At 36.4% G+C, this 54,340-nt stretch carries 50 protein-coding genes and 2 pseudogenes; 28 read left to right on the forward strand and 24 right to left on the reverse strand.

What is annotated here, in order from left to right; genetic code table 11:
• Positions 1–478: 478 nt before the first annotated feature.
• The 3 genes and pseudogenes from FJR38_RS12830 (at position 479) to FJR38_RS12840 (ending at position 6,564) form a co-directional block, all read left to right on the forward strand.
• Positions 479–977: pseudogene (locus FJR38_RS12830) on the forward strand (chemotaxis protein CheW).
• A gap of 63 nt (positions 978–1,040) precedes the next feature.
• A complete protein-coding gene (locus tag FJR38_RS12835) occupies positions 1,041–3,653 on the forward strand; it encodes a methyl-accepting chemotaxis protein (RefSeq protein ID WP_168537412.1) in 2,613 nt (870 codons plus the stop codon).
• A gap of 28 nt (positions 3,654–3,681) precedes the next feature.
• On the forward strand, positions 3,682–6,564 hold the full coding sequence (locus FJR38_RS12840; protein WP_168537414.1) for a hybrid sensor histidine kinase/response regulator: 2,883 nt from the start codon (positions 3,682–3,684) through the stop codon (positions 6,562–6,564).
• A gap of 100 nt (positions 6,565–6,664) precedes the next feature.
• Here the strand turns inward: FJR38_RS12840 and FJR38_RS12845 are convergent, their stop codons facing one another.
• From FJR38_RS12845 to FJR38_RS12855, 3 genes are all read right to left on the reverse strand, one after another.
• On the reverse strand, positions 6,665–7,066 hold the full coding sequence (locus tag FJR38_RS12845) for a hypothetical protein (protein ID WP_168494596.1): 402 nt from the start codon (positions 7,064–7,066) through the stop codon (positions 6,665–6,667).
• The gene (locus FJR38_RS12850) at positions 7,030–7,362 is read right to left on the reverse strand and encodes a hypothetical protein (protein WP_027401341.1); all 333 of its coding nucleotides are present in this window, start codon (positions 7,360–7,362) and stop codon (positions 7,030–7,032) included. The genes FJR38_RS12845 and FJR38_RS12850 overlap by 37 nt, the downstream gene beginning before the upstream one ends.
• 125 nt (positions 7,363–7,487) lie before the next feature.
• Positions 7,488–9,644: a polyribonucleotide nucleotidyltransferase gene (locus FJR38_RS12855; protein WP_168537416.1), complete on the reverse strand. Its 2,157-nt coding sequence runs from the start codon at positions 9,642–9,644 to the stop codon at positions 7,488–7,490.
• 404 nt (positions 9,645–10,048) lie between these two features.
• Here FJR38_RS12855 and FJR38_RS12860 point away from each other — a divergent pair, with 404 nt between their 5' ends.
• The gene (locus tag FJR38_RS12860) at positions 10,049–10,327 is read left to right on the forward strand and encodes a DUF433 domain-containing protein (protein WP_174763992.1); all 279 of its coding nucleotides are present in this window, start codon (positions 10,049–10,051) and stop codon (positions 10,325–10,327) included.
• Positions 10,328–10,343: 16 nt separating this feature from the next.
• Here the strand turns inward: FJR38_RS12860 and FJR38_RS12865 are convergent, their stop codons facing one another.
• On the reverse strand, positions 10,344–10,631 hold the full coding sequence (locus FJR38_RS12865) for a type II toxin-antitoxin system Phd/YefM family antitoxin (RefSeq protein WP_168537418.1): 288 nt from the start codon (positions 10,629–10,631) through the stop codon (positions 10,344–10,346).
• Positions 10,632–11,094: 463 nt separating this feature from the next.
• Here FJR38_RS12865 and FJR38_RS12870 point away from each other — a divergent pair, with 463 nt between their 5' ends.
• From FJR38_RS12870 to FJR38_RS12890, 5 genes are all read left to right on the forward strand, one after another.
• Positions 11,095–11,511 (forward strand): XisH family protein, encoded by a 417-nt coding sequence (locus FJR38_RS12870; protein ID WP_168494600.1) that lies wholly within the window; start codon positions 11,095–11,097, stop codon positions 11,509–11,511.
• Positions 11,499–11,834 (forward strand): XisI protein, encoded by a 336-nt coding sequence (locus FJR38_RS12875; RefSeq protein ID WP_168494602.1) that lies wholly within the window; start codon positions 11,499–11,501, stop codon positions 11,832–11,834. The genes FJR38_RS12870 and FJR38_RS12875 overlap by 13 nt, the downstream gene beginning before the upstream one ends.
• Before the next feature lie 426 nt (positions 11,835–12,260).
• Complete coding sequence (locus FJR38_RS12880) at positions 12,261–15,452, forward strand: DEAD/DEAH box helicase (RefSeq protein ID WP_168537420.1); 3,192 nt, start codon at positions 12,261–12,263, stop codon at positions 15,450–15,452.
• Positions 15,453–15,525: 73 nt separating this feature from the next.
• Entirely contained in the window at positions 15,526–16,452 is a 927-nt protein-coding gene (locus FJR38_RS12885) for a DUF4351 domain-containing protein (RefSeq protein WP_168537716.1), read from the forward strand.
• Positions 16,453–16,455: 3 nt separating this feature from the next.
• Positions 16,456–17,292 carry an SWIM zinc finger family protein gene (locus FJR38_RS12890; RefSeq protein WP_168537422.1) on the forward strand — a complete coding sequence of 279 codons (837 nt, stop codon included), beginning with the start codon at positions 16,456–16,458 and terminating at the stop codon, positions 17,290–17,292.
• Positions 17,293–17,415: 123 nt separating this feature from the next.
• On the opposite strand, the gene FJR38_RS12895 is transcribed toward FJR38_RS12890, so the two are convergent.
• Together FJR38_RS12895 and FJR38_RS12900 are read right to left on the reverse strand one after the other, a co-directional pair.
• A complete protein-coding gene (locus FJR38_RS12895; RefSeq protein WP_168537424.1) occupies positions 17,416–18,063 on the reverse strand; it encodes a hypothetical protein in 648 nt (215 codons plus the stop codon).
• 166 nt (positions 18,064–18,229) lie between these two features.
• Entirely contained in the window at positions 18,230–18,877 is a 648-nt protein-coding gene (locus tag FJR38_RS12900; RefSeq protein WP_168537426.1) for a sigma-70 family RNA polymerase sigma factor, read from the reverse strand.
• Between the two features lie 603 nt (positions 18,878–19,480).
• On the opposite strand from FJR38_RS12900, the gene FJR38_RS12905 reads away from it, so the two are divergent.
• Entirely contained in the window at positions 19,481–19,723 is a 243-nt protein-coding gene (locus tag FJR38_RS12905; RefSeq protein WP_168537428.1) for a hypothetical protein, read from the forward strand.
• A 546-nt stretch (positions 19,724–20,269) separates the two neighbouring features.
• The gene (locus tag FJR38_RS12910; protein ID WP_168494613.1) at positions 20,270–20,488 is read left to right on the forward strand and encodes a hypothetical protein; all 219 of its coding nucleotides are present in this window, start codon (positions 20,270–20,272) and stop codon (positions 20,486–20,488) included.
• A gap of 232 nt (positions 20,489–20,720) precedes the next feature.
• Here FJR38_RS12910 and FJR38_RS12915 read toward each other — a convergent pair whose 3' ends face one another.
• Positions 20,721–21,428 (reverse strand): Uma2 family endonuclease, encoded by a 708-nt coding sequence (locus FJR38_RS12915; RefSeq protein WP_168537430.1) that lies wholly within the window; start codon positions 21,426–21,428, stop codon positions 20,721–20,723.
• Between the two features lie 108 nt (positions 21,429–21,536).
• Between FJR38_RS12915 and FJR38_RS12920 the strand changes: the two genes are divergently transcribed.
• The 5 genes from FJR38_RS12920 (at position 21,537) to FJR38_RS12940 (ending at position 24,990) form a co-directional block, all read left to right on the forward strand.
• Positions 21,537–21,728 carry a DUF2862 domain-containing protein gene (locus tag FJR38_RS12920; protein WP_168494617.1) on the forward strand — a complete coding sequence of 64 codons (192 nt, stop codon included), beginning with the start codon at positions 21,537–21,539 and terminating at the stop codon, positions 21,726–21,728.
• Positions 21,729–21,814: 86 nt separating this feature from the next.
• Positions 21,815–22,915, forward strand: coding sequence for an ArsA family ATPase (locus FJR38_RS12925; protein WP_168537432.1), 1,101 nt, complete (start codon positions 21,815–21,817; stop codon positions 22,913–22,915).
• 62 nt (positions 22,916–22,977) lie between these two features.
• Positions 22,978–24,012 carry a chlorophyll synthase ChlG gene (gene chlG, locus FJR38_RS12930; protein WP_168537434.1) on the forward strand — a complete coding sequence of 345 codons (1,035 nt, stop codon included), beginning with the start codon at positions 22,978–22,980 and terminating at the stop codon, positions 24,010–24,012.
• 300 nt (positions 24,013–24,312) lie between these two features.
• The gene (locus FJR38_RS12935) at positions 24,313–24,582 is read left to right on the forward strand and encodes a hypothetical protein (RefSeq protein WP_168537718.1); all 270 of its coding nucleotides are present in this window, start codon (positions 24,313–24,315) and stop codon (positions 24,580–24,582) included.
• A 57-nt stretch (positions 24,583–24,639) separates the two neighbouring features.
• The gene (locus tag FJR38_RS12940; RefSeq protein WP_168537436.1) at positions 24,640–24,990 is read left to right on the forward strand and encodes a hypothetical protein; all 351 of its coding nucleotides are present in this window, start codon (positions 24,640–24,642) and stop codon (positions 24,988–24,990) included.
• Between the two features lie 12 nt (positions 24,991–25,002).
• On the opposite strand, the gene FJR38_RS12945 is transcribed toward FJR38_RS12940, so the two are convergent.
• The 7 genes from FJR38_RS12945 to sufB all read right to left on the reverse strand — a co-directional run bounded on the left by FJR38_RS12945 (position 25,003) and on the right by sufB (position 33,801).
• Positions 25,003–25,959, reverse strand: a complete 957-nt coding sequence (locus FJR38_RS12945; RefSeq protein ID WP_168537438.1) for an alcohol dehydrogenase catalytic domain-containing protein — start codon at positions 25,957–25,959, stop codon at positions 25,003–25,005.
• Positions 25,960–25,977: 18 nt separating this feature from the next.
• The gene (locus tag FJR38_RS12950; RefSeq protein WP_168537439.1) at positions 25,978–26,787 is read right to left on the reverse strand and encodes an inositol monophosphatase family protein; all 810 of its coding nucleotides are present in this window, start codon (positions 26,785–26,787) and stop codon (positions 25,978–25,980) included.
• 111 nt (positions 26,788–26,898) lie between these two features.
• On the reverse strand, positions 26,899–28,332 hold the full coding sequence (locus FJR38_RS12955; protein ID WP_168537440.1) for a BCD family MFS transporter: 1,434 nt from the start codon (positions 28,330–28,332) through the stop codon (positions 26,899–26,901).
• 459 nt (positions 28,333–28,791) lie between these two features.
• On the reverse strand, positions 28,792–30,057 hold the full coding sequence (locus FJR38_RS12960) for a cysteine desulfurase (RefSeq protein WP_168537441.1): 1,266 nt from the start codon (positions 30,055–30,057) through the stop codon (positions 28,792–28,794).
• A gap of 121 nt (positions 30,058–30,178) precedes the next feature.
• Complete coding sequence (gene sufD, locus FJR38_RS12965) at positions 30,179–31,495, reverse strand: Fe-S cluster assembly protein SufD (protein ID WP_168537442.1); 1,317 nt, start codon at positions 31,493–31,495, stop codon at positions 30,179–30,181.
• Positions 31,495–32,280 carry a Fe-S cluster assembly ATPase SufC gene (gene sufC, locus FJR38_RS12970; protein WP_168537720.1) on the reverse strand — a complete coding sequence of 262 codons (786 nt, stop codon included), beginning with the start codon at positions 32,278–32,280 and terminating at the stop codon, positions 31,495–31,497. The genes sufD and sufC overlap by 1 nt, the downstream gene beginning before the upstream one ends.
• Before the next feature lie 81 nt (positions 32,281–32,361).
• Positions 32,362–33,801, reverse strand: a complete 1,440-nt coding sequence (sufB, locus tag FJR38_RS12975; protein ID WP_168537443.1) for a Fe-S cluster assembly protein SufB — start codon at positions 33,799–33,801, stop codon at positions 32,362–32,364.
• Between the two features lie 230 nt (positions 33,802–34,031).
• Here sufB and sufR point away from each other — a divergent pair, with 230 nt between their 5' ends.
• Positions 34,032–34,703, forward strand: coding sequence for an iron-sulfur cluster biosynthesis transcriptional regulator SufR (gene sufR / locus FJR38_RS12980; protein ID WP_168537444.1), 672 nt, complete (start codon positions 34,032–34,034; stop codon positions 34,701–34,703).
• A 109-nt stretch (positions 34,704–34,812) separates the two neighbouring features.
• On the opposite strand, the gene FJR38_RS28505 is transcribed toward sufR, so the two are convergent.
• Positions 34,813–35,280, reverse strand: coding sequence for a hypothetical protein (locus tag FJR38_RS28505; protein ID WP_254449450.1), 468 nt, complete (start codon positions 35,278–35,280; stop codon positions 34,813–34,815).
• Positions 35,281–35,350: 70 nt separating this feature from the next.
• The gene (locus FJR38_RS12990; RefSeq protein ID WP_168537445.1) at positions 35,351–36,412 is read right to left on the reverse strand and encodes a hypothetical protein; all 1,062 of its coding nucleotides are present in this window, start codon (positions 36,410–36,412) and stop codon (positions 35,351–35,353) included.
• Positions 36,413–36,610: 198 nt separating this feature from the next.
• Between FJR38_RS12990 and FJR38_RS12995 the strand changes: the two genes are divergently transcribed.
• The 4 genes from FJR38_RS12995 to FJR38_RS13010 all read left to right on the forward strand — a co-directional run bounded on the left by FJR38_RS12995 (position 36,611) and on the right by FJR38_RS13010 (position 39,051).
• Positions 36,611–37,891, forward strand: coding sequence for a hypothetical protein (locus tag FJR38_RS12995; RefSeq protein ID WP_168537447.1), 1,281 nt, complete (start codon positions 36,611–36,613; stop codon positions 37,889–37,891).
• A 225-nt stretch (positions 37,892–38,116) separates the two neighbouring features.
• Entirely contained in the window at positions 38,117–38,344 is a 228-nt protein-coding gene (locus FJR38_RS13000) for a type II toxin-antitoxin system HicB family antitoxin (RefSeq protein ID WP_217360020.1), read from the forward strand.
• A complete protein-coding gene (locus tag FJR38_RS13005; protein WP_168537722.1) occupies positions 38,341–38,568 on the forward strand; it encodes a type II toxin-antitoxin system HicA family toxin in 228 nt (75 codons plus the stop codon). The genes FJR38_RS13000 and FJR38_RS13005 overlap by 4 nt, the downstream gene beginning before the upstream one ends.
• A gap of 222 nt (positions 38,569–38,790) precedes the next feature.
• Entirely contained in the window at positions 38,791–39,051 is a 261-nt protein-coding gene (locus FJR38_RS13010; RefSeq protein WP_168498553.1) for a hypothetical protein, read from the forward strand.
• A 175-nt stretch (positions 39,052–39,226) separates the two neighbouring features.
• On the opposite strand, the gene FJR38_RS13015 is transcribed toward FJR38_RS13010, so the two are convergent.
• Together FJR38_RS13015 and FJR38_RS13020 are read right to left on the reverse strand one after the other, a co-directional pair.
• Positions 39,227–39,865: a hypothetical protein gene (locus tag FJR38_RS13015; protein WP_168537449.1), complete on the reverse strand. Its 639-nt coding sequence runs from the start codon at positions 39,863–39,865 to the stop codon at positions 39,227–39,229.
• Positions 39,866–40,099: 234 nt separating this feature from the next.
• Positions 40,100–40,426, reverse strand: a complete 327-nt coding sequence (locus FJR38_RS13020; protein WP_168498549.1) for a YbjQ family protein — start codon at positions 40,424–40,426, stop codon at positions 40,100–40,102.
• Between the two features lie 353 nt (positions 40,427–40,779).
• Here FJR38_RS13020 and FJR38_RS13025 point away from each other — a divergent pair, with 353 nt between their 5' ends.
• The 4 genes from FJR38_RS13025 (at position 40,780) to FJR38_RS13040 (ending at position 43,252) form a co-directional block, all read left to right on the forward strand.
• On the forward strand, positions 40,780–41,460 hold the full coding sequence (locus FJR38_RS13025; RefSeq protein WP_168537451.1) for a tetratricopeptide repeat protein: 681 nt from the start codon (positions 40,780–40,782) through the stop codon (positions 41,458–41,460).
• Between the two features lie 229 nt (positions 41,461–41,689).
• The gene (locus FJR38_RS13030; protein WP_168537453.1) at positions 41,690–42,544 is read left to right on the forward strand and encodes a restriction endonuclease; all 855 of its coding nucleotides are present in this window, start codon (positions 41,690–41,692) and stop codon (positions 42,542–42,544) included.
• Between the two features lie 202 nt (positions 42,545–42,746).
• Entirely contained in the window at positions 42,747–42,968 is a 222-nt protein-coding gene (locus FJR38_RS13035) for a hypothetical protein (protein WP_168537455.1), read from the forward strand.
• Positions 42,968–43,252: a type II toxin-antitoxin system mRNA interferase toxin, RelE/StbE family gene (locus FJR38_RS13040; protein WP_168537457.1), complete on the forward strand. Its 285-nt coding sequence runs from the start codon at positions 42,968–42,970 to the stop codon at positions 43,250–43,252. Before FJR38_RS13035 ends, FJR38_RS13040 begins: the two co-directional genes overlap by 1 nt.
• Before the next feature lie 95 nt (positions 43,253–43,347).
• On the opposite strand, the gene FJR38_RS13045 is transcribed toward FJR38_RS13040, so the two are convergent.
• The 5 genes from FJR38_RS13045 to FJR38_RS13065 all read right to left on the reverse strand — a co-directional run bounded on the left by FJR38_RS13045 (position 43,348) and on the right by FJR38_RS13065 (position 47,074).
• Positions 43,348–44,070: a Uma2 family endonuclease gene (locus FJR38_RS13045; protein ID WP_168537459.1), complete on the reverse strand. Its 723-nt coding sequence runs from the start codon at positions 44,068–44,070 to the stop codon at positions 43,348–43,350.
• 153 nt (positions 44,071–44,223) lie between these two features.
• Complete coding sequence (locus tag FJR38_RS13050) at positions 44,224–45,138, reverse strand: methylenetetrahydrofolate reductase (RefSeq protein WP_168537461.1); 915 nt, start codon at positions 45,136–45,138, stop codon at positions 44,224–44,226.
• 60 nt (positions 45,139–45,198) lie between these two features.
• A complete protein-coding gene (gene trpS, locus FJR38_RS13055; RefSeq protein ID WP_168537463.1) occupies positions 45,199–46,206 on the reverse strand; it encodes a tryptophan--tRNA ligase in 1,008 nt (335 codons plus the stop codon).
• Between the two features lie 177 nt (positions 46,207–46,383).
• Positions 46,384–46,791, reverse strand: a complete 408-nt coding sequence (locus FJR38_RS13060; RefSeq protein WP_168537465.1) for a type II toxin-antitoxin system HigA family antitoxin — start codon at positions 46,789–46,791, stop codon at positions 46,384–46,386.
• Entirely contained in the window at positions 46,766–47,074 is a 309-nt protein-coding gene (locus FJR38_RS13065) for a type II toxin-antitoxin system HigB family toxin (protein WP_168537467.1), read from the reverse strand. The genes FJR38_RS13060 and FJR38_RS13065 overlap by 26 nt, the downstream gene beginning before the upstream one ends.
• 245 nt (positions 47,075–47,319) lie before the next feature.
• On the opposite strand from FJR38_RS13065, the gene FJR38_RS13070 reads away from it, so the two are divergent.
• On the forward strand, positions 47,320–48,897 hold the full coding sequence (locus FJR38_RS13070) for a B12-binding domain-containing radical SAM protein (protein ID WP_168498528.1): 1,578 nt from the start codon (positions 47,320–47,322) through the stop codon (positions 48,895–48,897).
• A gap of 368 nt (positions 48,898–49,265) precedes the next feature.
• On the forward strand, positions 49,266–50,006 hold the full coding sequence (locus FJR38_RS13075) for a DUF429 domain-containing protein (protein ID WP_168537469.1): 741 nt from the start codon (positions 49,266–49,268) through the stop codon (positions 50,004–50,006).
• Between the two features lie 122 nt (positions 50,007–50,128).
• Here FJR38_RS13075 and glgP read toward each other — a convergent pair.
• Positions 50,129–52,692, reverse strand: a pseudogene (glgP, locus tag FJR38_RS13080) (alpha-glucan family phosphorylase).
• Positions 52,693–53,419: 727 nt separating this feature from the next.
• On the opposite strand from glgP, the gene FJR38_RS29020 reads away from it, so the two are divergent.
• A complete protein-coding gene (locus tag FJR38_RS29020; RefSeq protein WP_256366805.1) occupies positions 53,420–53,548 on the forward strand; it encodes a hypothetical protein in 129 nt (42 codons plus the stop codon).
• The last annotated feature ends 792 nt before the right edge of the window (positions 53,549–54,340 follow it).

Here is a 54,340-nt window from a genome sequence, read left to right on the forward strand (position 1 = left end):
AGATATTCCTGGAATGTGGATTAAAAATAAATTACACACCATGTATAAATTGAACAGTAAAAATGAGTAAATAAAGAATTTGTAGCAAATCAAAACCTATGATTTGATAATCTTGAATTAACCTGTTAATCTTGAGTTTTACCTGAAAATAGAAGACAAGGGTATGACTTAGATCAGGCTATCAAAATAAATTAGATATGGTTTTATACCATACTGAATGGAAGAACGACTATAGACACAAGAGATTTACCTTGATCAATTGTGACATCTGATGAATACATTCAGATTCATCAATCAGAAACTCATCTTTTGTACTAATTGTTATCCGTCAATCTATGCTTTATCCTAAAACTTGAGTAATTTAAAATACATAAATAATTACTGAGCAGAGTTGGACTAATCAACAGTTGCAATTGATACTGAAAACAGAAAATAAAACTTAGTGATTAATTTATTTTCATAAAAATAACATTTAACCATGCAAAAACTACAAATTGATTTTAGTCATCAAGCCATATATAACAGTAGAGAAGATAGCTATCTGAAATTTCAACTTAATCAACAAACTGGTGCAGTTTTATCTATTTACACATACTCAAGAAGCAATAGTTGTCCCGGTTACATCAGTTACAGCTATTCCAAATATGCCAGCTTGTATATTAGGATTAATGAATTGGCGTAGTCATATAATTTGGGTAGTTGATTTACCCAAGATGTTTAATTTAGAATGTCTTGATCATCGGTTGCGTCAGTATAATATCATTGTTATTCAAATAAAATCAATGATTTTAGGGTTAGTTGTCCAAGAGATTAAAGGAACAACAAAGTTTAGTTCTGATGATATTGGTTCTCCTATAGGACAAGTAGCATCTAGTTTAGTACCTTATTTATGTGGATGTGTAGTGCAGCAAGAAGAAATATTATTAGTATTAGATGCAGCGCATATTTTAGAGTCAGGGATTATTCGTATTGACTAAAATTTAATCCCCAGAGAAATGGGTTTAAATAGTTTAATTTTATAGATGTAGTGTGAGGAATGTATGTTGAATAAAACTGATCTCAAACAAAGTAGTGATTCTCAAAATAAAGCATCTTTGATTTCTACAGAAAAAGTTATTGATAGTAAAATAAAAAACTCTCGTCATGATCAAGCTTGGGAACATGGAGTGCAATATTTACGACAATTCAAATTGACAACAAAAGCCGTAATTTTATCCATAGCCATTGGTACATTACCAGTATTGGGGATTGGAGCGATCGCTTATATTTTTGGTGGTAGACTAATTACTAAGCAAATTATTACATCTCAAGAAACTACAGCCATTAGCTTCAGTGATAGTATTAATAGTTTAATTGGACAACACTATGGAGATATTCAGGTATTGTCTAATTTAGCCTTGTTGAATAAAAATAACCTAGAAAAAAAAGCAGAACTAGGAAAATCTAACAACATTGATATCAGTAAGATTAATCTAGGCACACAAGCAGCCTTAAATCGCTTAATGAAAGCTAGTAAATTGTATGATAGTGTGGCTGTTTTTGATCTCCAGGGAGAAGTAATTATTCAATCAGCCGGAGCATCTTTAAAGCCAGAAAAAAAACGTATCTATTTTCAAGAAGTAATTAAACAAAATAGTCCTATTATTAGTCAGCCAGAAATAGTTAAAAATATAGGTGCAGTAATTTATATGGCTGCACCAATCAAGGATACAGTTAACGGTAAAACTATTGGAATAGTCAGAACAAGATTACCTTTGAAAGCTTTAGAAGCAGTAGTTAGAGATTATATAGAGGATACTTATAAATATTATTTTCTAGATGAAAAAGGAAGAATTATAATAAGTTCCCATGAGGATTTATTCAATCAAGAAGCAATAGATGTATATCCTCATCTAGTTAATGTTTTGAGTGCTAAAAATATTGATACATTTACCGAAATTGCCAAAGATACTGAAAAGCAGCAACTAATTAGTTATATACCATTCCGAACAATATCAGATTTACCAGATATAAATTGGCAGTTAATTCTGGCAAAAGATACAAAAATTGCCTTTAAACCACAAAGAGAATTTTTGACATTAATTGCTAGTACAACACCACTAATTGCATTGTTAATGACATTATTTATAGCTTGGTTAAGCCAACGGGTAAATAGCAAAATTGTTAATAAAACCATAGCAGAAAATAATGACAATCAAGAACAACTATATCGGAGTGTAGTCAATAAACAAGAGTATCAACAAAGAGAAATTGAAGGATTACATTTACTGCTAGATATTACCAAAAAAATTCGGCTAAATCTTCAGCCTGAATATATTTATCAAACAGCAATTGCCGAAGTTAGACAGATTTTACAAGCAGATAGAGTAATAATTTATAAACTACATCGTAAAACGCACACTGGAAAAATAATTGCTGAATCAGTAATTGGTGATTGGCAAAAAATGTTGGGAATATATAATAATTCCCATTGGCGAGAACTTTACGAAAATGGTAAATTAGAAGTAATATCAAATATTGAACAATCACCGACTTTAACTGCTAGTTACATTGAGTGGCTACAGCAATATTCTGTGCAAAGTAGTTTAACTATACCGATTTTGATTCATGGAGAAATTCAAAGTTTTCTAATTGCTCATTATTGCCATAGTTCCCATATTTGGCAACCTCAAGAAATTGATTTATTGACACAAATTGCTGTACAAATTGGCTATGCTATAGAACAATCTCATCTCATGAGAGAGATAAAAAAATTAAAAGCCAATAATAAACTAAATACTCATCAAGATACTGTAGAAATACAAGAATTCCAAAATATTCTTCAGCAAATTGTCTACCAAATCCAACAAGCTGTGAGTGAAGTCAATTTATCTCTTCATAAATTCACAACAGAAGCAATCATAGAACCGGAGGCAATGAACTATAGTTTAGAAACAATTGACAATATGACTAATGCTATTCAATCTATAGCTGATATAGCACAGCAAGCTGTCACTATTGTTAATAATGCCAATGATACAGCAACTAAAACAGGAGAAGCAATGGATTTAACATTGCAAAATATTTCCTTTGTGCAAGAAACAGTTGGTGAAATCACTAAAAAAATCAGACGCTTAGGAGAATCTTCTCAACAGATTTCTCGTGTGGTTTCTGTAATTAATCAAATTGCTATGCAAACAAATTTATTAGCAATTAATGCCGGAATTGAAGCTGCAAGAGCCGGAGAAGAGGGACAAGGTTTTGCAGTAGTAGCTGAAGAAGTAGGAGAATTAGCGGCTAGAAGTGCAGCCGCAACTCAAGAAATTGAGGAAATAATTGCCAAAATTCAACGAGAAACAGGGGAAGTATTACAAGCAATGACAATGGGAAATAATCAAGTTGTTGCTAGTAGTCATAGTATCGAAAATGCCAAGCTGAGTTTACAGCAAATTGTGGAAATATCACAACAAATGGATCATTTAGTACAGTCAATTTTTATTGCTACGACATCTCAAGTACAAACTTCACAAACGGTAAGTCAAACTATTAAAGATATTTCCCATATTTCCGCTCGTAGCAGTGATAATTCCCGCCAAATTTCCCAATCTTTACAAAAAGCAGTAGATATTTCCCAGGAGTTGAAAGAGACTGTAGATACTTTTCCCGCTAATTGATATTTTAATTTGTAAGGACTCATAACTAATGACTAAAGATAAAGAATTAGAAATCCAGATGCAATTTCTGGAAGAAGCAACTGATTATTTGAATACATTAGAAGGGATTTTACTAGAAATTGACACTAGTAAACGGATTGAATTAGAAAATATTAATGCTGCTATGCGAGCCGCCCATTCTATTAAAGGTGGAGCAGCAATGATGGGATTTCGCGTTTTAAGTGATTTGGCTCATCGTTTGGAAGATGCTTTTAAAGTTCTCAAAACTCAAAAAAATCACGTAGAAATAGATACGCATTTGCAAAGTTTATTGCTATCGGGGATTGATTGGCTAAGGCAGATTGTGGAATTACTTGCCAAAGGAAATGATCTGGATCAGAGTTGGTTAAGAACATTATGCTATCCGATTTTTGATGAACTTTATGATCGTTTAGGTGAGCCTGCTCCAGAAGATATTACAACATTACTATCGTCAGAAGATGGACAAGAATTTATTCCCTTATTATTTGAAACAGAAGTTGAAGACTATTTAAAACGTCTGGAATCTCGATTAAAAAACAGTAATAAATCAGGGTTAAGAGCAGAAGTGCTAGTAATGGCAACAGAGTTAGGTGGTTTAGGAGAAATGCTCAAATTACCAGCATTTACTCAGCTATGTGCATCAATTAGCCATTACTTAGAAACTTGCCCTGAACGTTGTGTAGAAATTTCTGATTTAGCTTTGCAAGCATGGAGGCGATCGCAAGCTTTAGTATTGAGTAATCAACGGGGGAATTTACCAACAAAAATTGATTTTGCTGAAGATTCTCCTCAACCCATTATGGGAGAAAATCAAGAAAATAATATATTGAGAAAAACGAATATTCCGGATTTTCAACTTTTAGAAAATGTCGAATTATCTCCTGATGTCAACAATATTGATTCTCTTGATAGAGAGATAATTCTCAATTCGGAAAATTCATCCGTAGATTATAAATATACAGAACATAAAACTGATATTAATTCAGCTATTAAAGAAAGTCACGAAAATACAGTTAGAGTTCCTAGTAAACATTTAGAAAAAATTGATGATTTATTTGGGGAAGTTATCATTCAAAGAAATGGGCTGAATGTGCAAATGGAAAGATTACGGAAATTGGTTCGTAGTCTGAGTCAACGAGTCCAAATTCTTGATCAAGAAAACCAAGAACTGCGGACAGCTTATGCAAAAATGATGACTTATAATCATCAGCTTGAAGAGTCAGAAATTAATACCTTAGAACAAGATTGCTATCAAAAATTAAATTTGTTATCTCAAGATGTCATGGAAACTATTGTCCAAGTTGCCGAAGTTACCAGTGATATTCAATTGAGTGTTGATGATACAGATCAAATAGCGCGGAAACTAAATAAAACTTCTAAACAGTTGCAAAGACAATTAACTCAGGTGAGGATGCGTCCTTTCTCGGATTTGGTGGAGCGTTTTCCTAGAGCTATTAGAGATTTGAATGTGGAATATGGAAAAAATGTCCAGTTGAAAATTGAAGGTGGTAATACCTTAATTGAAAGAAGTATTTTGGAAGCTTTAAATGAGCCTCTAATGCACTTATTACGTAATGCTTTTGATCATGGTATTGAAGATCCTGCTACTCGTCAAGCTCAAGGAAAACCAGAACAAGGGTTGATTGAAATGAAGGCGGCTTATCATAGTAATCGGACGATTATTACTATTCGTGATGATGGGAGAGGGATTTCTTTAGAAAAAATTCGTCACCGGGCTTTAACAATGGGTTTGGATGATGCTTTATTAGCAAGTGCTAGTGATGATGAATTACTATCATTAATTTTTGAACCAGGGTTTAGTACCTCAGAACAGGTAACAGCTTTATCTGGCCGGGGAGTGGGAATGGATATAGTTCGTAATAACCTCAAACTAGCGCGAGGTGATGTTAATGTTGATACCCAATCCGGGGTGGGAACAATGGTGACTTTATCAGTACCATTTACATTATCAGTAGCGCGAGTTTTATTAGTAGAAAGCGATCGCTTACTGTTAGCATTTTCAACAGATGTAGTAGAGGAAATTTTCTTACTAGATCAAGATCATATCTTCTTTCAGGATGGGAAAGAATTTATTAATTGGCAAGATACTCAATTACCATTACTGCGTCTAAATCGTTATTTTGAGTTTAATTGCTCCCGCTACAATAGCTTGGAATTAGAAACTCTACCCGTAATTAATGCGACGAGTGTATTAATAGTTAAACATGATCATCAACAAGTTGCCGTCCAAGTAGAACGCTGTTGGGGTGAACAGGAAGTTGCTATTCGTCAAGTAGAAGGTAATATTCCTCTACCTAGTGGTTTTAATAATTGTACAATTCTTGGTAATGGCCGGGTAGTTCCCCTCGTTAACACTAACGATTTAGTATCATGGGTGACAACTGGTGAACGTCCTCAAGTTAGTAATAAGTTACCGACAACGAGATTACAAACTGCTTTCCTAAAACCGCCCAAAGTACCAACTCCTCCCCAACCTAGCCGCCAAAAAGGGATGATTTTGATCGTTGATGACTCAATTAATGTGCGGCGTTACTTAGCCCTCACCCTCGAAAAAGGTGGGTATCAAGTAGAACAAGCGAAAGATGGTCAAGATGCTTTGGAAAAACTGGAAAGTGGTTTACAAGTGCAAGCAGTAATCTGTGATATTGAAATGCCACGTATTGATGGTTATACCTTCTTGGAGCGCATCAACACTAATGCAGAGTTCAGAAATATTCCTGTAGCGATGTTGACTTCCCGCAGTAGCAGCAAACACCGTGAATTAGCAATGCAACTAGGAGCAAAAGCTTATTTTTCTAAGCCGTACAATGAGCAAGAATTATTACGGAAATTAGAGGAGATAATTTTCCAAGTCGCAGAAACAGCATAGATTTAGCTCCACCACCGCACCACCTTTGACTGCATTCACCTAACTCCACACTCGATGCTTGCCCAAAAGCTGAGTTACCCAGATTTCTATGCAGATTAAATCAGAGGGAAATATCAAGATTAGTTTTTACCCAATCTACAAAATCTACAAATGTCATTTCTTCAGTTAAAAATAGCTGATTTTTATCATCTTGATGTAAATGAGGAATATATTCATTTGCGTATTGTTTACCAATACGACCATATTTCAAACGAATAGCACGAGGATCGGGACTATTATCAAAACCAGCTTCAACCCAATCACCTCGCAAAACATAGTATCTATATTTTCTTAGTTCATCACTGAATAATTCTGTAATTAAAATCCGATATTCTCCATACTGTCCTTCTAAACGCAGGATGGAACGTTTTGGAGTAGTATCTATTGTATAATTAACTTGCTGAAAATTAACTTCAGCGATTTTTACTATGTCAGTAAAATAGTCTGTAATTTTTGTATCCAATCTTCAACTCCTTGATGACAGAATTCCCAGTCAGCTAAATCAATCTCCCATGTTTTACTTACTAAATTTTCTACTTGTTTGATAAAGTCTTCATCTTCATATATTTGCTGACAAAATGTAGAATAATCTAGCTGATATTTTTCTTGATACTTAATATCTCGTTGACGAAGTTCGGCAATTTTTAAGGCTATCTTATCAAGAGTATATTGTTTAAGAGCCAAATCCATTGATTCTTGTAAATCTCCTAGTGCAGATAAAACTTCAATGTATTCATCTTTAATTGATACTGTTACCATAATCTTTACCTATTTTGTATATAAAATCCTACTGAAATCACCGTAGCGATGCCTACTAGCCAGGCATCGCGGATTTTAGATTTGTGATTTATCCGTAATCTAAAATCTAAAATCCAGCAAGCGATTTAACGGTTTACTGCTGCTGCTTCCCGTGCTGCTGCCGCTTGATCTGGGTGAATACCTAAGCGTGTTAGGTTAATTCGACCCTTATTGTCAATTTCTCGCACTTTGACAATCACCTCATCACCAACAGCTACTTCATCTTCAACCTTGCCAACTCTGTAGTCAGCGAGTTGAGAAATGTGAATCATCCCTTCTTTACCGGGCAAGAATTCCACAAAAGCACCAATAGGTATAATCCGAGTCACACGACCGATGTAAACATCTCCTTCATGGAGCTTACGAGTCATGCCCTGAACGATGTTCCGCGCTCTCTTGGCCTTATTTTCATCAACTGCGGAAATGGTAACAGTACCATCGTCTTGGATGTCAATTTTTGCACCAGTCTCTTCAGTAATACCCTTAATGGTTTTACCACCAGGTCCAATAACCAGACCAATCATGTCAGGATCAATCTTGATCGTTAACAAGCGTGGGGCATAGGGTGAAGTTTCTTCTCTGGGTGTGTCAATAGTCTGGAGCATTTTTTCCAGAATATGTAACCGCGCAGGTTTGGCTTGGTTGACAGCTTGGGCAATTACTTCTAAAGGCAAACCAGATATTTTCATATCCATTTGCAAAGCGGTAATTCCAGTATCTGTACCGGCAACTTTGAAATCCATGTCACCTAAGAAGTCTTCAATGCCTTGAATGTCGGTAAGGATTCGCACTTCGTCCCCTTCCTTAATCAAGCCCATTGCTGCACCACTCACAGGTTTGAGAATGGGGACTCCGGCATCCATCAGGGACAGGCTAGAACCACAAACTGAACCCATTGAAGTCGAGCCGTTAGAAGAAAGCACTTCCGAGACTACGCGAATTACGTAGGGGAATTTGTCTTTGGGTGGTAATACAGGTAACAATGCCCGTTCTGCTAATGCACCATGTCCGATTTCTCGTCTACCAGGGGCGCGTAATGGTTTGGTTTCGCCTACGGAGAAGGGAGGGAAATTATAGTGATGCAGGTAACGTTTGGTTTGTTCTAGTTGCAAGTCATCGTTGAGGTTTTGGGCATCTCCAGGAGTCCCAAGGGTACAAATTGAAAGTACCTGGGTGAGTCCTCGGTTGAATAAGCCGCTTCCATGTACTCGTTTGGGTATAATCCCAACCCGACACGATATAGGACGAACTTCATCAAGTTTACGACCGTCAACACGCACATCATCTTCAACAATTTGGAGGCGCATGAAGTATTTGGTAATGCTTTTGAAGGTATTACCCAGGGCTTTAGAGTTTGCTGTAGCAGCCATGCGAATCGGATCTTCTTCCGATAAAGCAGCGATTTCAGCAGAGATACTATCTTTAACTGCATCTAAAGCAATATCACGATCAGTTTTAGTTAACTCAAATTGCGCCAAGATTTTCTTAATCTCATCACTAGCGCGATCGCGGATATAGTTTTCTAAAGTTTGATCTACTTCTGGTGGTGCTTCTTGGACAAGTTTTAGACCTAGTTCATCCAACAAATCTAGCTGGGCTTGAATTAAATCCCGAACAGCTTCGTAGCCAAAATCAATCGCCTCGATAATATCTCTTTCTGGCAACTGATTTGCACCCGCTTCCACCATGATCACACCATCTGGTGAACCGGCTACAATTAAATCCAAATCCCCCGCTTCAATTTCTGCGTAGGTAGGGTTAATAATAAAATCATCACCCACTAAACCAACCCGAACTGCGGCCATTGGTCCATTAAAAGGGATTTGGGCAATCAAGGTAGCAATTGAAGCACCCGTTACTGCTAATACATCGGGGGGAACTTGCTCATCCATTGACATGGTTAATGCCACAACTTGCAAATCATCCCGCAACCATGAAGGGAATAAAGGACGGAGTGGACGGTCAATCAGACGACTGGTAAGAATTGCCTTTTCCGGTGGACGACCTTCCCGGCGCATAATTCCTCCCGGAATTCTTCCCGCTGCATACAATCTTTCTTCGTAATCTACGGTCAGTGGCAAAAAATCAATGCCTTCCCGCGCTGCTGACCTGGTAGCTGTCACTAAAACAGTTGTATCGCCTGATTGTATCAAAACCGACCCACCTGCTTGGGGGGCTAGTAGGCCAACCGTTAGTCGAATATCCCGTCCATCAAAGGATATTGACTTTTCAAATTCTGCCATTCAGTTTTTTTCCCTTCTCTTACGCTATTCTCACTCTGTGGCAATCCTAACATTTATGGACTCTAGACGGCTTCTGTAACGAATAAACATAAAACAAAATTCCTGAAGTTACCCTGACAACAGGCTTCATATCTGGGTTTTTCATCTAAGTTCTATTTTTGCTGAACCATGTTAATAATATTAAATCAATCAATTAAGATGCAATTAACTGTATAATAATTCCCAAAAATTGTCCGATGCTTTACTCTGTCATTAAAAAGGAATGATAAAAAAACTTATGTCATTTTCTTGACAACTCTTTTCTCAGTCCTGGATCATAAATTCGTGTTTTGTTGACAAAAAAGAAAAGTATTGATCTGCTATATTAAAATTAAAAGAAACCAGTTCACCAGAACTTTCAAATTATGATCAGTATTAATATTTCTTTACCTGAGTCAATAAATTGGCAAGAATATATTCATTCAGATCCAGAAATTTTGTTAGGTAAGCCTACTGTGAAAGGAACTCGTCTTTCTGTAGAGTTTTTATTAGGATTATTTGCTGCTGGATGGTCACAACAACAAGTTTTCGATAACTATCCCACACTCACACCAGAAGGATTACGCGCAGTTTTTGCATTTTCTGCTGATTGTATGCGTGAAGAAACTTTATATACTATCCCATTATCAAATCAGGCTAGTTGATGATATTTCTCATTCATTAGGAATTATCTAATTTATTAAAAAATTCATTAAAGAATTCTTCGGCTTTTTTTCCTTTACCTTGCTGCATTTGTTCTAAGCCTAGTTTAATACCTTTTAAAGTTTCTACTAACTCAGCAGCATCTAATAGTTCTTGATAAGATTCTGCGTCTTGAACAACTAACTCGGCTTTTCCGTTGACAGTGAGAACTAAAGGATGTTTTGTTTGTTTAATCCGTTGTACAAATTCAGTGGTATTCCGTTTAAAGTCAGTAAGGGAATGTATATCTTTAGCAAGGTTAATCATGATAAATAATTAAATTAGCATCTAATTCAATGTTAATTTAACTTGGTTGTGTTTGTCAATGACATTTTGTTAATTACTTCATATAATAAATTTAAATAGTATAAATTAATGACCGTAAAAACGATATGTCACTTAACGATTTCAGAGCAGTATTTCTTCCCTATTGCCTTCAGAAACAACCGGATGGGAGATATGTAGTTCTTAATAGGCGATACAAGCCACTGGGTTTTAATACCAGAGAACATATAGAGTATGAAGACTATCCTATTTGTGTTAAATTGAAAGGTATAGGTTCAGCAACGGCAGCAAAACTATCTTGGAATTGTGATTCAAATACAGACATAATTTATCTGTACAACGATGATTGTTTTCCAACAAAAAGTTCGGAAGATATGCAAAATTATCTTAAACGCTTAGAGATATTAGCAAAACTTAAAGTTGATTCGTGAGGTAATAGTAATTAGTGTCTGCAAAAGATATATTTCACGACGCAGTAAAGAAAGCTTTACAAAAAGAGCAGTGGGTGATTACAGATGATCCACTAAAATTTAAATTTGGCAACGTCAAATTCAATATAGATTTAGGTGCTGAGAAATTAATTGCGGCTGAAAGAGAAAGTGAGAAAATAGCAGTAGAAATCAAAAGTTTTATTAATCCTTCCGCTATTACAGACTTTTATGCTGCTTTAGGTCAGTTTCTCAGCTATCGTCTGGCTTTAGAAGCTCTTGAACCAGATCGTATACTATATATGGCAATTCCATTGGAAGTTTATCGAACCTTTTTTCAGCTTGAGTTTACACAAGTCGCACTAAAAAGATATCAAGTGTTACTAGTAGTATATGAACCAGATAATGAGGTGATTGTAGAATGGATAACATAGCCAAATATCGAGAATATATTCAAAGATTACTCACAGATTACGCCAAGGATGATATTTGCACCAACGAAGTAGATGTTGAACTCATCTTTGATACAGAACGCGACCATTACCAGTGGATGAATGTTGGTTGGGAACATTTAAATCGCGTTTATATGACGGTGATTCACTTCGATATTAAAAACGGCAAAATTTGGTTACAACAGAATTTAACAGAAGAAAATCCCGCCGAAGATTTAGTAAAAATGGGTGTTCCTAGAGAAGATATCGTGTTGGGTTTACATCCTCCTTATAAACGTCCATATACAGATTATGGAAGGGCTTAGAGAATGCGGTTGTACCATCTTTTCCAACCAACCGATAAACCGCAAACTCAACCGGGGTAAAAGATGACGAAAATTAATTAAATAGGGGTCATCTTCATCTTGTAATTGATCTGTTTCTGTTGATTTAATCCCTATAAGTTAATATTTGTTGCTAACCAAGTAATTCTACCACCTTCGCGGTTGCGTCCTAGTTCTCTAATAACCTGATAGCCTTGTTCTTGGAAGCTGCTCATATTTCTAAGAAAGAATAAGTATAATAGTGTATTTTGATTTTACTATAAGTAGGGGTAGTTAAAAATCAGGCTGTAAAAGTTTTGGTTCAGGCTAAGGTTTGTTACTATTTAAGTTGGAGGGACAGATTCAGGATCTTCCGCTCTAGTTTAAGATGCGACATAAGAATCCAAGAAATAATTAGTATATTTAAACATGGCAATTTTACACGGAACTTGGGTAATAAATCATCAAACTAGCTATTTCTTTATTTGGGGAGAAACTTGGCGTTCTTCACAGGTACATACTGAAGTGTCTGCTGAGATTCCTTTACATCCATTGGCTATGACATCAGGGGAATTAAATGAATGGTTAGAAGCATCTAATTTATCAATTGCTAATTTAATTCAGCCTGCTACTAATAGTAAACAAAGAGTTCAAACTAAATCAGCAACCGAAACAAAATTACCTCTTCATTCACAAATAGTTTCTTTACCAACTAATTTTTTAAAAAATAATAAATCAAAACAAATAGCTATTTCTCCAGCACATTCTGTCAGCGTTGGTATAGACTCCTCCTCTTCACAATACTTACATCCTTGGAAAATTGATGGTTTTTGTCTTCCTCCAGCATTAGCAATTAAATTTCTTTCATCTTTACCCCTAAGTGAAACTGATAGTAAAGCAGCTTTATTAGGAGCAGATATTCGTTTTTGGGTACATATCTACCGCTGGCATTTAGATTTAATTTCTCGTTGTAAATTTTTACCAACAATTGAGAAACAAGATAGTAATTTAATAGCGAAGTGGCAGGTAATTTTAGATAGTGCTGTAGATGTCACTAGGTTAGAAAAATTCGCATCACAAATACCATTAGCTTGTCGCACATATCAACAAAATACCGAAAATATAGCAACTGATTTACTGTTAGCACCTCAAGAAATAATATTATCATTTCTCAACATAATTACAGATCATCAATTGCGGTTAATGGTTGGTTTTCAATCTTCCCTTGAACCAAGAATGATGATGTCTTTACCAACTGCATTACAGCAATGGTTACAAGGATTAATTAATGAAAATAATACAATTGATGTAACAGGAGGAGAACGTCTAGAAGCCACATTAAAAGCTTGGACTTTACCCTTACAATATCAACTCACAGGCAAAGCATTATTTAGAACTTGTTTTCAATTACTTCCTCCAGAAAATGAAGAACCAAATTGGATTTTAAAATATTTTCTTCAAGCCGCAGATAATTCAGAATTTTTAATAGACGCAGCCACAATTTGGCATCAACCTGTAGAAAAATTAGTCTATCAAAATCGCACAATTGAACAACCCCAAGAAACATTTTTGCGAGGTTTGGGTTTAGCTTCTCGGTTGTATCCAATAATTACCCCCAGTTTAGAAAGTGAATCTCCCGAATTTTGTCACCTGACACCCATGCAAGCTTATGAATTTATCAAAGCTGTAACTTGGAGATTTGAAGATAGCGGTTTAGGTGTAATTTTACCTCCTAGTTTAGCTAATAGAGAAGGTTGGGCAAACCGCTTAGGTTTAAAAATTAGTGCCGAAACTCCGAAACAAAAATCTGGACGTTTGGGTTTACAAAGTTTATTAAACTTCCAATGGAAATTAGCAATTGGTGGACAAACAATTTCTAAAACTGAATTTGATAAACTGGTAAAATTAAATAGTCCTTTGGTAGAAATTAACGGTGAATGGGTAGAATTGCGTCCTCAAGATATTAAAACTGCTCAAACCTTTTTTACTTCCCGCAAAGAAGAAATGTCACTTTCCTTAGAAGATGCTTTACGCATTAGTAAAGGAGACACCCAAGTAATTGAAAAATTACCTGTTGTCAGTTTTGAAGCTTCTGGTGCATTAGAAGAATTAATCGGGGCATTAACTAATAATCAAGAAATTCAACCTTTAACTACACCTCAAAGTTTTCGAGGAGAATTACGTCCTTATCAAGAAAGAGGTGCGGGTTGGTTAGCTTTTCTAGAACGTTGGGGTTTAGGTGCTTGTCTTGCAGATGATATGGGATTAGGTAAAACCATCCAATTCATCGCTTTTTTGCTTCATCTTAAAGAAGAAAATGTATTAGAAAAACCAACTTTATTAGTTTGTCCGACTTCGGTTATGGGCAATTGGCAAAAAGAAGTCAAAAAATTTGCCCCGACTCTCAAAGTTTTAGAATATCATGGTGATAAACGTCCTAAAGATAAAGCATTTACAGAAGCAGTCAATAAACACGATATAGTAATTACTAGCTATTCACTCATTCACCGGGATATTAAATTATTAAAAACAGTTGAATGGCAAATAATTGTTTTAGACGAAGCCCAAAATGTCAAAAATTCAGAAGCAAAACAATCACAAGCAGTCCGACATTTAGAAACAACATTTCGGATTGCTTTAACAGGAACACCTTTAGAAAATAGATTACAAGAATTATGGTCTATTTTAGATTTCCTTAATCCTGGTTATTTAGGTAATAAACAATTTTTCCAAAGACGATTTGCCATGCCGATTGAAAAGTATGGTGATGCTGCTTCTTTAAATCAATTACGTTCCTTAGTTCAACCTTTTATTTTGCGTCGGTTAAAAAGTGATAAAGACATTATTCAAGACTTGCCAGAAAAGCAAGAAATGACTGTTTTGTGCGGATTGACTTCTGAACAAGCTACATTATATCAAAAATTAGTAGATGAATCTTTAGTAGAAATTGAATCTGCGGAAGGATTACAACGTCGGGGGATGATTTTAGGATTATTAGTGAAGCTAAAACAAATCTGTAATCATCCGTCTCAATATTTGAAATTAGCAAGTTTAGAAAAACATAATTCAGCTAAATTACAACGACTAGAGGAAATGTTAGATGAGGTGATATCAGAAGGCGATCGCGCTTTAATTTTCACACAATTTGCTGAATGGGGTAAGTTACTCAAACCGCATTTAGAAAAACAGTTAGGGAGGGAAATACTCTTTTTATATGGAAGTACCAGCAAAAAACAAAGAGAAGAAATGATTGATAGATTCCAACATGATCCCCAAGGACCACCAATTATGATTTTATCTTTAAAAGCTGGTGGTGTAGGCTTAAATTTAACTAGGGCAAATCATGTATTTCACTTTGATAGATGGTGGAATCCCGCAGTTGAGAATCAAGCTACAGACCGAGTATTTAGAATTGGTCAAACCCGCAATGTTCAAGTTCATAAATTTGTTTGTACTGGAACTTTAGAAGAAAAAATTAATGACATGATTGAAAGCAAAAAACAATTAGCTGAACAAGTTGTAGGTGCGGGTGAAGATTGGTTAACAGAAATGGATACAGACCAACTTCGTAATTTATTAATATTAGATCGGAATGCAGTTATTGAAGAAGATGAAGTTTAAAAGATCACAAAGTAGTGACAATTACATTGCTGATGATGTATATTCCCTAGTAAATCCTAACTTAGATAACAATATGAGAGAAAATATAGACCATGACCGCTTGTTCAAAGAACTAATATCAACCTTTTTTATAGAATTTATAGAATTGTTCTTTCCTCAAGTGTTGGAATATATAGACCACGAATCAATTACATTCTTAGACAAAGAAATTTTTACTGATGTCACCGCTGGAGACAAATATGAAACTGACTTGATAGCCAAAGTTAAATTTTTAGGTCAACCTTCTTATTTTGTGATTCATATTGAAGCAGAATCAGGTGCAAGAGCGAAATTCAATCAAAGAATGTTTCGTTATTTTGCCAGATTAGATGAAAAATTGGACTTACCAATATATCCGATAGTTATATTTTCCTACGACTCACCCAAAACCGTAGCCGTAAATAACTATCAAATCAACTTTCCTGATTTTGAAGTGCTAAAATTTAATTATCAAGTAGTGCAACTCAATCAACTCAACTGGCGAGACTTTTTAATTCGTCAAAATCCAGTTGCATCTGCTTTGATGTCAAAAATGAGTATAGCACCAGAAGATAGGCCAAAAGTCAAAGCGGAATGTTTAAGGTTATTAGTCACCTTAAAATTAAATCCAGCTAAAATGCAATTAATATCAGGTTTCATTGACACATATCTGAGATTGAATAAACTAGAAAAAGAGAAATTTCAAACAGAAATAGGGACATTAATAACAGAGGAAAAGGAGGAAGTTATGCAAATTGTCACCAGTTGGATGGAAGAAGGAATTGAAAGAGGAATTGAAAGAGGAATTGAAAGAGAAAAAAATTTAATTCTTCGTCAAATTAATAGAAAACTTGGACAAATTAATCTAGAGTTGGAAACCAAAATTAGAAGTTTAAATATAGAAATCATTGAAGCTTTAGCAGAGGCAATATTTGATTTAGATACTGTGGAAGATTTGCAAAATTGGTTAGATAATCTTTGATATATGAGTAATGAAACCTTACAAGCGAGTCGGGAATGGTGGTCACAAAGGTGGCTAGATTTACTGGATTCTTACAGATTTAAAAAGCGATTAGAACGGGCAAGAAATTATTCTCGACAGGGAAATGTTCTGAGTATTAAATTCAAAGGTGCAAAGGTATTAGCGAAGGTACAGGGGAGTGAAATAGAACCTTACAAAGTTTCTCTCTCGCTTGATGCTTTTAGTGATGAAGAATGGGGTTATGTTGTGGAAACAATGTCCCAAAAGGCGCTTTTTGCTGCTAAATTACTGGCAGGGGAAATGCCACACAATATTGAAGACGTTTTTATCAGTAACGGTTTATCATTATTTCCCTTTACGCTGGGTGATGTTCACAGTAAATGTTCTTGTCCTGATAAAGCCGTTCCTTGTAAACATATAGGTGCAGTATATTATCAATTAGGCGATCGCTTTAGTGAAGATCCTTTTGTATTATTTCAATTACGTGGACGTACCAAAGAGCAAATTATCAGCGATTTACGCCAATTACGCAGCACTAAAAATGTAGAAAATATCCAGGAAACAGCGGAAATTCAAGCAGAAATTTCTGAACATCAATATCCTGTTAAAATAGATGATTTTTGGCAATATAATGAGCCATTAGAATCGTCTTTAGTGGTAATTTCACCTGCTGTAAGTGAAACAGTATTAGACATATTAGGAACAATCCCTTTAGCAAAAGATGAGGAAAATACAACTAAATCACCAGCAAGTGAATTAGTGATGAAATATTTGCAAACAGTTTATCAAGATGTCAGTCAAAAAGCTTTCTTAGCAGCGATGAATGTGGGAGGAAGTTAGTCAAGTATTTGCTATTTTATTTTCATACAAATAGCAACAATTACATTTTAATTTAATACTTACTTATTGGTTCAGGGAGAAAGGCAAAGAAACAACCTTTAACCTTTACCCAAATCAACTTAACTAATTGTCAAATTTCAAGTCTTGCTCTAATTGCACTGCTTCATTTAATAATGAATTAGTGAAGTTAATACTTTTTAAGTAAGTTTCACAAGCTGCAACTGGTACTGTCAATATATCGCTCCAGTCTTGTTCTGCTTTGTGAAAACCTTGAATTTTTAAGCTATTTGCCGAAGATAAATCCCCACATATTATCCCTAATTCTTGGATTGGTGATATTATTAATAATTCATCAACTAACCCATAATAATAATCTCTAACTGTTAGCAAATAGTCATAAATATGACGTGATAATCGGTTGCCAACTCGTCGAGCTAAATTACAAGTTAGTGCGGGAACAATATGCCACGTTTCAGCTAAAAAATCTTGTTTAAATCCAGATATTTGCGAAGGAATTAGCAAATCAACATCACTAAGAAAATCTATTTCTTCTGATAGCAACATCACAGAAACAATCAGCCATTGATCATTTGTATCCATGAGTGGTTCAGGTTCTTTAACAATCATTACATAACGTGGTGGTGAGTTGCCAGCTAAAAAATTTTGTGCTAAGAACGAGTAAAAAGTCTGTTGTTCTTCATCTGAGAACTTGAGGGGACTTTGTACTAAGCGACTCACTTCCCAAATTTCTCCGGGTTGTGGGGTTAACATATTACACCATTACCTACTTAAAATTTAGATTCACTCAAGTTTACACCCATATCTTTAGTTTCCCAACAGAAATGAGTGATCAACTGGCTTATATTATTTAACGTATGAACGCTTGCAAATATCAGGATTTTCTTTAATTTTGATGAGAAGGTGACATTGTATTAACTTACCATTGCTTTGTTGAGCGATCGTATTCTCTCTTTTGCTGACGAGTTTCTGGCAATTGATGCTTGACATCTTCAACTTTAAACAATTCTAATGACTCGGCAATCCGTGCTAAAAGTTCCTGCCATCGCTTGGATATTTCACTCTGACTAACTCTTAATTCACCAGCTAGTTGAGTCTGTGTTTTTCCATCAATTTTACCTTGCCATAATTTGAGATAATTTTGGCGCGGATAGCGTTGTTCTAGTTGATAAATTGCCTCGATCGCTTTAAAAATTAAATCTGCCCGTTCTGCTGCTTCTAAGATGTTAAATTCATCAGAAATAGTATCTAAGAGAGTGATATCTGTGCCAGGAATGTTGCAATCTAAACTTTGGCAGTTTCGCAGATTTTCTTGACGAATAAAATCAATGATCGCATATCGAGCTACAGTCGCAGCCCAGCGATAAAATTTTTCTAATCCTCCTTCTCTGAATTTTCCAGATTGAAGGCACTGGAAGACTTTTAAATGGGCAGTCTGAATAGCATCTTCCCAAGAGATACTTGTACCCCTAGTATATTTGCGAGCAATTTTTTCTAATCTCTGAAGATAGTTTGAGTCAAGAAAAATCTCTGAAGAATAAGACCATGATTTTTGAACTGGTAACATACAATACATCCTGGTTTAATAAGCTAATATTTAAAATTCGCAAATTACTGAATAAAAGGATTATTTTTGTGACAATTGGAGCGTAAATCAAACTTAATTGAATAACGCCATCACCAACAAATTTGTAAATTCAGTATTTATAGTTTTTTAAACTAAGGGGATATAAAGACTGTTAATTAACACCATATAAATTTATGGGTTTTAAACCAAATCTTTCTTCCCTAAATTTTTCCCCTACACTGCATATCTCACAACAACCTCGTAGATGGGTTGCGGTTTCTTTCACGTTAGGGCTTGGTCATCATCAAATATTCAATCATTGCATTTAGCAAGATAATGCTTCACTGAATATTTTTCTTTCGATTCTTCCTATTTAAGTCCCAAGGCCAAGATAGCTAACATCGTCTAAACAGTAGAGATGATATTTATACTTTTTTTATTACTTCAGATAGAGGAAAAATATAAATTATATGATTATTCGGAAATGCGCTCCAAGAAATTTTCTAATTTCAGAATATTTTGCGTCGAGTATTCGTTATAGAAAGTAGGAACAGTTGATCATCTAGTTCATATTTACTCTTCTGTTAAGTAAGGAAAAACATCATGCAAGTTATCAAACACGCTAAATTGTTTAGCACAATCTCTGATGAAGACGCGGCTGATATTAATGGTGGAAATCTCTCATCTGCTGCGAATTATACTACTGTAGCTAAGGAATTTGGTATTGGAGGTTCTGATCTTCTGAACACTACATTACTGTTTACAATTGGCGCAATAAAAGTTGAAAAGTCAGGAGGTTCAGGCTCAGGTTCAGGCTCAGGTTCAGGAGAGTCTGGTGAGGAATAAGTAGGTAGATGCTAATCAACCCAACTATGTAACGAACTGTAAATTACCCAAAACTCTTGGGATTGCTGCGTTCCACTCCGTTCCACTCGCAATGACATAGTTATAAGTTTTCCCACCTACCTACTTAATCGTTTCGTTGCCTCTAGTTAGCTTGTTCATGAAATATGGAGAGATATGTGATCAAGTCTCTCCAACTAAGAATAAAGCGGATCTATGATTACGCTAGGCAAGCTATCATCAAGAAACAGTATTAGTTGTTCAGTCCCTCTTTATCTCTAAAATAAATTAAGTTTTGCGGCAATATTGTAGAGTGGAGGAGACTGAATAATTACTTACCTTTCTAGCTATAAATTAGCGATCAATACCTATTATTCACTTTCTCTCATATTTTTGTTACTAGTACCGCAGGACGGAATTAACAATTAAAAAAGCTTTGTGTAGATTTTTAATTGTTGGGTTATTTATGCCGTTATGTACTAGTTGGAGAATATTGTGTATTGAGTGTTTTTTCTCCTTCTCAATTCTGTGAATTCAACAGAACATATTATGCAAATCATCACTCCCACAAATAAAGAACTGTTCAGCGACATCTCTAATCAAGAATCTGCTAACATTAATGGCGGTGGTCTGCTGACTGCGGCTGCATATATTATCGTTTCAGATCTCATTCCTCAATTAGCAGGTAGTCCTGAACAGGCAAATACAGCTTTGTTATTCACAATAAATGCCATACCAGGACCAGGAGGAAACTACAATAGTCCATAATATTGTCTATATAGGAATCTTTAACTCCAGAAAAAGTAAATATTTTGATTCACTTAAATATTAGCATTCACTTACGTATACTCCCCTGGCTGAACAAATCTTGCTTATTTGTTTCTCAGGGGATTTTTATGACTATTTTGATCTCTTTCTAATTCTGTCTCGGTTACTCCTAACCCTAAAGAAAAGACTTTTATGGCTGATGCTACGCTATCAGCAAGCCTTACATATTTGCTTACTTTAAACTATCAGGATCTATACCAAGCGATCGCAAATGTGCTGCCAAAATTTGTACTTTCTCTCTTTCATCTGCTAACTGCTGTTCCGCTGCAAGAGCTTGATTTTGGATCTTTGTAGCAGCTTCTTCTGGTGTTGGTACTAACTCACCTTCAGATGTAAAATAGCGGAGCTTACCATTAGCCATGCCTAAATATAAATTCAGGACTTTACTCCAAAGCAATCCCTGTTCATTGGCGATAATTTCTTGATATTGATTTCCTACGAGTTTAAACCCCACAAATTCTAAATTTTCGGGACTAAACCAAAAATATTCTGGGGTATGAAAGCGACTTTCATAGAGAACTTTTTTGAGATTGCGGTCAACTTTTGCTGTACTATCTGACAGTAATTCAATAATCAAATCGGGATAACGTCCGTCTTCTTCCCACACAACCCAAGAAGTGCGGGGACGTTTTTCTGTATCTTTGACTAAGAAGAAATCTGGACCCCTAAATTCTCGATTTTTTAACTGTTGACGACTAAAATAAATAGTTAGATTTGCACCAATAAAGAAATCATTTTGATCACGCCATAACCATTCCAAGCTAGTTACTAGCATTAGTAACTGCATATAATGTAAAGAACTTTCCATTTCCGGCTCATCACTTAACAACTGAGTCGCGTCGGGCATTTGTTGTTCTAGCTGTTGGGCTGTAACAAACATAAGAGTATACCTACTTGCTTACTGATTTAATTTTAAGCGATGAGCAATGAAAACTGAGTACCAGATTCCGCTACACTGAGATTTGGATTATTGCATTGTAACTAGATCATGGAAATTGGACAGAAGGTTAAAGTAATTCGTTTGCGCGATCGCGTATCCTCTACTATCGCTCAAAAACTTGGAAAAGTTGGTATTATCGAAGGCTACAAAGTCACTGACGGGGCTGGAATCGGTGTGGTGGTCAAGTTTGACGACAAATCCTCCACCTGGTTTTTTGAAGATGAAATCAAACCAGCTTAGTCAAAACAACTTATAGCAGAGGCTAAGAAGATTGGTTGAGTGCTAAGTTGTAATTGAAAAGATAGGTGATAATTGGAAATTGAGTAATGGCCTTGATACTGACATTTTTGGGCAAAAACGGCATAGCTCGCAGTAAAATAGCGATCGCCGCAGCCATTAGTTTGGCAACACAAGGCAAACGGGTACTCCTAGCAGGACTAGCAGATCCAACATTGCCAATTCTACTCAATACTGCTCTGACTCCTGACCCCCAGGAAATCTCTCCCAATCTGCAAGCAGTACAGTTTCAAGCATCTGTACTGCTCGAACGTAACTGGGACGAAGTGAAAAAATTGGAGGCTCAATACCTCCGTACACCTATTTTTAAAGAGGTTTATGGGCAAGAACTGGTAGCATTACCAGGGATGGACAACGCCCTGGCTCTCAATGCTATTCGTGAATATGATGCCAGTGGCAAATATGACGCGATTATCTATGATGGTACAGGTGACGCTTCCAGCTTGCGAATGTTGGGAATGCCAGAATCTTTAAGTTGGTATGTAAGGCGATTCCGGCAATTGTTTGTTAACTCCGATTTAGGGAAAACAATTACAGAATCTCCCTTTCTTCAACCTTTAATTGGTAGTCTTTTCAATATTAATTGGACTGCTGATAATTTTGCCCAACCGACTAACCAAGTTAATAATTTTCTTGAAGAAGGTAAAGCTGCTTTAGCTAATCCCCAGCGTGTTGCCGCTTTTTTGGTGACAACTTCAGATCCCATTGATGTTGCAAATTCCCGCTATTTGTGGGGAAGCGCCCAACAAATTGGTTTAACTATTGGTGGAGCAATCTTAGTTGCTGGTGGAGAAAATATCAGTTTATCTGAGGAATTTGCACCTCTACCTGTGAGCATAGTTCCTGATGTCTCCAATGGTGAATGGCAACCTCTCATAGATGCTTTACCCAACTTTGTTGAGCAAGCATTACAAGCTAACCAACCAATTGAAATTGACGTACATAATCGCCAAGTACGCTTATTTTTACCTGGTTTTGACAAAAAGCAAGTCAAACTCACCCAGTACGGTCCAGAAGTCACAGTAGAAGCCGGAGATCAAAGACGTAATATCTTCCTCCCCCCGGCTCTCAGTGGTAAACCTGTTACTGGCGCAAAGTTTCAAAATAGTTATTTGATAATTTCGTTTTAGGTGATTGGTAATTGGCAATTATCAATTGTCAATTATCAATTGTCAATTATCCATTACACCTTATGCCTGAATCAACTCCCATTAATCCAAATCCTCAGCCGAATGAGGTTGTAGAATCTACAAATCCAGAAGTTACAATCACAGAAGACCGCAATGCGAAAACTCGGCAATTGCTGGGAATGAAAGGTGCAAGTGCGGGAGAAACTTCTATTTGGAAAATTCGCTTGCAATTGATGAAACCGATTACCTGGATTCCCCTGATTTGGGGTGTAGTCTGCGGTGCGGCTTCTTCTGGAAACTACACTTGGACTTTAGAAAATGTTTTGAAGTCTGCCCTTTGTATGTTGCTTTCGGGTCCATTATTGACTGGTTATACCCAAACCATCAATGATTATTATGACCGGGAAATTGACGCGATTAATGAACCTTATCGTCCCATACCTTCGGGGAGAATTTCTGAAAAGCAAGTAATTAGTCAATTTGTGCTTTTACTATTACTAGGATATGGTGTAGCTTATACCTTAGATTTATGGGCAGGTCATCCAGTTCCTACTGTTTTGCTGTTGTCTGTTTTTGGTAGTTTCATTGCTTATATCTATTCTGCACCACCATTGAAATTGAAACAAAATGGTTGGTTAGGAAATTATGCTTTAGGTGCAAGTTATATTGCTTTACCTTGGTGGGCTGGCCATGCTTTATTTGGAGAATTGAATTGGAAAATTGTGATTCTGACTCTATTTTACAGTTTGGCAGGTTTAGGGATTGCCATTGTCAATGATTTTAAGAGTGTGGAAGGCGATCGCCAATTAGGTTTACAATCATTACCAGTTATGTTTGGGATAAAAACTGCGGCTTTGATTTGTGTAGTCATGATTGACTTATTTCAAGGTTTGGTTGCAGGTTATTTGGTGAGTATTCATGAGAATTTATACGCAGCAATTCTCGTTTTATTAATCATTCCCCAAATCACTTTCCAGGATATGTATTTTCTCCGTGACCCCATAGCGAATGATGTCAAATATCAAGCCAGCGCCCAACCTTTTTTGGTATTGGGAATGTTGGTAACAGGTATTGCATTAGGTCATGCTGGGGTTTAAGTAAGAGGAAGGTTTCGCGCAAAGGCGCTAAGGAGCAAAGACGCAAAGGAAGAAATTCATTATTTTCTGGTTGTTGTCTAAATAGGTTAGGACTTATGTACAAGTCACGGAATAATGAACCACGTTCGCGGAGCGTCCCGAAGGGATAGACACGAAGAACACGAAGGAAAGAGAGTTTGAGAGATATTTTGCGTAAGTCCTATAGGTGAGACTTTTGTAATATATCTTTAGCTAGTGGTAATCAATGAGGGGTTAGGATTTATATTAATTTCTAACTCCTCTGTTGTATTAGTAATTGCCATGTTGAATTTTATATCTTTCCTAATTCAGGGAATACAACCATTTTTAGTGCCAATTTGTTTTGTTATAGCTTGGACTGTGATTATTCTGGTATTTTTGAATTTATGGACAGCAACAAAAGCAACTGTGAAGACTGCTCAAAAAATGCACAAAGTCCCTTGTCATAATTGCCAATTTTTCACTAATAATTACCGTCTTAAATGTACGGTAAATCCTTATGTTGCGAATACCGAAGAAGCGATTGGTTGTAAAGATTATCAATCAAATTAATTTTGGATGTGAGGATTTTTGTATTATGGAAAATAACAGATTTTGGAAAAATGCACTATGCCCAAAATTACCCTAGAAATATCAGAAGAATTATCTCAACAAATAGCACAAATAGGGATAGATACTTTACCAGAATTACTGGCTTTGAGTCTTCAACAATCACCAATACCAACACAAACTTACCAATATATCCTTAATTTTCTTGCTAGTAATCCCACTCCGCAACAAATAGCCGAATTTAAACCCACACCGGAAATGCAAGATAGGTTACGTACTTTGCTAATAAACAGCAAATCAGGTAAACTCACACCCAGGGAATTACAAGAACTGGATGAGTATGAACGCATTGAACATTTAATTGTGATGATTAAAGCTGGTAATTTATCTTGTTTGAGTAGTAGCCTGTGAGTATATCATAAATTACAAATTCATCTCTAACAAAACTTTTAAAACTCCTTTGGTTTTTGCCTTTTCAAAAGCTTCTAAACCTTGAGAAAGGGGATAATGAGCATGAATTAAAGATTGGATATCTACCTTTTCTGTTGCTAATAACTCCAAGGCTGGAACAAAGGGACCACAACGAGAACCAATTAGGGTAATTTCATCTACCACCAAAGAAGAAGCATCTAAACTGAGATTTCCTGCATAAGTGCTTTTTAAGATTAATGTCCCACGCGGACGTAAAGCCCGACGTGCAGTAGAGAATCCTTCGGGATTTCCTGTACAATCAACAGAGATATCAAAATATTTATCAGTGACGCTATCAGCTAAACCAGTTTTAATTCCTCTCGCTGCTAAATGTTCTAATTTATCTTGATGTCTTCCTACTACTAATAATTCACAACCAGTTAAAGCTAAAGTTTGAGCTATTAATTGTCCTAATTTACCATCTCCTACTACCAATACTCGATCATTTTTACATATTTGCATTTGTTCTTGAATTTCTAATGCTGCGGCTATGGGTTCAGTAAAAGTTGCAGCTTCTGTAGAAACATTTTCGGGAACAATATGCAAATTTTCAATAGGTAAAGATAGATATTCTGCAAAAGCACCATTACGGTTAACAATACCTAAAACTGTGCGATTTTCGCAATGAGTTGGTTGTCCCCGAAGACAAAAGCGACAATAACCACAAGCAGCGTTAATTTCACCAACTACTCTTTGATTAATTAACTGTTCTGGACCTTTTTCCACAACACCAACAAACTCATGGCCGATAATGCCAGTATAGGGATAATAACCTTTAATTAATTCTAAATCAGTATTACAAATCCCCGCAGACAAAACCCGCACTAAAGCCTCTCCTGGTGGTGGTTCAGGAATAGGAATATTGGTGCGTAGTTGTAATTGATTATTTTCTAACCAAAGTCCTTTCATAATGTTGTCAATTGTTAGTTATGAAAATTTCATACTTTCTAGAAACGGTGTAAATACCGGAATCAAATCGGAATTACTCACAACCATTGTCGGAAAAGAGCGATCGCTGTAATCCATTCCCGGTGATAATGGAAAAGACTCAGAATTCAGAGATACCCATGTACCTCCAGCAGCTTGAACTATTACCCACGCACCTGCAATATCCCATACCTTTGGTGTCGCTTCAATTCCTCCCAAAACTGCACCAGTTGCGACTGTAAGAAAGTTATAACTAGCAACTCCTAACATTCGCAATTTACAGGGAAAACCCGGTTGAATAATGCCGGTACTGCGAGAACAAAGATTAAAAAAGTGGTTTTTGCTGGGAGCATCACTACTTGTATGAATGGGGTGATGATTTAAAAATGCTCCCGTTGGTGTTGTTAAGCCTGATGAACCCGCCCAAAATCCATGAAAGTCTTGATTTAATGGTGGCGCGTAAACGTAGCCAAAAATGGGTGTTCCTCGATAAAGTAAACCCAGAGAAATAGACCAAATCGGAATTCCTCTTGTAAAGTTGGTTGTACCATCTAAAGGATCAATAACCCAACACCATTCTTTATCAGGAAAAGTCTGGTCACTTTCTTCACTCAAAATACCGTAACCTGAGAAAGTAGAAACAATGGCATCTCGAATTTCTTGATCTGCCCATTTATCTGATTTTGTAACTAAACTACCGTCAGCTTTTTGCGAAGCTTGAACTTGTCCAAAATCCTGCATTAATTGTTTTCCCACTCTGGTAGTGGTAGTTTCAGCAAAGTCTAAAATCGTATCCCAAAAATCGTTCATTTTTATTAGTCAGTTGTTAGTTGTCAGTTGTCAGTTGTCAGTTGTCAGTTGTTAGTTGTCAATTGTCAATTGTCAATTGTCAATTGTCAATTGTCAATTGTCAATTATTAATTAATCTAAATCACTTTCTAAAACAGAAGCTAAAGCTTGTTTAGTATTAGTTTGAAATTCTGTCACATTGACACGATTTAAAAACCAAATTGATATCAACATTCCTGTAGCTTCTAAAGCAAATACTAACCCATAGGCTAATACTAAATTATCTGGTAACAATCTGCGCCCTACATCTAAAAGAGTACCACCAATTACTGTGGCAATTCCTCTAGAAATAGACTGAGCAAGTCCCCAAGCACCAATAAATGTACCTGCGGCTTCAGCAATGGTTAAATCTAGCATTAAACTAACTGCTGCGGTGGTGACAAAACCAGTCGCTAAACCAAATAAAACTAAAGTTGATTTGAGGACAGTTGGATTTGCAGAAAATCCTGAAAAACCCAATAATAAAGCCGCAAATGCAACTAAAATACAACCTAGCTTGATAGTTCTGCGTTTACCTAACCGGGGAACAATGAAAAAACCTGTAACACCATAGGAAATTAATATACCTGTACCATAAAAAACGTTGAGTTTGGTACTTTCCGCTAAAGGCATATTAAAGACTTGTCCCGCATAAGGTTCTAAAATAGGATCTTGCATAAACAAGCTAATAGTCATCACTAATAAAAAAGTGAAAAATAAGCCTGTTTGTGGACTAGCTGTTAAGATTTTCCAAGCACCTCTTAAAGTAATACTATCTTCTCTATTTCCCATATTGGAACGATTAAAGAACCGAGAATATTTTTTTTCAACTCCCACAGTTGCGACAATTGCTAAACAAAAAACTATTCCAGGAACAATTTGAAATAATTTATTAATTGCTGCTTGTAAAGTTTCTAGGGGTGCGTCTGTGGTTAATTGCTGCAATAAGCTAGAACTAATAATTGCTCCAACTATAATCCCTACCATCAACATTGACCAAACAATACCAACAACTTGAGAACGGTTGTCTTCTTCGGAGATATCAACTAATAAAGCTGCAAATGTAGTACCACTAGCACAAATTGCTAATCCATAAACTGCGAAAACTAAACCTAAAACTGCTGTCCAACCAATTGTTTGGGTAGTCCATACCCAGGTATCTCCAATATTAGCGGCATTTAACTGCCACATTACTTGTACCGCTAAAAAGGCAGCGATCGCAAATATTCCTGCTCCTACCCATACATAAGCTGTACGATGATAACCTAACAAGGGTTTAGAATCGGACATTTGTCCAAACAAAATCCGCGTTGGTGCTACAAATGAAGGTAATGCTAACACCAAAGCCACCAATGTAGCGGGAATTGCGATTTCCTGAATCATGACTCGGTTCAGTACCCCCAAAGTCAAGATAGACATCATACTTAACCCCATTTGAAACAATCCTAGCCGGAACATGGTGAAAATGTTGACTTTTGGTAGAGTTAGAGATTGATTTGGGGTATCAAATGTATCGTCAATTGCCATAGTTACTTTTTTGTATGGGTTACAGAATTCAATTTCTAATTTACTTTAAAATTAATCAACGAAATTGACATTATTGGATTATAATCAATATATTAGACATAATTAGTAAAATATTGAATCATCTCAGATTTCATTATTTTAAAATCGCTTTTGCTAGATTGAAAGTATGAATTTGTTTCACGCCCAGACGCAGATACTCAGAGTCTGAGAGATAAAGTTTTTAACGTTTATATTGATTTTGCAAGGGATATAAAGTTTAATTCATATTTTGCAATGTATTAATTAAAAAATCAAAATATCAATTTTAATTATAAATTCTGGCGTTGCTGAATTGAAGTATGAAATTGAAAAATCAAAAATTCTTACTCTCTGAGACTCTGCGCCTCTGCGTGAGATAAAATCATATTTTTATAGAGAACAGCTATAAATCAAAAAAGGTGGGAATTACCCACCCTGTATTTACTCAGCAAACACACTAGCAAAAAAGTCCAAAGTCTCCTTCAAAGCCTTAATGAAAACATCAATTTCTTCACGAGTATTGTAAAAAGATAAACTTACTCGTGCAGTTCCCGCTAAACTTAAATAACGGTGTAGTGGTTGTGTACAATGATGTCCAGAACGTATGGCCACACCTTCTTGATCTAACAAAGTTGCTAAATCATTAGCGTGAACATCTTCTGCTGTAAAAGCTGCTAATGCGGCTCTACCTTCCCCTTCAGCATTAGGTTTTGGTCCGTAGATTCTGATTTGGGGTATTTGCGCTAATTGCGCGAATAAATAGGCAGTTAATTCAGCTTCATAAGCATGGATTTTATCCATACCAATATTAGTAAGATAATCTATTGCTGTCCCAAGTGCGATCGCTTCCCCAATAGCCGGAGTACCAGCTTCAAATTTATGGGGTAATTCTGCATAGGTGGAATGGTCTAAAAATACCTCTGCAATCATCTCACCACCACCGAAAAATGGCGGCATTGCTTCTAGTAATTCCAGCTTACCATATAAAAAGCCAATACCAGTGGGAGCGCACATTTTATGTCCAGAAGCTACCAACCAATCACAGTCAATTTCTTGGACATCAATAGGCATATGGGGGACACTTTGGCAAGCATCAAGTAAGAATTTCGCACCGTATCTGTGAGCAATTTCAGCTATTTCTTTGGCTGGATTTATACAACCCAAAGTATTAGAAACATGAACGATAGACACCAGTTTTGTTTTCTCAGAAATCAGAGTTTTAAACTGTTCTAAATCAAAAGTTTCTTCGGTCGTCAATTCCACAAACTTCAATATTGCGCCTGTTTTTTGGGCGACAAATTGCCAAGGAACAATATTACTATGATGTTCCATTACCGAGAGAATAATTTCATCTCCTGGCTGTAAATTGCCCATTCCCCAACTGTAAGCAACTAAGTTAATTGCTTCACTAGCATTGCGAGTGTAAACAATTTCTTGACGTGATTTCGCATTAATAAAATTAGCAACTTTATCCCGTGCGGCTTCATAAGCATCTGTTGCTTTTGCACTTAGAGAATGTGCGCCACGGTGGACATTAGAATTATATTGTTCGTAATAATCACGCCAAGCATTTAATACAACTAAAGGCTTTTGAGAAGTAGCCGCATTATCGAGATAAACCAGGGGTTTACCGTGAACTTCCTGATGTAAAATTGGGAAGTCAGCGCGAACTTTATCACCGAGAGATTTGGTAGAAGTGATGACCATTTTGTAGAAGAAGTTCAGAATAATATCTATAATTTAGAAAGTTCGTAGTTAGGACTTTAGTCCTAAAAATTATGCATTTGAGCGATAAATCGCTCACTACGAACTAGCAGAAAAACCACAATTACTTATTCGTGAGACTTGTGACAGTTCTCAACAAACTTTCTCGCAAAGAAGCAACAGGGATAAAGTTAATAATTTCCGTTGCGAAAGCATTAACTAATAACTTGCGGGCATCATTTTCATCAATACCGCGACTTTGCAGGTAGAATATTTCATTATCCTCCAACTGACTGACAGTAGCACCGTGAGCGCATTTAACATTATCAGCAGTGATTTCTAATTGAGGTTTGGTATCAATTCTCGACTTAGATGATAACAGCAAATTGCGGTTTAATTGAGATGCGTCAGTTAACTGCGCCAGTTTAGGAACAAAAACCTTACCATTAAATACACCATGAGCGCGATCGCCTATAATGCACTTATGTAACTGTTTACTCACACCATGAGGATGATTTAAAGATAAAGCACTGTGAGTATCAGCCAACTGACTATCAGCAATCACAGTCAACCCATTCAGCGTCGTTTCCGTTTGCTCACCAGTTTGCAAAATCTCCAAATTGTGACGTGATATTTTTCCACCAACCGTCACCGCATTACAATGATAACGACTATATCGCGCCTGAGTAACAGCAGTTTTTCCAACATGAAAAGCCGCTGCACCTTCCCGCACAATTCTATTGTGACTCACCTGAGCATTTTCATTTACCCAAATTTCCGTAACACCATTGGTGAAGTAAACACCCTCATTTTGTGAAAATGAAATATACTCTTCTATTAAAGTGACTTGAGAATTATTTTCAGCCACTACTAAAACACGAGGTTGGGAAATAGTCGCAAACTCACCCGAAACAGAAACAAATAGTAAATGAATGGGAGTTTCAACCACCACATTTTTACTAACCCATACTACCGCGACATCATTTAAAGCCGCAGTATTCAGAGCAGTAAAAACTTCCTTCTCACCTTCAGCTTGCGCTAAATATTCCCGAACAACCTCACCAGGTAAAATATCCAAATTACCAACAATTAAACCCGCAGGTAAATTTTCAGTATTAGATAAATGAGGTGCATAAACACCATTTACAAAAACTAAACGTTGAGAAACTTCAGGTAAAACAAAATCTTCAACAGACGTTTCATTAAACGTCCCTAAATTAAAATCTACCTTTTTTAGTGCTGATAAATCAGTAAAACGCCATTCTTCCTCGCGGGTATTGGGGATAACAGAATGACGAACCCAATTAACAGCACCGTCGCGCAAATCTTGTAACCAACCATCTGATTTTGTTGTAGTTACCCGACTTAACAAATCACTTAAAAAAGCATCTCTATCTAATAGAGACTCAGGAATAGAAGTAAGAGAAACTGGAATAGACATTACACACCCACTCCCAAAGCTTCCTCTAGAACCCAATCATAACCGCGAGATTCTAACTCCAACGCCAACTCCTTACCACCACTTCTAATAATTTGTCCCTGCGCCATAACGTGAACAAAATCAGGAACAATATAATCGAGAAGACGCTGATAGTGAGTAATCATAATTGTGGCGTTTTCAGCATTAGTTAACTGATTCACCCCATTAGCAACAATTTTCAGAGCGTCAATATCTAAACCCGAATCAGTTTCATCTAAAATAGCTAACTTTGGTTCTAAAATCGCCATTTGCAGAATTTCATTCCGCTTCTTTTCTCCACCAGAAAAACCCTCATTCACACTGCGGTTAAGAAAAGAAGAATTCATCTTCACAATATCCAACTTTTCCTCAACCAAATCATCAAAATCGAAAGCGTCAACTTCCTCCAACCCCTGAGCCTTTCTCCGAGAATTATAAGCCACCCGGAGAAAATCCAAATTACTAACACCAGGAATTTCCAGAGGATATTGAAAAGCTAAAAACACACCACCTCTAGCCCTTTCCTCCGCTCCCATTTCCAAAAGATTTTGTCCTTGGAAAACCACCTCACCACCAGTCACAGTATAAGCTGGATGTCCCGCCAAAACCTTAGAAAACGTACTTTTTCCAGAACCATTAGGTCCCATAATCGCGTGAATTTCTCCAGCCCGAACTTCCAAATTTAACCCCTTCAAAATCGGAGTTTCATCAACATTAGCCGTCAAATCCTTAACCGACAAAATCAAATCACTATTCTCAACAATCATCTTCTCTTCCTTCTTATCTTCTTTCTTCGCTTCCTTCGTGTCTTCGTGGTTCATTAAAAAAAGAACCTCAACGAAAACAGATCAACCAACACTACCTTCCAACTTCAGACTCAACAACTTATCAGCCTCAACAGCAAACTCCATAGGAAGCTGATTAAAAACATCCTTACAGAAACCGCTAATCATCATCGAAATAGCATCTTCCGAAGAAATACCACGTTGAGCAAAAAAGAACAATTGATCTTCACCAATTTTAGAAGTAGAAGCCTCATGCTCAACCTTCCCAGTATTATTCTGAACTTGAATATAAGGAAAAGTATTCGCTTGAGCATTATCACCAATTAACATCGAATCACATTGAGAATAATTTCTCGCACCCTTAGCAGTAGGATTAATCTTCACCAAACCACGGTAACTATTACTAGATTTACCAGCAGAAATTCCCTTAGAAATAATTGTACTGCGAGTATTTTTACCAACGTGAATCATCTTACTACCAGTATCGGCTTGCTGCATATTATTTGTTAATGCAACAGAGTAAAATTCACCGACGGAATTATCACCAACCAAGACGCAACTAGGATACTTCCAAGTAATAGCTGAACCTGTTTCTACTTGAGTCCAAGAAATCTTAGAATTGACACCTTGACACAAACCACGTTTAGTCACAAAGTTGTAAATTCCGCCTTTACCATTAACATCACCAGCGTACCAGTTCTGCACAGTAGAATATTTAATTTCCGCATTATCTAAAGCCACCAATTCCACAACCGCAGCGTGTAATTGGTTGCTGTCGTACATAGGTGCTGTACAACCTTCTAAATAAGAAACATAACTCCCTTCGTCGGCGACAATTAAAGTCCGTTCAAACTGTCCTGTATCACCGGAATTAATGCGGAAATAAGTTGACAATTCCATTGGACATTTTAGTCCTTTAGGAATATAAACGAAAGAACCATCACTAAATACAGCCGCATTTAAAGCTGCAAAATAATTATCAGCAATAGGAACAACGCTACCCAAATATTTTTTAATTAGTTCTGGGTGTTCTTGTAGAGCTTCCGAAAAAGAACAGAAGATTACGCCTTCTTTAGCCAGTTTTTCTTTATATGTAGTGGCGACAGAAACACTATCAAAAATCGCATCAACAGCAACATTAGTTAATCGCTTTTGTTCATTTAAAGGAATACCTAATTTAGCAAAGGTTTCCAATAAAGTGGGATCAACTTCATCTAAACTATTGAGCTTTGCTTTTTTTTGTTTCGGTGCAGAATAATAAATAATATCCTGATAATTAATAGGCGGATATTTGACATGAGGCCAAGTTGGTTCTGTCATTTTCAGCCATTGATGATAAGCGCGGAGACGATATTCCAACATGAATTCCGGCTCATTCTTTTTGGCGGAAATCAGGCGAATAACATCTTCGCTTAACCCACGAGGGATAGTATCGGCTTCAATATCGGTAACAAAGCCGTACTTGTAAGGTTGGTTGACTAAGGTGGTGACGGATGCGCTCATCGTTTCTTCTGTGTTCTCTTTAAAGGACGGCCGACGGGTTGCATGACGCTGACTCCCGTTTTGTGTTACCGATCGCTAACAGGACTGCTAGAATAGGTTTAACGACTAAAACAACTCGGCTGTTGTTTAATCTATTTTCATTGTACGATAGATTAACAACAACAATGTTGTTTAAGTCAAATTTTCAGAAAAAATTTTTTGGGACGTTTGCGAAGCGTCTAATAAAGAAGATGACGACTACACAGCAGACTTCAACGAAGCAAGATATTTTAGAGTATTTATTGAAACACTCACAAGCAACGGCTGTTGAGTTGGCTAACTCTTTTGATGTCAGTCCCCAAGCGATTCGCCGCCATTTAAAGGATTTGGAGACGGATGAACTAGTTATATACTCAGTATCAGAACAGCCGAGTATGGGCAGACCACAGCACGTTTATCACTTGAGTAGGCGAGGAAGACAACATTTACAAAAAAGCGTTAATTACTTAAATGATAGTTATGGCGATTTTGCTGTTTCTCTTCTGGACACCTTAGCGGAAACGGTGGGACGTGATCAAGTAAAATCTATTTTACGGAAACAGTGGGAACGCAAAGCCCAGGAATATCGGGAACGGGTGGGTAATGGTTCTTTGCAGGAACGAGTAGCAAATTTGGTAGAATTGCGAAAGGCTGAAGGTTTTATGGCGGAGTTTCACGCTATGGAATCAGATCCTAATGGTGCGGAGAGATTCATTTTTATGGAACATACCTGCGCTATTTCTAATGTTGCTGAATCTTTTCCTAGTGTTTGTGGTCATGAATTAGAAATGTTTGCGGCTATTTTACCTGATTGTACTGTAGAACGGACTCACTCGCTGATTCATGGTGAACATCGTTGTGGTTATTTGGTTCAAAAAAGTTAGAAGATGGGATAAAAATTATTGAACGCAGATAAACGCAGATAGACGCAGATAAAGTGTGAATTTTTGGATTTTATGGATATTTAACCAAAAAATTATTAGCACAATTTATCTAAAGTTTATCAACTAGAGATTGGCGTTTAATTTGATATTCTTCTTCTGTGATGATTCCCTCTTCAAATATTTCTTTTAATACTCTTAATCCCTTAGCTGCTTCTACAGTAAGATTTTGCGTTTTTTTAGGTTTTTCCACTATTAGTATTCTTCTTTTTGATCTTCTACTGGGATTATCTGTACGCAATTTTTCCATAAATTTAGGTACATCTATCAATTTAGGTAAATCTTCCACTTGTCTAATATTATCCCAATCAATAACTGCAACCCAAATATTCTCTTCTGGAGAATGTTTAACTATTCCTTCAATTTCTAAATCTTCGCTATAAAAAGTTAGTTTTTGACCATCTTGTAATTCAATTTTTTGACGTGCTAAATCTTCAATTGTGCCAATACAATTTAAACGTAGCCGTTCTTCTTCATCAGCATTATTAAAGTCTGCAAAAACTCTCAATTGTTTATTCAAAATTTGTTGGTTATTATTGTCCTGAGAATAGAAAGGTGTATTTTTTTATCCTTACATTTAATAGATAAAATTAACGCTTCAAAATTATCTCAATTCCCTTTTGTATTTGTATCAGTTCTTGACGCTGATTTTCTATCCAATCTTTCTCAGCTTGACGTTGTTCTGATGTTTCTTGCTGATAACGGTTTTGGATTTCTAAAAAGTCATTGTAAAATAACATTGCTTGTTCAATTGCGTCATTTATTAACCTCCACAACTCATCAAAAATAGCTACAACTATCTTTTCCAGGTTTTCAGATACTTTCTTATAGGCTTGAGTAAACTGTTCTTGACTGATTGCTAAAGCTGCTTGTTTCGCTAAATCTTGAGGAGTATTTCTTATATAATCTATCCGAATATTAACTTTATATACATAAAAATCATTACCAAATACTCTTTCTACTAAGTTCTCTAATGATTCACTAATTGAATTGATTAGATTATTTATTTTGCTTTTCTTGACTGTATCTAACTGATTGGCACATTTTTCAATAACTGGCAATCTGGGTATAAATTCATGAATGATTAACAATATGTTTTGTGATAAAATTGTTTCAATCTCACCTAGTTGTAATTGTATAGCAGAATCAAAATTTTTAATTATTTGTGATTCTCTAGCAAAATCAAAATTTTTAATTATTTGTAATTCTCTAGCAAAATCAAAAATATTTACTCCATTCTTATTTTTACTTTTATCATCTACAAAAAAATCTCTTGTTAATTTTTCAACTCTTGCTAACCAAGATTTTTTCACGACTTCTAAGGTTTCTAACTTAGATTGATTATATAAATTACTAATTCTAACAGAAAACCCACTCCAATCACCTATTTCTTCCCATATTTCCGCAGTGGGTACTACCATTATTCTTTGTTTGCTATCCCAAACATCTCTAGCATGATCTACATCACAAAAACAATTGTCAACTAAATCCTTGAGTTTCGTAGCTGACTGTTTTAATTCTGCAATACACGGTTTCACTGATTTATTAAGTTTATCTGCTGATTCCTTGATTTCCTTGGAATTATCTTCACATTTGATGATTTCTTCAGATGAATTGATCACACCTTGCAATGTTTTGTAATAGAAATTCATAATTAACTACACAAATTTACTTTTAGTCTGCTTTATACCAGTAGTGCTACTAGAGATAGTTTAACAAGGAGTCTAGTATTTTTACTACTATTTATAATATACTAAATTCAAACCTCAATTATTTTTAAGAAAAAATACGGTTTTGTGTGTAAGTAGTATAAAAGCTATACTATAAAAGAAATTTTTATCATCCCCAGTATGCTGTTTGAGTTTGTCCCTGAAATTGAAGCTGGAATTAAATCTGGTATCTATGAAGTAGTTTCAAAATCCTCTGGAGAATTACTAGGTATAGCAAGAAATAAAGCAACAGGTAAGATTGTTGCTCACGCAGTGGGTGTAATTATAGATCAATCCGCAAGTATCAATCCTCTCACTGTTCCAGTAGATGTCATTATGGGTGGGTTGCAAATGCTGCAAACCCATCGAGGATTCCAAAAAACTTACAAAATGCTGGATACTCTTCAAAACAGCGTGGGAGTTTTACAAACTACTACATCTTTAATTGGTGTTGGGGTAGTAGGAGGTACGGTGTTATCAGCAGTTAATCTATATCAGACTCTCAAATTACGCAAGCAAGTAGAATTACTACATTTAGAAGTAAAAAATGGTTTTCTTGATTTAAAGGAAACTTTAAAATATGAAGGGGAAGAAGTCAGAAAACGAATTGATGAAGTTGCAGTAGATATCAAATTTCATGCACACCAATTAATTTTAATGCAAGCTTATGGACAGTTTCAACAAGCATTGCAATCACTTAAAACAGCATTTTTAATTGAAGATTCAAATATTAGAAATAATACTTTAGGTTGGGTAATCAACACATTAAATAATTCTTTATCTAGCTATAAAAATCCGGCCATTTTATCTGACACCTGTGCTGCGGGATATCTCAGAAGAATGGAATGTGCTTGGGCAATTGAGCAAACAATAGCTTTAACATATCAATTACAACATCAATATGATGCTGTATATCATCAGCTTGATTTTCTGCAAAATCAAATTCGTAAAGATTGCCTAACTGTAATTGATAAATGTGAATCAGAAGCAGAATTAGATTTTATATTCCCAGAAATATCTTGTATTCTCAATAATGATTTAGCTGTATTATCATCTTGGCAAGATCATGTAGATTGGATTAAAAATTTACCTGCAAGTGAAAGAAAACTTTTAGCAAGTTCTGATTTGGGAAATAGTGATAGTTTGGAAACTAAAACAGATTCAGAAATTGTACAAGAACCAAAAGAATTGGTATTTTATCAAGAGTTAAAAAATAAATCTCATTATTTATCACTACGGGATCAGTTAAGGTTTATCATTGAGCCTAAATTACGTAAAGAATATGAATCTTATATAACTGAGCAAGCAACCAATTCTGGATATAATGGTTTAGTAGCTGGAAATTGGCAAGAAATAGCAGATTTAACTTTAGCTAATCTTTATTGGTATTTTCAAGATAAAAGTAAAACAGTAGGTGCATGAATCATTAAAATTGCGATCGCACAAAAATAAAGCGTATTTTAGATTTATGAGGTACGTTTATCAATTCTTCCCAATATTGGCAAATCGCTAAACCTGCAATTTAGATCCCCGACTTCTTTTATAAATTATCATTATTTACAAAAGATTAAAGTAAGAAGTCGGGGATTTGTCGTTTGTGTTATAATAAAAATCGAACATTCTTAACTTTATTAGAAAACTATCTCAATGACAAACCAAACCATGAAAAACAAAGAATTTTATGTAGTAATTGAAAGAGATGAAGATGGTATATATATTGGTGAAGTTCCTCAACTAAAAGCCTGTTATAGTCAAGGAGAAACTATTAATGAACTAATGAAAAATATTAAAGAAGTAATTGAAATGTGTTTAGAAGAACTAGAAGAGGAATCAATAACTGAATTTATTGGTGTGCAAAAAGTAGTATTATCATAACTAAATTGCCAACAATTACAGGAGAAGAACTGATTGCTGCATTAGAAAAAGCAGGTTTTTATATAGTCAGACAAAAGGGAAGTCATGTAAGAATGAAACATGAAAATAATCGAATTGTTTCTATTCCTTCTCATAGTGGTAAAACTATTGGAAAAGGTTTATTAGTAAAAATAATTCGAGATGCAGATTTAACTAAAGATGAACTGATAGAATTTTTAAATTAGTTCTTCGGCATTTTATACAGGTTGTGCAATTTGATTTAAATTAATATCCTCAATTACAGGAATATCTAACCCTAACTGTAAACATAATCACATCCAAAAATCACAAGCAGAATTTCCCTTTGCACATCCCCGCTATTGGTCTGCTTTTATTGCTCACGGATTACAATAATATGATTTAATATTAGAAAGGCAGTTTCGTAATTAAACGGATCTTTGAATTTTATGGATATCGCACCTAATCAATCATCTACCCAATTTTTATCTTCAGAAGAATCAGCCCAAGTTGACGCAGCTTTGTTATCTTCTCCGGAAAAGTTTTTAACTAGATTGACTATTTCTTCTTTGAGAATTTTACAACATATTGCCAAGGAATATGAAGTTCCTATTGAGGAGTTAACCACAAAACAAATTATTACTTGGTTTGAAATAGATGCCAAAGTTAGGCGGGAATATGGAGTTGAGGAAGCGTTTTTGAAGTGGTAGTTAATGATTCGTAATTTTTTAAATAATAAAAAAGCACTTTCCTCAAGTGCTTAATAAATTAATTGATTTTTATAGCTAGTACATAATGGCGTAAGTAAACTAACGATTAAAAATTAGGAAAAAGCTTATGTAATCTGCTTTTTTAATTTTTAATTCCGCCCTGCGGTACTAGTTATCAAGAATTGTAATTGTTAGTTCTAGAAGGGGTACGCGCACCTGCTACTGCTCCGATTAAGGAAGCAACTAAACCTAAGAGAGAACCAAAGACAAACCACCACAAAGTTCTCGAAGTTGCAGCCGCAATTTCACGGGTCTGTTCAGCAGTCAAGGCGGGTACATTCGGCGTTACCAAAGTGCCTTGTAGCTGTAGTTGATTAATAAGATCTGCTGCACTATAAGCAGCTACACCAAAAGCACCTAATACTCCATTTGCTAATAGAAAGGAGCTAAATGCTAGAGTTGTTGCCCAAAGAATTGCACCATTTAGTAGTGCTGTATCTTTGTGCATTGGACCACAAGCACGGGTTGTTATCCAACCGCCAATAAATAGGGACAATAGTAAAGCAAGTGTTGACCAAATTCCAACATTACTAATAATATTAGGGGTAATTGTTCTCGGTGCGAAGGATTCAGCAATTGTTTCTGTACCCAGGGCGCTAAAAAAGGAACTCAAGATTAGTTGAGTTGCTAAAGCTACTAACACACCAGAAATAATAGGACCCCACCGCACACGGTCCCGATATTCAGTGACTCGACTAGCTACCAAAGACTCAGGAGGACTAATTTCCTCACCTACCCGATTTACGTATGACATAGCTATTTTTCTCCCTTGCTATTGCAGCAAAGTTGCTCAGGTATTGTATATTTTTCGAGAAAAAACCCTGGTTGGGAATTTTTTCTTCTCAACGCTCTTTTTTATGCTTATGTTTAAAATTAAATCGCTAATTATGATTTTAAATATCTATCAATAGAAAGACTTGTTTACTATTTCTTTGGTCATAAATTGACTAGGTAAGCTTAATTGATAAATTAAAAAATCAGGGAAATATTAACGAATTTTGACGGCTGTCCCTGTGGCTGTAATTACTAATAAAACCCCAGATTGATCAACATTAATTGTGCCGGTGTCAACGGCGATACCAATGACAGCATCTGCGCCTAAACGTTGCGCTCTTTGTTCTAATTCTTCCATTGCTTTTCGTTGTCCTTCTTCAAATAACCGCTCGTAGCTACCGGTGCGTCCACCAACAATATCTCGAATACTCGCTAAAAAATCTCGTAAGAAATTGCTACCATAGACAACTTCTGCTGTCACAATACCTAGATATGATTGAATTACAGCGCCTTGAATAACATCAGTAGTAGTTAGAAGCATAAATTTAATAAAAAGAAGGACTAAGCCATATTTTGATTTTCAGTTTTACCTTATGCACTTGCAATCTGCTCTGGCTGTGGTAAGGTTTCTGACAATTTAAAAATAACATATATTATATAGTTAGTCATAAGTGAGATGGAAATTTATGAAATTCTGGGTCAATCAAGATATTTGCATGATTATTTGTCCTTATTGCTTGGCGAAGGTATTAATTCATTGCTATAATGGTGTGTCAAGTTATTTAATAAATTACTAATATTCTGTGAATGTGAATAAATACGCATTACAAAAAGAGATATTTTTGTTTTAATGTACAAATAAAAATAATTTAACAGACTGTAGGAAATTTTACTATGTACAAAAAAACATCATTTGTGTTAACTGTCTTATTATTAGGATGTTTTGTTACTAGTACACCTGTAGTAGCACAAACCGATGTATTAGTTGCACAAGCTAAGAATTCAGAGTTGAAAAATTTGATAGAAGAGGGAAAAAGACTGGTAGATTCTGGAGATTATAATGAAGCGATCGCTGTTTATCAAAGAGCAGCAAAGTTAGATCCCAGAAATGCCAGAATTCATGCAGGTATTGGCTATTTATATACACAACAAGGGAATTTTCCTTTAGCTTTAGCTGCTTATCGGCGAGCGATCGCTATTAATCCTAATAGTAGTGATTTTTACTATGCTGTTGGTTATATAAAAAGTAACACCAGAGATAACAAGGGCGCAAAAGAAGCTTATCGTCGTGCTATCCAATTGAATCGTAATAATATCAACGCTTATCTAGGATTAGGAGTTGCTCAAACTAGTTTAGGTGATTATAAAGCAGCTATGTGGGCTTATGAACAAGCAATTAATCTTGATAGAAATAATCCCCGTATCTATGAATTAATGGGTACAATGTTCAAGCAGCGACGACAAACTACACAAGCAAATAGTGTTCTTAGAAAAGCATTAGATTTGTATCGCCGGGGAAATGATACAGAAGGAGTAGGACGGGTACAAACAATGCTGGGACAAATAGGTGGTTAGATGTAGTTATCAAAATATCTAACTCAAATTGCTGTGATTTTATTCCACATTCCGCATTTCAATAAATAGTATGAAGTGCGGAATGTTTACTTTAGCTGAGGCTTTTAGTTAAACTATAGTGCGATCGCATTTTTAACCCAAAATCCAAATTATATTGTCCAATACATAGTGATAATTTATGTGCTAAATTAACTCTGTTCGTTCACATTATCCCTTTATTTGAAACAATATGTCAATTGCTGAGAAATTTCGTTGGGACAAAATAGACGACGAGCAATTTGAAGAACTCGTATTTACAGTTTTAAGATCAGCAAACCCACTACAAATTAAATGGCGAAAAGGACCAGGAGATAAGGGAAGAGATATCCAAGTACAGTTTCGTCGGCAAGGTGCGCTTGGAGATGAAGTTAATGAAACATATTTTGTCGAAGTAAAGCACTATCAATCAGGGGTTTCTCCTAGTGCTTTTGAAGGTTCATTAGCATGGGCATCGGCCGAGCAGCCAGATGTTATGTTGATTGTTGTTTCAAGCCATTTAACTACGCCATGTCGTGATTGGCTTGAAGCTTGGCAACGAAATAACCCTAAAATTCGGGTTCCTCCCCCTTGGGAACGAAAGGAAATCGAAAATGAAATTTTAAAAAGCTCTGATGCTAGGGAATTAGCAATATCTTTTGGGTTATTGCCGTCATTCATACATGATTTGCTTCTGCCTAATCCTGAAACGTTTCGGACAAGCGAAGATACAACTAGATTATCGATGGAGTATCGTTACTGGATTACTGAAGAGGAAGTTGAGGAAATAGGGTATGTTGTTGATCTGCTTAGTAGATTAGAATGTACGATTGTAGATGAGTGCGGCTCACACAAATATTTTGAAGATGTTTGTCTTGCTATCCCAAATTGGTCTACCTTTTTAACACTCTTACAATCACAACTTAGATTGCAGATTGCTATTAGAGATTACCTTTTTGCGTTAAACAGCGATGTTCCTGCTGACAGTATAAACAGTTTAGCCCAAAAAATTAAAGAATGTGTTGAATTAGTTCGACAAATTGGCGATGCTGCTTATCATATAGATTAAATCTTGACATCGGTAGAATAAGATATTAGGTGGCGGTAGAGAGTGCGATCGCATTTAAATATTACGCTTCCGGAGCAATCCCTAAAGCACGTAATTGTGCAGTCAATCGCTTTGCTGTGGGGATGAAATGCTATTCCTCTTTTTCCTCGATTAAGTTATAATCTATTTAAAGAAACTCAAATAAATTAAGAGAAGCTAGATTATGGTGACATTAGAAGAGGCAATTTTAACTGTTAATCAACTTCCTTTTGAACAAAGAGAAATGTTATTAGAAATTATTAAAAATCAAATGATTGAATCTCGTCGTGAAGAAATTGCTGAAGATGCAAAAAAAGCGATTTCAGCCTTTCACCGAGGAGAGTTAAAATCTCAACCTATGGAGAGTATTATTGTTGAATTACAGGCAAGTTTAACAGAAGATTAATGAGAGAATTAGTTTTAACACCTAAATTTAAACGAGCATTTCGCAAATTTGTCAAACGCGATCCTCAACTTGAGACAAAAATTATTCAAACATTAGAACTAATGCAAGAAGATGTTTTTGCTTCTCAATTAAGCACTCATTCATTACAAGGAAAATTATTAGGACTAAAAGCTTGTTCTTGTGGTTACGACTGTCGAATTTTGTTTACTTTAGAAATTGATGAAAATAATACAGAAGAAGTGATTGTTTTACTTGATATTGGTAATCATGATGAAGTTTATTAGTCTGATAGCTTATTTGGTGGTAAAAGGGTGATCGATCATCTGTCTCTACTCCCGTTAAATCCAAAATCATCATCATCATTACATTTAATTTAATATTACGCTTCTGGTTCAATTCCCAAAGCACGTAATTGTGCAGACAAACGATTTGCTCTTTCTTCACCAGTTAATAATAAATTACCTTGCAAATCCCACCACCGCAACCAGTGTAAATCCATATTCTGATATTCACCTTGCCATAAACCCAACTCAATACCTATAGGTGTAATTGAATAATGTCCCCTTTCATTTGCTGACAATAACTGATATTGTCCACCAATTAATTCATAAACTTCTACACTTGCTTTATTCACTTCATAAATGCCATAAAAAGCGGGTTTAATGACTTGTTCATAAATCCAGAATTTACCTTTCCAAGGCGTTTTATCTCGCTCTTCTGAACCATTACCAGAAACAAATTCTAACACAATTAATGGCGAAATATATTCTAACCAACGCACATAAGAACGTCGGATTTTACCATCTAGTAAAGGTGGGACATTAGGTATATAAAACCAGTCGGGAGCTAGTGCGCCAATTTTTGGTGGCTCGGTAATGCGCCAATAAATAGCACTATTTTGACCTATGATATATTGCCGATCTGGATGACGTTTATGTAATACAGACTTAATGGAATCAGTTAGTAGAATGCTTTGGGGATGTGCCTGGAAATTTTTTACAAAAGTACCGTTAGATTCTGGTAGTTGGGTATGATCTGGAAGAGAGGTTTCTGGGTAAGGGCGTAAGTCTGGATCTTCCTGGACATCAGTTATAAAAGTCATATACCCTCGCGCTGGAAGAGGTTTGTTTTAGTTTAGCAAAATTAGCAATATTAAGAGACAACTACTGAAGTTAAATATGCGTGATTTCAAAAGCCTTGTAGAGACGTTCCATGGAACATCTCTACTAAATTCATAATTTAAGCTGTTTTCCCTCTAACTAACTTTCTCCACCCCCGCTAAATCCAAAATCGGTGCAATCAAATCTTCCCGCTTCACCGCCATCAGATGCACACCCTGACACAATCCCCGCGCAATTTGCACTTGTTCAGCGGCAATTTTCATGCCTTCTTCGAGGGGATGTTTCGCTTTTGCTAATCTCTCAATAATGTGTTCAGGAATATTCACACCGGGAACAGCCTTATTAATAAATTGGGCATTTTTTGCCGATTTCAAGAGAAAAATTCCCGCTAAAATTGGTTTATTGTAACCGACGGCAATTTTATCCATGAACTTTTCTAATATTTCAAAATCAGTAATTAATTGACTTTGAAAAAATTGCGCCCCGGCTGCTATTTTCTTTTCAAACCGACTTTGCAAACCTGACCAACTTTTAGATTGGGGATCTACTGCTGCACCTGCAAATAAATCTAATGCCCCATCAGTGAGAGGTTTTTCATTAAAATCAACGCCCTGATTCATGTTTCTAATTAACTGCAATAACCGCACAGCTTCCAAATCAAAAACAGGTTTTGCATCAGGATGATCACCGGCTTTTACAGGGTCGCCAGTTAAAGCTAAAATGTTGCGGATACCCAAAGCATGAGCGCCCATTAAATCTGCTTGTATTCCGATTCTATTGCGATCGCGGCAAGCAAACTGACAAATCGGCTCAATACCATTCTGCAATAAAATTACCGAGGCTACCAACGAAGACATCCGCATTACGGCACGGCTACCATCGGTAATATTGACAGCATGAACCCTTCCCTTAAGAGTCGCTGCCATTTCGATAGTATGGGTGGGATCTCCGCCCTTGGGAGGTGCAACTTCGGCGGTAATTAAAAAGTCACCCTTTTGGGCGGCTTTGCGGAAGTTATTAAAAGCACTGGAGCTATGGGTATCCGGCATAATGTAATCCTGGTCGGTTTTCTAATAGGGTAAAACAAATTACACCTAAAAGCCTAAACCTTAAAGAGGAACGGTGAAACCCAAAGCAGCTTTCACATCTGCTAGAGTCTGATTAGCGATCGCTCTGGCTTTCTCTCCACCATCCCGCAATACAGAGTCTAAATAACCTTTATCGGTCATTACCTCCTGATATTTGTCTTGAATTGGCTTTAAAGCATGAATCGCTGTTTCTGTCAACAATGGTTTAAATTGTCCCCAACCCATATCTGCACATTCCGCTGCTACATCTTCCTTAGTTTTTCCCGACAGCAGCATATACAAAGTTAACAGGTTATGGCATTCTGGACGATCTACATCATCAAAGGTTAAACCCCTCACCAAGTCAGTTTTACAGCGTTTAATCTTCTTCGTAATCTCCTCTGGTGAATCTAAAACATTAATGCGGCTTAATTCTGAAGGATCTGATTTTGACATTTTCCGAGTTCCATCTGTCAAACTCATCACCCTTGCACCTTCTTTTCTAATTAAAGGATCTGGTAATTTTAATACTGGTGCTTTTTTCGCAAATTGATGATTAAAGCGATTGACGATATCCCGCGTTAGTTCTAAATGTTGCTTTTGATCTTCACCTACAGGCACTTTATCAGCTTGATAAAGCAGAATATCCGCCGCCATGAGTACGGGATAATCTAACAAACCAACACCGACATTTTCCCCTTGTTTAACGGCTTTTTCTTTAAACTGGATCATATCTTGCAACCAGTTCAGGGGAGTAATGCAATTTAGCAACCAGGTAAGTTCACTGTGTGCGGAAACATGAGACTGGACAAAAATACTAGAATGCTGTAAATCAATGCCACAAGCTAAATATAAAGCCGCAATGTTGTAAGTATCAGCCGCTAAAGTGGCGGGGTTATGTGGTACAGTGATGGCGTGTAAATCTACCACACAAAAGAAATTATCATACTGGTCTTGAATTTCTACCCAGTTGCGAATCGCACCTAAATAGTTTCCTAAGTGTAAGTTACCAGTTGGTTGAACTCCCGACAAAACGCGCTGCTTACCCATAATTATCCGTTAGTTATCTCTTCTTCCCCGCTTTCTCAATGGGGCAGTTACAAGACTCATTTTAGTAGTCATTGGGGATTAGTGATGGGATTAATGAAAAGTATCTTTTGTCTTTTTCCGATTTTTGCCAGACATTTATTAACAATTAATAATTTTACACACCACCTAGTCAAGCCATTATTCAGCTAAATAAGTAGGATTTATTTTGAAAAAAACTGCTAAATCTTGAGTTTGTTGTTCTGTTAATTGGCGTTTACCATTAAGAATATCTAAAACTATGGACTCACTTTCTAAGACAGAAACTAAATCTTTGGGTTGCAGATTAGATTCTTCTAGTAAAGCTTGAAGGAGTGCAATACCTTTTAGAGGAGGTATTATTTCATGTTGTTGTTCATAATCATAAACAAGAGTACCAAGAACCTGAAGATAGTCTCGATCATCTTGTGTAATATTTCTTTGATCCAAAATAGAATTAATTTGATTTTGCGTAGCAATTAATTCATCTTCATTGGTAATTGGTCGTGGCGGAAATGTGTTAATTAGCTTGATATAGTAGTTACTAGGAGTTTTTAAACCAGTTGTCATTTTTCCAATTCTCCTTATCGTATTCAGAATGAGTGAGTACAGCACGGATAAATAAAAGTTGATATTCGTAATCTATATAGGTTATCAGCCGATAATGATTACCTTTGATATTAAAAATAGTCCAATTACCCACTAAGTCTGCTGATGGAAAAATTTGTCTAACATCATTAAAAGTTTCCAATTGAGAATCAGATATGCGCTGATACCATAGTAAAAGTCCTGATTCAGCCTGGGAGTGCTTTTCCCAAAAGTCTCTAAGTATTTTTTTGCTAATAACACGCATTAAGTTAACACAACAACATTATAGCTATTTTCAGGTAAATTTACCATATATTTTGTTTCATGTTTCAGTCGCAGATAAATTTTGTTTACTACTCTGTTTCTGATCCCTACTTCACTGATTTCTTTTCTTAAAGATAAAACTAAAAGAATCTGTATCTTTAGAGAGATAAAAACTAACTAACCCAGCTTTTATAGTTCAAGACTAAATGGGTTTTGAACTTAAATAAATATAGAGGCAGATGATTGATGAAAGCCTTATTAATCTGGCCAATAATGCCTAATTCCTTCTGGTCTTACCAGGAAACCCTTAATTTGGCTAATTTGCGGGCTACAAACCCGCCATTGGGTTTAATTACGGTTGCAGCGATATTACCCAGTGATTGGGAATTCAGATTGAGCGATCGCAATATCAGTCTAGAAACAGATGCAGATTGGGAATGGTGCGATATTGTGATCATCTCTGCAATGATTATTCAAAAACAAGATTTTGGCGAATTAATTAGGAAAGGTAAAAAGTTAGGTAAAAAGGTCGCAGTAGGTGGACCATTTGCCACATCTGTGCCAGAATTTGTTTTAGAAGCAGGAGCAGATTATTTAATTTTAGATGAAGGGGAAATCACCATTCCCATGTTTTTAGAGGCGTTAGAAAAGGGTGAAGAAAAGGGAATTTTTCGCGCTACAGAAAAACCAGATGTCACCACAACTCCTTTACCCCGATTTGATTTATTAGATTTAAATGCTTATACAGCAATGACTGTGCAGTTTTCACGGGGTTGTCCATTCCAGTGTGAATTTTGCGATATTATTACGCTTTTTGGTCGCAAACCCCGGACGAAAACACCTGAACAAATTCTTGCAGAATTAGATGTATTATATCAGATGGGTTGGTGGCGTTATGTATTCATAGTTGATGATAACTTTATTGGCAATAAACGTAATGCTAAAGTCTTTTTAAGGGAATTAATTCCTTGGATGGAAAAACGTAATTATCCTTTTGCGTTATTAACAGAAGCTTCTTTGAATTTAGCGGAAGATGATGAATTATTAGAATTGATGGTAAAAGCTGGTTTTGTTCAAGTATTTATGGGGATTGAAACTCCTGATGTAGATAGTCTAATCGGCATTAATAAACCACAAAATACTCGGAATTCCTTAGTGGAATCTTGCAATAAAATTACTAAAGCCGGATTACAAATTATGTCTGGTTTTATTTTGGGATTTGATGGGGAAAAACCAGGTGCAGGTAAACGAATTCAAGAGTTTGTAGAAGAAACCTGTATTCCCCAAGCTCATCTAAATTTACTCCAAGCTTTACCCAATACGGCTATGTGGACTCGTCTGCAAAAAGAAGGACGGTTAATGGATGGATTAGGTGAATTTGTCGGTTCTCAAAAAGCTTTGATGAATTTTGTTCCGACTCGACCAATGTCGCAAATTGCTGAGGAGTTTATTGAAACTTTTTGGAATTTATATGAACCTATGCCATATCTGAAACGGACGTTTAAACATTTTATGATGATGGAAGGTTGGCGGGCTAAATATGAAAGAACTTTAACTAAACCAGAGTTCCAATTTTTAATGTCTATTTGTTGGCGACAAGGGGTATTACGTTCTACACGGTTTGTTTTTTGGCAGCAATTAATAACAATGGCAGGGCGTAAACCTCATCTATTATATGATTATTTAATTGCTTTAGGTACAGGCGAACATTTTTTCAAGTTCCGTCATGAGGTGAAGGCAGAAATAGAATCGGAATTAGCAGAATTACAGCAACAGGAACGGCAACAAAAAGCCATTAGTTTAGAGTTAGAAACTGTGAATTGATTTGGTGTTGCCTAATGGCGGTATAATTTATATTTCGCGCAAAGAGACAAAGGGGCAAAGGCGCAAAGTTGAAAATTTGGAATTTTCCAATTTCGGCGTTGCTGATAGCCTGCGTGGCGATAGCCATATTAGGGTATGAAATTCAAAAATCAATGATTTCAAACTCTTACTCTCTGTAGACTCTGCGCCTCTGCGTGAAACAAAATCATACTCTTAATCAGCAACGCCCAATATCGCTATCGCTGTTAATTTAAAGGACTTACACAACTCGGCACAGGTGAAAAGATAGAGACTTTCCATGGAAGGTCTCTAGATTCTTTTCTGGAGATGTCTACTATAATTAGAAATTGGGTGTTTTTGTGTGCTAAATGAAATTTATTGGTATTGATTTGGGCTGGAAGTCTCAACCAAGTGGACTATGCTGTTTAGAATTAAGAGATGGAAAACTGCAATTACTGGATTTAGATCGCCAAGACTCTATTGCAGATATCCTGACTTGGATTGATAAAAGTGTAAAATTAGACGAATCTGCTATTGTGGCTGTTGATGCCCCAACGCTGATACCCAATGCGACTGGAAGTCGTTTACCTGATAAACTTAGTCATAAATATTTTGGGAAATATCATGCTGGTTGCTATCCAGCCAACCAAAATTTAGCCTTTGCAGAACGGACAATTAATTTTGGTTTAGAATTAGAATCTCGTGGCTTTGCCCATGCTCCCACTATTGAACCACAAAAGCTGGGAAGATATCAAATCGAGGTTTTTCCGCACCCAGCCATAGTTAACTTATTTAATTTACAACGAATTCTCAAATATAAAAAGGGACGACTGAGCGATCGCCAATTAGAACTGATTAAACTATATAATTACATTCTAGAAGTCTTACCATCTATCTCTCCTCATCTACATCTATCTGCGTTTATCTGTGGTCAATTTCCCCATACAGGTGCAAAACTCAAAGAAACAGAAGATAAACTCGATAGCCTCATTTGCGCTTATGTAGCCGCTTACTGGTGGTATTGGGGGACACAACGCAACCTAGTATTAGGTGATGATACCACTGGCTATATTGTTATCCCACAGAGAATTTCAGAGGTTGATAGATAATTGGTGATTGGTAATTGGTGATTGGTAATTGGGAAACTTATTTCTGCTCCCCTGCTCCCCTGCTCCCCTGCTCCCTAACTCCCTTGTAGAGACGTTCCATGGAACGCCTCTACGCAATGATCTTATTCAGCCCAAGCGATTAACCTGGGTTCATAAGGACTAGAGAGGTATTGATTGCGAGGTAAAACACGCAAAGACATACCTTGCAAACCAGAAATAGTGTAAGTGATATTTGCCGTATAAACACTTAAACCTTCTGGATCAGATCCTTGGTAATCCATGACGACAGGGATAGCATTGACAATATCACCATTGGCATCAATAGAACCTTGATAGAGTTCTACTTGAACATCATCATTTTCAAAGTTGCTAAATCAACCTTAGCTTTTACCGCTACAGTTTGATTAACTTCAATATCTGATGCTGCGGATACGTCAACATCCTTGATTTTGATGTTAAACCAATGTTCCCCTAGTTTCGCTTTCCAAGCGGCTAATTCCTTGGCTGGGGCATAATTATCAACAGTGAGGGTATGATAGCGATCGCTCGCCGGGAAATAAGCCCTAACTGCATATTCTCGCACCATCCGGGCTGTATTAAAGAAAGGACAATTCAAGCGAATTGCATCCTTCATTTTTGCCACCCAAGGACGAGGTAAGCCATCACCATCACGATGATCATAGAATAAGGGAACAACTTCCTTTTCTAGTAACTCATAAAGAGCATTAGCTTCTACTTCATCTTGGTAATTGGGATCTTCGTAATTTTCCCCATGGCCAATTGCCCAACCAGTGCGGACATAATCAGCTTCATCCCACCAGCCATCAAGTACACTTAAGTTTGGTAAACCATTCATTGCGGCTTTCATGCCACTTGTACCAGAAGCTTCACGGGGACGACGGGGGGTATTTAACCAGATATCACAACCTGCTACCATCAAGCGAGCGATGTGAATATCGTAGTTAGGAACAAACACCACTTGTTTTTCTAAGTGTTGTTCATGGATAAAGTGATTAATATCCCGGATTAATTCTTTCCCCGGAATATCTTTAGGGTGGGCTTTCCCAGCAATGACAAACTGCACCTTGCGGTTTTTATTCCCTAGCAAAATCCGCTTGATTCTATCCAAATCACGCATCCATAAGGTAGCGCGTTTGTATGTGGCAAAGCGACGGGCAAAACCAATAGTTAAAACGTTAGGATCAAGAACTTCCTGGGCTTGGGCAATTTCCGAGGCCGAAGCACCGCGATCGCGTAAATGCTTCACTAAATGTTCTCGGACATACAAAACCATATCCAAGCGGCAGCGTTCATGGTTGCGCCATAATTCCTCATCAGGAATCCCATCCATTCGTTCCCACAATTGGTTATCTGGTGGTGCTGATGACCAGTTTGGACCAAGATAGCGATCGTATAATTCCTGAGTAGATTTACTCACACAACTGCGAGCATGAACCCCGTTAGTAATAGCGGTAATTGGCACTTCTTCCACAGGAACTTTTTGCCACAAACCCTGGAACATCTGCCGGGAGACAACACCATGCAATTGTGCCACACCATTGGAGAATGTCGCCATCTTCAGGGCTAAAACTGCCATACTGAAGGGGCTAGACAAATCACCAGTATTTTCTCTTCCCAAACCTAAAAATTGCTCTTTAGGTAAACCAAAGATATCTGCGTAGTAACCCAGATAATACAAAATCTTATCAGGGGCAAATAAGTCAATACCAGCGGGTACGGGAGTGTGAGTAGTGAAGATATTGCTAGAGGATACTACCTGTCTAGCTTGTCTGTAACTCAGTCCTTCTTCCTGAATCAGAATCCGAATCCGTTCTAAAGCCGAGAAGGCCGCATGACCTTCATTCATGTGGTAAGCTGTCACCTCATAACCCAAGGCTTTCAGCATTTGCACTCCACCTATGCCCAGCATAATTTCCTGGTGGATACGCATATCTATATCACCACCATACAATTGATCGGTGATGTCGTGGTCGTAAGCCTTATTGGGTTCGATATTGGTATCAAGCATATACAGGGGTACTGTCCCTACTTGGACACGCCACACTCGTGCATATACCTTGCGTCCTGGATAATCTACCGCAATTCGCAGTTCTGTACCATCAGGATTCCGTTCTAAATGCAAGGGCATATTATAGAAATCATTGATGGGATAGCGTTCCTGTTGCCAACCATCAGCATTAAGATACTGAGCAAAGTAGCCTTGTTGGTACAGTAACCCTACGCCTACCAGCGGTAATCCCAAATCACTAGCCGATTTAAGGTGATCTCCTGCTAGTACGCCCAAACCACCTGAGTACACAGGTAAACAATCTACTAACCCAAATTCAGCCGAAAAATAGGCGTAACATTCTTTGGTTTGTTGATTTCTTTGTTTTTTATACCAAGTGCGCTCTTGCAAATAATCTTCTAATTGCCGCGCGGCTCGATCTACTTGTGCTAAAAAGCCTTCATCTTCGACAACTTCTAGCAGCCGCTTTTGGCTGATTGTTCCCAGCATTAAGACTGGATTATGATGGCTTGATTCCCACAAGTCAGGATCTAAGCGCCGAAATAAGTCTTTGCTCTCAACATTCCAATCAAAGTGAAGATTGTATGCCAGTTTCCGCAAAGGTTCTAGCCTGGATGGTAGTGAAGGAGATACGTTAAAAGTGCGAATTGGCTGCATAGTTTAGAAAAACTTTTAAGTTCAGCTATGGTTATTGTTTACTGTTTTTACTTAATGTTGCCAACTCTTTATACTATGTTTGTGAATTTTTGATGACTTTGTTAAGAATTGATAATCATTTAATTGTCTAGATAGACATTACGCCAATAGCTTTCATGAGTCTAGGGGTTTTCCTAAGTTATTACCAAAGCTTTAGTAAAATTTAATTATGTGTCCTTTGGTTAGGCAATATAGCAATACCAAGGGTGGGTGTACTTCTATCACAGGGAACAGGCTGGAAAGTCTGTGTGTATCATTTAGTTGATATCCCAACCAGCTTTATAGTTGCTGTATTTCGGGAAAAGCGATCGCTAAAAACTTAGATTAAATATGTAGCATTTTTACTGCCAATTAACAATCATGACAGTATTTACCCCCAATGTGCTGTAGTTATCCGGATCTAATCTTCCCCTATCCGGATATTCAGAAATATCTTTACTGAATTTGTTTATGAATTCACAAAATTAGAGAATGTTTGAAAGTTTTGGGCGCTACGACACAAGCCAAGAGTTTGCAACCCACGAAGGTGGGTTTTGTCTGTGTAGCTACGACTTCTAGTCGCCAGGGCTAATTAAAAAAAATGTCCCACCAATTAAAAATATGCTATGCTTAAAAGCAATTGTTTTTAATTAACAATTATGTAATTAAAAGTGTAATTTAGTTAGCCTATAAATCATCTTTGTGCAACATGATTAGAGCCATATACTCTAGAAAATTTTTACAAGAAAGCCGTCACAGCAATCGGGGGAGTGCTGTCTTGTTTGCACCAATGGTGAATTTTAATGTAATGGCAGACGTTGGTGATAATCCACCTTAAATTTATTTATAAGTAGTAGTGCCAAAAAATGCACATTTTGGCAAGTAAACAGAGAACATAACAAGATTACAAAGATTCCTCTGCTTCTAAAAAATGTAAGTAGGCAAGTTTAATTAAAAGCAAGATAGAAAAGGTATCTAAAACTCTTATCAATCAATGGCTTGATCAGATATTGAACCTGCTCGATTATCTTATAATTAATTTTGCTGAGGTACGTATAGAGTATTCTAACTGAAAAATGATTCAGAAGTATCATTTTGTGCGCGGAGCGTGGCAGATGAATTCTCTGTTATCATGCCAACTAAGTAGGTAGGTGGGAAAACTTATAACTATGTCATTGCGAGTGGAACGGAGTGGAACGAAGCAATCCCAAGAGTTTTGGGTAATTTACAGTTCGTTACATAGTTGGGTTGATTAGCATCTACCTACTTATAGCCATCTAAAATGCAGTGTAGTCAAAAATCTCCAAGATGCTAAACGGAGTAAAGCATGACTGGGTATTTTATTTCTTGAAACACTCTTCAACAATGGACAATTGGTTAATTTTGTTTAAAATTTCTTTTTTGCAAGATAAACAGCAAAAAACCTTTCCTTATTTTCAATCTTCTACCATTGCCAGATAGGTAATTGAAAATGATAAATTGATAAGTTTTTCTTCCGCTTGTTACCAAAATACACAACTGTATCTATAGTTGCATCAAAAACTTTTCAATTTTGTCAATGTACTCTTATTGTTCCATACTTGTTGATTCTTACTAGTACAAAACGGCAAAAATCAACTACCAATCTCAC

The organism is Anabaena sp. UHCC 0253, assembly GCF_009712085.1.
In the GTDB taxonomy this organism is placed as follows: domain Bacteria; phylum Cyanobacteriota; class Cyanobacteriia; order Cyanobacteriales; family Nostocaceae; genus Dolichospermum.

Excerpts from the sequence above, each read along its gene's own strand:
- FJR38_RS12835 (WP_168537412.1), top strand. The coding sequence starts at position 1,041 with ATGTTGAATAAAACTGATCTCAAACAAAGTAGTGATTCTCAAAATAAA.
- FJR38_RS12840 (WP_168537414.1), top strand. The coding sequence starts at position 3,682 with ATGACTAAAGATAAAGAATTAGAAATCCAGATGCAATTTCTGGAAGAA.
- FJR38_RS12850 (WP_027401341.1), bottom strand. The coding sequence starts at position 7,362 with ATGGTAACAGTATCAATTAAAGATGAATACATTGAAGTTTTATCTGCA.
- FJR38_RS12855 (WP_168537416.1), bottom strand. The coding sequence starts at position 9,644 with ATGGCAGAATTTGAAAAGTCAATATCCTTTGATGGACGGGATATTCGA.
- FJR38_RS12860 (WP_174763992.1), top strand. The coding sequence starts at position 10,049 with ATGATCAGTATTAATATTTCTTTACCTGAGTCAATAAATTGGCAAGAA.
- FJR38_RS12865 (WP_168537418.1), bottom strand. The coding sequence starts at position 10,631 with ATGATTAACCTTGCTAAAGATATACATTCCCTTACTGACTTTAAACGG.
- FJR38_RS12875 (WP_168494602.1), top strand. The coding sequence starts at position 11,499 with ATGGATAACATAGCCAAATATCGAGAATATATTCAAAGATTACTCACA.
- FJR38_RS12880 (WP_168537420.1), top strand. The coding sequence starts at position 12,261 with ATGGCAATTTTACACGGAACTTGGGTAATAAATCATCAAACTAGCTAT.
- FJR38_RS12885 (WP_168537716.1), top strand. The coding sequence starts at position 15,526 with ATGAGAGAAAATATAGACCATGACCGCTTGTTCAAAGAACTAATATCA.
- FJR38_RS12890 (WP_168537422.1), top strand. The coding sequence starts at position 16,456 with ATGAGTAATGAAACCTTACAAGCGAGTCGGGAATGGTGGTCACAAAGG.
- FJR38_RS12895 (WP_168537424.1), bottom strand. The coding sequence starts at position 18,063 with ATGTTAACCCCACAACCCGGAGAAATTTGGGAAGTGAGTCGCTTAGTA.
- FJR38_RS12900 (WP_168537426.1), bottom strand. The coding sequence starts at position 18,877 with ATGTTACCAGTTCAAAAATCATGGTCTTATTCTTCAGAGATTTTTCTT.
- FJR38_RS12905 (WP_168537428.1), top strand. The coding sequence starts at position 19,481 with ATGCAAGTTATCAAACACGCTAAATTGTTTAGCACAATCTCTGATGAA.
- FJR38_RS12910 (WP_168494613.1), top strand. The coding sequence starts at position 20,270 with ATGCAAATCATCACTCCCACAAATAAAGAACTGTTCAGCGACATCTCT.
- FJR38_RS12915 (WP_168537430.1), bottom strand. The coding sequence starts at position 21,428 with ATGTTTGTTACAGCCCAACAGCTAGAACAACAAATGCCCGACGCGACT.
- FJR38_RS12920 (WP_168494617.1), top strand. The coding sequence starts at position 21,537 with ATGGAAATTGGACAGAAGGTTAAAGTAATTCGTTTGCGCGATCGCGTA.
- FJR38_RS12925 (WP_168537432.1), top strand. The coding sequence starts at position 21,815 with ATGGCCTTGATACTGACATTTTTGGGCAAAAACGGCATAGCTCGCAGT.
- chlG (WP_168537434.1), top strand. The coding sequence starts at position 22,978 with ATGCCTGAATCAACTCCCATTAATCCAAATCCTCAGCCGAATGAGGTT.
- FJR38_RS12935 (WP_168537718.1), top strand. The coding sequence starts at position 24,313 with ATGTTGAATTTTATATCTTTCCTAATTCAGGGAATACAACCATTTTTA.
- FJR38_RS12940 (WP_168537436.1), top strand. The coding sequence starts at position 24,640 with ATGCCCAAAATTACCCTAGAAATATCAGAAGAATTATCTCAACAAATA.
- FJR38_RS12945 (WP_168537438.1), bottom strand. The coding sequence starts at position 25,959 with ATGAAAGGACTTTGGTTAGAAAATAATCAATTACAACTACGCACCAAT.
- FJR38_RS12950 (WP_168537439.1), bottom strand. The coding sequence starts at position 26,787 with ATGAACGATTTTTGGGATACGATTTTAGACTTTGCTGAAACTACCACT.
- FJR38_RS12955 (WP_168537440.1), bottom strand. The coding sequence starts at position 28,332 with ATGGCAATTGACGATACATTTGATACCCCAAATCAATCTCTAACTCTA.
- FJR38_RS12960 (WP_168537441.1), bottom strand. The coding sequence starts at position 30,057 with ATGGTCATCACTTCTACCAAATCTCTCGGTGATAAAGTTCGCGCTGAC.
- sufD (WP_168537442.1), bottom strand. The coding sequence starts at position 31,495 with ATGTCTATTCCAGTTTCTCTTACTTCTATTCCTGAGTCTCTATTAGAT.
- sufC (WP_168537720.1), bottom strand. The coding sequence starts at position 32,280 with ATGATTGTTGAGAATAGTGATTTGATTTTGTCGGTTAAGGATTTGACG.
- sufB (WP_168537443.1), bottom strand. The coding sequence starts at position 33,801 with ATGAGCGCATCCGTCACCACCTTAGTCAACCAACCTTACAAGTACGGC.
- sufR (WP_168537444.1), top strand. The coding sequence starts at position 34,032 with ATGACGACTACACAGCAGACTTCAACGAAGCAAGATATTTTAGAGTAT.
- FJR38_RS12990 (WP_168537445.1), bottom strand. The coding sequence starts at position 36,412 with ATGAATTTCTATTACAAAACATTGCAAGGTGTGATCAATTCATCTGAA.
- FJR38_RS12995 (WP_168537447.1), top strand. The coding sequence starts at position 36,611 with ATGCTGTTTGAGTTTGTCCCTGAAATTGAAGCTGGAATTAAATCTGGT.
- FJR38_RS13000 (WP_217360020.1), top strand. The coding sequence starts at position 38,117 with ATGACAAACCAAACCATGAAAAACAAAGAATTTTATGTAGTAATTGAA.
- FJR38_RS13010 (WP_168498553.1), top strand. The coding sequence starts at position 38,791 with ATGGATATCGCACCTAATCAATCATCTACCCAATTTTTATCTTCAGAA.
- FJR38_RS13015 (WP_168537449.1), bottom strand. The coding sequence starts at position 39,865 with ATGTCATACGTAAATCGGGTAGGTGAGGAAATTAGTCCTCCTGAGTCT.
- FJR38_RS13020 (WP_168498549.1), bottom strand. The coding sequence starts at position 40,426 with ATGCTTCTAACTACTACTGATGTTATTCAAGGCGCTGTAATTCAATCA.
- FJR38_RS13025 (WP_168537451.1), top strand. The coding sequence starts at position 40,780 with ATGTACAAAAAAACATCATTTGTGTTAACTGTCTTATTATTAGGATGT.
- FJR38_RS13030 (WP_168537453.1), top strand. The coding sequence starts at position 41,690 with ATGTCAATTGCTGAGAAATTTCGTTGGGACAAAATAGACGACGAGCAA.
- FJR38_RS13035 (WP_168537455.1), top strand. The coding sequence starts at position 42,747 with ATGGTGACATTAGAAGAGGCAATTTTAACTGTTAATCAACTTCCTTTT.
- FJR38_RS13040 (WP_168537457.1), top strand. The coding sequence starts at position 42,968 with ATGAGAGAATTAGTTTTAACACCTAAATTTAAACGAGCATTTCGCAAA.
- FJR38_RS13045 (WP_168537459.1), bottom strand. The coding sequence starts at position 44,070 with ATGACTTTTATAACTGATGTCCAGGAAGATCCAGACTTACGCCCTTAC.
- FJR38_RS13050 (WP_168537461.1), bottom strand. The coding sequence starts at position 45,138 with ATGCCGGATACCCATAGCTCCAGTGCTTTTAATAACTTCCGCAAAGCC.
- trpS (WP_168537463.1), bottom strand. The coding sequence starts at position 46,206 with ATGGGTAAGCAGCGCGTTTTGTCGGGAGTTCAACCAACTGGTAACTTA.
- FJR38_RS13060 (WP_168537465.1), bottom strand. The coding sequence starts at position 46,791 with ATGACAACTGGTTTAAAAACTCCTAGTAACTACTATATCAAGCTAATT.
- FJR38_RS13065 (WP_168537467.1), bottom strand. The coding sequence starts at position 47,074 with ATGCGTGTTATTAGCAAAAAAATACTTAGAGACTTTTGGGAAAAGCAC.
- FJR38_RS13070 (WP_168498528.1), top strand. The coding sequence starts at position 47,320 with ATGAAAGCCTTATTAATCTGGCCAATAATGCCTAATTCCTTCTGGTCT.
- FJR38_RS13075 (WP_168537469.1), top strand. The coding sequence starts at position 49,266 with ATGAAATTTATTGGTATTGATTTGGGCTGGAAGTCTCAACCAAGTGGA.
- FJR38_RS29020 (WP_256366805.1), top strand. The coding sequence starts at position 53,420 with ATGATTAGAGCCATATACTCTAGAAAATTTTTACAAGAAAGCCGTCAC.